Annotated in this window: 61 protein-coding genes and 1 tRNA gene; 29 read left to right on the top strand and 33 right to left on the bottom strand. The window is 66.6% G+C overall.

Features of this window, described 5'->3' with window-relative positions; all coding sequences use genetic code 11:
- Positions 1-247: 247 nt before the first annotated feature.
- On the bottom strand, positions 248-940 hold the full coding sequence (locus VGV07_RS22415) for an XRE family transcriptional regulator (RefSeq protein WP_326871050.1): 693 nt from the start codon (positions 938-940) through the stop codon (positions 248-250).
- Positions 941-988: 48 nt separating this feature from the next.
- Here VGV07_RS22415 and VGV07_RS22410 point away from each other — a divergent pair, with 48 nt between their 5' ends.
- The 6 genes from VGV07_RS22410 (at position 989) to VGV07_RS22385 (ending at position 5,421) form a co-directional block, all read left to right on the top strand.
- Entirely contained in the window at positions 989-1,261 is a 273-nt protein-coding gene (locus VGV07_RS22410) for a transcriptional regulator (RefSeq protein ID WP_326870965.1), read from the top strand.
- Positions 1,262-1,620: 359 nt separating this feature from the next.
- Positions 1,621-2,049 (top strand): hypothetical protein, encoded by a 429-nt coding sequence (locus VGV07_RS22405; protein WP_326870964.1) that lies wholly within the window; start codon positions 1,621-1,623, stop codon positions 2,047-2,049.
- Between the two features lie 91 nt (positions 2,050-2,140).
- The gene (locus VGV07_RS22400; RefSeq protein ID WP_326870963.1) at positions 2,141-2,518 is read left to right on the top strand and encodes a DnaB-like helicase N-terminal domain-containing protein; all 378 of its coding nucleotides are present in this window, start codon (positions 2,141-2,143) and stop codon (positions 2,516-2,518) included.
- Positions 2,515-3,027 (top strand): helix-turn-helix domain-containing protein, encoded by a 513-nt coding sequence (locus tag VGV07_RS22395; RefSeq protein ID WP_326870962.1) that lies wholly within the window; start codon positions 2,515-2,517, stop codon positions 3,025-3,027. The genes VGV07_RS22400 and VGV07_RS22395 overlap by 4 nt, the downstream gene beginning before the upstream one ends.
- A complete protein-coding gene (locus VGV07_RS22390) occupies positions 3,024-4,502 on the top strand; it encodes a DEAD/DEAH box helicase (RefSeq protein ID WP_326870961.1) in 1,479 nt (492 codons plus the stop codon). The genes VGV07_RS22395 and VGV07_RS22390 overlap by 4 nt, the downstream gene beginning before the upstream one ends.
- Positions 4,492-5,421 (top strand): toprim domain-containing protein, encoded by a 930-nt coding sequence (locus VGV07_RS22385; protein ID WP_326870960.1) that lies wholly within the window; start codon positions 4,492-4,494, stop codon positions 5,419-5,421. The genes VGV07_RS22390 and VGV07_RS22385 overlap by 11 nt, the downstream gene beginning before the upstream one ends.
- 77 nt (positions 5,422-5,498) lie before the next feature.
- Here the strand turns inward: VGV07_RS22385 and VGV07_RS22380 are convergent, their stop codons facing one another.
- Complete coding sequence (locus VGV07_RS22380; protein WP_326870959.1) at positions 5,499-5,849, bottom strand: hypothetical protein; 351 nt, start codon at positions 5,847-5,849, stop codon at positions 5,499-5,501.
- A 105-nt stretch (positions 5,850-5,954) separates the two neighbouring features.
- Here VGV07_RS22380 and VGV07_RS22375 point away from each other — a divergent pair, with 105 nt between their 5' ends.
- The 9 genes from VGV07_RS22375 (at position 5,955) to VGV07_RS22335 (ending at position 10,857) form a co-directional block, all read left to right on the top strand.
- Positions 5,955-6,149 carry a hypothetical protein gene (locus VGV07_RS22375; RefSeq protein WP_326870958.1) on the top strand — a complete coding sequence of 65 codons (195 nt, stop codon included), beginning with the start codon at positions 5,955-5,957 and terminating at the stop codon, positions 6,147-6,149.
- Between the two features lie 25 nt (positions 6,150-6,174).
- Positions 6,175-7,734 (top strand): hypothetical protein, encoded by a 1,560-nt coding sequence (locus VGV07_RS22370; protein ID WP_326870957.1) that lies wholly within the window; start codon positions 6,175-6,177, stop codon positions 7,732-7,734.
- Between the two features lie 223 nt (positions 7,735-7,957).
- Positions 7,958-8,197, top strand: coding sequence for a hypothetical protein (locus VGV07_RS22365; RefSeq protein WP_326870956.1), 240 nt, complete (start codon positions 7,958-7,960; stop codon positions 8,195-8,197).
- A gap of 53 nt (positions 8,198-8,250) precedes the next feature.
- Positions 8,251-8,586, top strand: coding sequence for a hypothetical protein (locus VGV07_RS22360; protein WP_326870955.1), 336 nt, complete (start codon positions 8,251-8,253; stop codon positions 8,584-8,586).
- 233 nt (positions 8,587-8,819) lie between these two features.
- A complete protein-coding gene (locus VGV07_RS22355; protein WP_326870954.1) occupies positions 8,820-9,101 on the top strand; it encodes a type II toxin-antitoxin system RelE/ParE family toxin in 282 nt (93 codons plus the stop codon).
- Positions 9,102-9,159: 58 nt separating this feature from the next.
- A complete protein-coding gene (locus tag VGV07_RS22350) occupies positions 9,160-9,480 on the top strand; it encodes a HigA family addiction module antitoxin (protein WP_326870953.1) in 321 nt (106 codons plus the stop codon).
- A gap of 166 nt (positions 9,481-9,646) precedes the next feature.
- Positions 9,647-10,258, top strand: a complete 612-nt coding sequence (locus VGV07_RS22345; protein ID WP_326870952.1) for a hypothetical protein — start codon at positions 9,647-9,649, stop codon at positions 10,256-10,258.
- Between the two features lie 62 nt (positions 10,259-10,320).
- Positions 10,321-10,614: a hypothetical protein gene (locus VGV07_RS22340; protein ID WP_326870951.1), complete on the top strand. Its 294-nt coding sequence runs from the start codon at positions 10,321-10,323 to the stop codon at positions 10,612-10,614.
- 166 nt (positions 10,615-10,780) lie between these two features.
- Positions 10,781-10,857 (top strand) — tRNA-Met (locus VGV07_RS22335).
- Between the two features lie 35 nt (positions 10,858-10,892).
- On the opposite strand, the gene VGV07_RS22330 is transcribed toward VGV07_RS22335, so the two are convergent.
- Positions 10,893-11,270, bottom strand: coding sequence for a hypothetical protein (locus tag VGV07_RS22330; protein WP_326870950.1), 378 nt, complete (start codon positions 11,268-11,270; stop codon positions 10,893-10,895).
- Positions 11,271-11,916: 646 nt separating this feature from the next.
- On the opposite strand from VGV07_RS22330, the gene VGV07_RS22325 reads away from it, so the two are divergent.
- Entirely contained in the window at positions 11,917-12,159 is a 243-nt protein-coding gene (locus tag VGV07_RS22325) for a hypothetical protein (RefSeq protein WP_326870949.1), read from the top strand.
- Here VGV07_RS22325 and VGV07_RS22320 read toward each other — a convergent pair.
- Positions 12,146-12,499 (bottom strand): hypothetical protein, encoded by a 354-nt coding sequence (locus VGV07_RS22320; protein ID WP_326870948.1) that lies wholly within the window; start codon positions 12,497-12,499, stop codon positions 12,146-12,148. The genes VGV07_RS22325 and VGV07_RS22320 overlap by 14 nt on opposite strands.
- Before the next feature lie 35 nt (positions 12,500-12,534).
- Between VGV07_RS22320 and VGV07_RS22315 the strand changes: the two genes are divergently transcribed.
- The 4 genes from VGV07_RS22315 to VGV07_RS22300 all read left to right on the top strand — a co-directional run bounded on the left by VGV07_RS22315 (position 12,535) and on the right by VGV07_RS22300 (position 14,022).
- Complete coding sequence (locus VGV07_RS22315) at positions 12,535-12,660, top strand: hypothetical protein (RefSeq protein ID WP_326870947.1); 126 nt, start codon at positions 12,535-12,537, stop codon at positions 12,658-12,660.
- 18 nt (positions 12,661-12,678) lie between these two features.
- Complete coding sequence (locus tag VGV07_RS22310; RefSeq protein WP_326870946.1) at positions 12,679-13,047, top strand: hypothetical protein; 369 nt, start codon at positions 12,679-12,681, stop codon at positions 13,045-13,047.
- A gap of 11 nt (positions 13,048-13,058) precedes the next feature.
- On the top strand, positions 13,059-13,286 hold the full coding sequence (locus VGV07_RS22305; RefSeq protein ID WP_326870945.1) for a hypothetical protein: 228 nt from the start codon (positions 13,059-13,061) through the stop codon (positions 13,284-13,286).
- A gap of 490 nt (positions 13,287-13,776) precedes the next feature.
- Positions 13,777-14,022 (top strand): hypothetical protein, encoded by a 246-nt coding sequence (locus tag VGV07_RS22300; protein WP_326870944.1) that lies wholly within the window; start codon positions 13,777-13,779, stop codon positions 14,020-14,022.
- A 645-nt stretch (positions 14,023-14,667) separates the two neighbouring features.
- Here VGV07_RS22300 and VGV07_RS22295 read toward each other — a convergent pair.
- The 5 genes from VGV07_RS22295 to VGV07_RS22275 form a co-directional block, all read right to left on the bottom strand.
- Positions 14,668-14,838, bottom strand: a complete 171-nt coding sequence (locus VGV07_RS22295) for a hypothetical protein (protein ID WP_326870943.1) — start codon at positions 14,836-14,838, stop codon at positions 14,668-14,670.
- On the bottom strand, positions 14,838-15,266 hold the full coding sequence (locus tag VGV07_RS22290; protein ID WP_326870942.1) for a DUF2267 domain-containing protein: 429 nt from the start codon (positions 15,264-15,266) through the stop codon (positions 14,838-14,840). Before VGV07_RS22290 ends, VGV07_RS22295 begins: the two co-directional genes overlap by 1 nt.
- Before the next feature lie 789 nt (positions 15,267-16,055).
- On the bottom strand, positions 16,056-16,772 hold the full coding sequence (locus VGV07_RS22285) for an SOS response-associated peptidase (protein ID WP_326870941.1): 717 nt from the start codon (positions 16,770-16,772) through the stop codon (positions 16,056-16,058).
- Positions 16,773-16,929: 157 nt separating this feature from the next.
- Complete coding sequence (locus VGV07_RS22280) at positions 16,930-18,063, bottom strand: PAS domain-containing sensor histidine kinase (RefSeq protein ID WP_326870940.1); 1,134 nt, start codon at positions 18,061-18,063, stop codon at positions 16,930-16,932.
- 3 nt (positions 18,064-18,066) lie between these two features.
- Complete coding sequence (locus VGV07_RS22275) at positions 18,067-18,855, bottom strand: alpha/beta hydrolase (RefSeq protein WP_326870939.1); 789 nt, start codon at positions 18,853-18,855, stop codon at positions 18,067-18,069.
- A gap of 162 nt (positions 18,856-19,017) precedes the next feature.
- Here VGV07_RS22275 and VGV07_RS22270 point away from each other — a divergent pair, with 162 nt between their 5' ends.
- On the top strand, positions 19,018-19,386 hold the full coding sequence (locus VGV07_RS22270; protein WP_326870938.1) for a response regulator transcription factor: 369 nt from the start codon (positions 19,018-19,020) through the stop codon (positions 19,384-19,386).
- On the opposite strand, the gene trhA is transcribed toward VGV07_RS22270, so the two are convergent.
- Positions 19,383-20,057 carry a PAQR family membrane homeostasis protein TrhA gene (gene trhA / locus VGV07_RS22265; protein ID WP_326870937.1) on the bottom strand — a complete coding sequence of 225 codons (675 nt, stop codon included), beginning with the start codon at positions 20,055-20,057 and terminating at the stop codon, positions 19,383-19,385. The genes VGV07_RS22270 and trhA overlap by 4 nt on opposite strands.
- Before the next feature lie 275 nt (positions 20,058-20,332).
- Here trhA and VGV07_RS22260 point away from each other — a divergent pair, with 275 nt between their 5' ends.
- Positions 20,333-20,551, top strand: a complete 219-nt coding sequence (locus tag VGV07_RS22260; RefSeq protein ID WP_326870936.1) for a hypothetical protein — start codon at positions 20,333-20,335, stop codon at positions 20,549-20,551.
- A gap of 6 nt (positions 20,552-20,557) precedes the next feature.
- Here the strand turns inward: VGV07_RS22260 and VGV07_RS22255 are convergent, their stop codons facing one another.
- The 21 genes from VGV07_RS22255 to VGV07_RS22155 form a co-directional block, all read right to left on the bottom strand.
- Positions 20,558-21,061, bottom strand: coding sequence for a hypothetical protein (locus VGV07_RS22255; protein WP_326870935.1), 504 nt, complete (start codon positions 21,059-21,061; stop codon positions 20,558-20,560).
- 11 nt (positions 21,062-21,072) lie between these two features.
- Entirely contained in the window at positions 21,073-24,318 is a 3,246-nt protein-coding gene (locus VGV07_RS22250; RefSeq protein ID WP_326870934.1) for a DUF6519 domain-containing protein, read from the bottom strand.
- Positions 24,319-24,332: 14 nt separating this feature from the next.
- Complete coding sequence (locus VGV07_RS22245; RefSeq protein WP_326870933.1) at positions 24,333-26,435, bottom strand: hypothetical protein; 2,103 nt, start codon at positions 26,433-26,435, stop codon at positions 24,333-24,335.
- A complete protein-coding gene (locus VGV07_RS22240; protein WP_326870932.1) occupies positions 26,432-29,095 on the bottom strand; it encodes a putative baseplate assembly protein in 2,664 nt (887 codons plus the stop codon). Before VGV07_RS22240 ends, VGV07_RS22245 begins: the two co-directional genes overlap by 4 nt.
- Entirely contained in the window at positions 29,092-31,647 is a 2,556-nt protein-coding gene (locus tag VGV07_RS22235) for a putative baseplate assembly protein (protein WP_326870931.1), read from the bottom strand. Before VGV07_RS22235 ends, VGV07_RS22240 begins: the two co-directional genes overlap by 4 nt.
- A complete protein-coding gene (locus VGV07_RS22230; RefSeq protein WP_326870930.1) occupies positions 31,644-32,018 on the bottom strand; it encodes a GPW/gp25 family protein in 375 nt (124 codons plus the stop codon). Before VGV07_RS22230 ends, VGV07_RS22235 begins: the two co-directional genes overlap by 4 nt.
- Before the next feature lie 11 nt (positions 32,019-32,029).
- Complete coding sequence (locus tag VGV07_RS22225) at positions 32,030-32,347, bottom strand: hypothetical protein (RefSeq protein WP_326870929.1); 318 nt, start codon at positions 32,345-32,347, stop codon at positions 32,030-32,032.
- 8 nt (positions 32,348-32,355) lie between these two features.
- Positions 32,356-32,868: a phage baseplate assembly protein V gene (locus tag VGV07_RS22220; protein ID WP_326870928.1), complete on the bottom strand. Its 513-nt coding sequence runs from the start codon at positions 32,866-32,868 to the stop codon at positions 32,356-32,358.
- A complete protein-coding gene (locus VGV07_RS22215; protein ID WP_326870927.1) occupies positions 32,865-33,989 on the bottom strand; it encodes a hypothetical protein in 1,125 nt (374 codons plus the stop codon). Before VGV07_RS22215 ends, VGV07_RS22220 begins: the two co-directional genes overlap by 4 nt.
- 8 nt (positions 33,990-33,997) lie before the next feature.
- Complete coding sequence (locus VGV07_RS22210; protein WP_326870926.1) at positions 33,998-34,351, bottom strand: baseplate wedge protein 53; 354 nt, start codon at positions 34,349-34,351, stop codon at positions 33,998-34,000.
- A gap of 13 nt (positions 34,352-34,364) precedes the next feature.
- Entirely contained in the window at positions 34,365-35,024 is a 660-nt protein-coding gene (locus tag VGV07_RS22205; RefSeq protein WP_326870925.1) for a hypothetical protein, read from the bottom strand.
- Between the two features lie 307 nt (positions 35,025-35,331).
- Entirely contained in the window at positions 35,332-35,850 is a 519-nt protein-coding gene (locus VGV07_RS22200) for a hypothetical protein (RefSeq protein ID WP_326870924.1), read from the bottom strand.
- Positions 35,850-38,327, bottom strand: coding sequence for a DUF4157 domain-containing protein (locus VGV07_RS22195; RefSeq protein WP_326870923.1), 2,478 nt, complete (start codon positions 38,325-38,327; stop codon positions 35,850-35,852). Before VGV07_RS22195 ends, VGV07_RS22200 begins: the two co-directional genes overlap by 1 nt.
- On the bottom strand, positions 38,314-38,568 hold the full coding sequence (locus VGV07_RS22190; protein WP_326870922.1) for a hypothetical protein: 255 nt from the start codon (positions 38,566-38,568) through the stop codon (positions 38,314-38,316). The genes VGV07_RS22195 and VGV07_RS22190 overlap by 14 nt, the downstream gene beginning before the upstream one ends.
- Positions 38,565-40,547: an ATP-binding protein gene (locus tag VGV07_RS22185; protein WP_326870921.1), complete on the bottom strand. Its 1,983-nt coding sequence runs from the start codon at positions 40,545-40,547 to the stop codon at positions 38,565-38,567. Before VGV07_RS22185 ends, VGV07_RS22190 begins: the two co-directional genes overlap by 4 nt.
- The gene (locus VGV07_RS22180) at positions 40,544-41,893 is read right to left on the bottom strand and encodes a DUF4255 domain-containing protein (protein WP_326870920.1); all 1,350 of its coding nucleotides are present in this window, start codon (positions 41,891-41,893) and stop codon (positions 40,544-40,546) included. The genes VGV07_RS22185 and VGV07_RS22180 overlap by 4 nt, the downstream gene beginning before the upstream one ends.
- Complete coding sequence (locus VGV07_RS22175; protein ID WP_326870919.1) at positions 41,890-42,576, bottom strand: hypothetical protein; 687 nt, start codon at positions 42,574-42,576, stop codon at positions 41,890-41,892. The genes VGV07_RS22180 and VGV07_RS22175 overlap by 4 nt, the downstream gene beginning before the upstream one ends.
- On the bottom strand, positions 42,573-43,286 hold the full coding sequence (locus VGV07_RS22170) for a hypothetical protein (RefSeq protein WP_326870918.1): 714 nt from the start codon (positions 43,284-43,286) through the stop codon (positions 42,573-42,575). The genes VGV07_RS22175 and VGV07_RS22170 overlap by 4 nt, the downstream gene beginning before the upstream one ends.
- A 13-nt stretch (positions 43,287-43,299) precedes the next feature.
- Positions 43,300-43,824, bottom strand: a complete 525-nt coding sequence (locus VGV07_RS22165) for a phage tail protein (RefSeq protein WP_326870917.1) — start codon at positions 43,822-43,824, stop codon at positions 43,300-43,302.
- A 22-nt stretch (positions 43,825-43,846) separates the two neighbouring features.
- Positions 43,847-45,343, bottom strand: a complete 1,497-nt coding sequence (locus tag VGV07_RS22160) for a phage tail sheath family protein (RefSeq protein ID WP_326870916.1) — start codon at positions 45,341-45,343, stop codon at positions 43,847-43,849.
- Between the two features lie 319 nt (positions 45,344-45,662).
- Positions 45,663-46,382, bottom strand: a complete 720-nt coding sequence (locus VGV07_RS22155) for a response regulator transcription factor (protein WP_326870915.1) — start codon at positions 46,380-46,382, stop codon at positions 45,663-45,665.
- Between the two features lie 532 nt (positions 46,383-46,914).
- Between VGV07_RS22155 and VGV07_RS22150 the strand changes: the two genes are divergently transcribed.
- The gene (locus VGV07_RS22150) at positions 46,915-48,246 is read left to right on the top strand and encodes an RDD family protein (RefSeq protein ID WP_326870914.1); all 1,332 of its coding nucleotides are present in this window, start codon (positions 46,915-46,917) and stop codon (positions 48,244-48,246) included.
- Complete coding sequence (locus tag VGV07_RS22145; RefSeq protein WP_326870913.1) at positions 48,243-48,533, top strand: hypothetical protein; 291 nt, start codon at positions 48,243-48,245, stop codon at positions 48,531-48,533. The genes VGV07_RS22150 and VGV07_RS22145 overlap by 4 nt, the downstream gene beginning before the upstream one ends.
- A gap of 455 nt (positions 48,534-48,988) precedes the next feature.
- Here VGV07_RS22145 and VGV07_RS22140 read toward each other — a convergent pair whose 3' ends face one another.
- Positions 48,989-49,393, bottom strand: coding sequence for a hypothetical protein (locus VGV07_RS22140; RefSeq protein ID WP_326870912.1), 405 nt, complete (start codon positions 49,391-49,393; stop codon positions 48,989-48,991).
- 165 nt (positions 49,394-49,558) lie between these two features.
- Here VGV07_RS22140 and VGV07_RS22135 point away from each other — a divergent pair, with 165 nt between their 5' ends.
- Positions 49,559-49,807 carry a hypothetical protein gene (locus tag VGV07_RS22135; RefSeq protein WP_326870911.1) on the top strand — a complete coding sequence of 83 codons (249 nt, stop codon included), beginning with the start codon at positions 49,559-49,561 and terminating at the stop codon, positions 49,805-49,807.
- A 420-nt stretch (positions 49,808-50,227) separates the two neighbouring features.
- Here VGV07_RS22135 and VGV07_RS22130 read toward each other — a convergent pair whose 3' ends face one another.
- On the bottom strand, positions 50,228-50,959 hold the full coding sequence (locus VGV07_RS22130; protein WP_326871049.1) for a S24 family peptidase: 732 nt from the start codon (positions 50,957-50,959) through the stop codon (positions 50,228-50,230).
- Between the two features lie 256 nt (positions 50,960-51,215).
- Between VGV07_RS22130 and VGV07_RS22125 the strand changes: the two genes are divergently transcribed.
- The 4 genes from VGV07_RS22125 (at position 51,216) to nusG (ending at position 53,680) form a co-directional block, all read left to right on the top strand.
- Positions 51,216-51,830, top strand: coding sequence for a helix-turn-helix domain-containing protein (locus VGV07_RS22125; RefSeq protein WP_326870910.1), 615 nt, complete (start codon positions 51,216-51,218; stop codon positions 51,828-51,830).
- Between the two features lie 534 nt (positions 51,831-52,364).
- Positions 52,365-52,757, top strand: a complete 393-nt coding sequence (locus VGV07_RS22120; RefSeq protein ID WP_326870909.1) for a hypothetical protein — start codon at positions 52,365-52,367, stop codon at positions 52,755-52,757.
- Entirely contained in the window at positions 52,757-52,951 is a 195-nt protein-coding gene (locus tag VGV07_RS22115) for a hypothetical protein (RefSeq protein ID WP_326870908.1), read from the top strand. Before VGV07_RS22120 ends, VGV07_RS22115 begins: the two co-directional genes overlap by 1 nt.
- 171 nt (positions 52,952-53,122) lie before the next feature.
- A complete protein-coding gene (gene nusG / locus VGV07_RS22110) occupies positions 53,123-53,680 on the top strand; it encodes a transcription termination/antitermination protein NusG (protein ID WP_326870907.1) in 558 nt (185 codons plus the stop codon).
- Positions 53,681-53,991: the final 311 nt, after the last annotated feature.

Below are 53,991 nucleotides of genomic sequence, written 5' to 3'. Positions count from 1 at the left end.
GGTGCGAATGTAACGCTCGGAGAAGCGGCCACTATCAGCGTTGAATGCACCGACTGCGGGCGGGCCAGGTGGTGGCGCCCCCACGAGCTTTATCGGTTCGGAGTAAAGGCCACGACGCCGCTCGAGGCGTTATCGGCGCGCCTCAGTTGCTCGTCGTGCAAGGACGACGGACTGCCCGGGAAGAACATATCGGTGCAAGTCGGCTTCGTTACCGATCGGGTGCGGTTTCAGGCCGAAGCCCGGCTGCTCAATAGCCAAGCAGCTCCCGGTAGGGGATTACGCGCCACAGGCTTTTGATGGCGTAGCGGTTGAAGGTCAGTTGCTTGGGCGGGTTGTACTGCTCGACGATGATTTCCGACGCCGTGCGCTTCACCAGCTTTTTGATGAAGGATTTGCCGGCAGTTTCGCCAGCTTCCGGGAAAGCCTCGATAACGACATGATCCCCGATAACCGGCTCTCTGTCGCCTGCGTAGATCACTTCGCCTGGATCGTACCGTGGCACCATGCTGTTGCTCAGCACATGCAGCGCAAAGACCTTGCGCATGCCAGCGATACCGGGCGGGCGGCGCACATGACCGGCCACCTCGCCATTGAATGAGAAGTCGCCGTCGTCACCGCCGTAGGTGACGCCCATCAGCGGAACATCGCTCGGCCCTTGGGGCGGCACGATGTCGCCTGTAACCTGCTCCGCCTCGTTCAACGGCTCATCGTCGAGGTAGACGACCTCGCCGCGGCTCAGTGCGGTCGGATCCACGCTCAGGTAGTTCGCGACCGCCAGCAGGTTCTCGGTCGAGGGCAGATTGCGCCCCGTCTCCCAGTTGCCGATGGCGGCAACATCGACGCCCAGGTGCTCGGCGACGTTGCGCATGACGCCGCCGCGCTGCTTTCGCGCGCGCCGGATCGCCTCACCCACTGCAACGGATAGCTCAGTTTTCGCCATGGGCGGAATGTGCGGTTCCAGCGTCACTCGCGTCCATAAAAGTTTTGCTTGTATCGACTTTCGAGTTTGGCTTATATTCCGGGTATTCGAAGCGATCATCCCGCTGGTGCTATGACCAACAAAGAAGCCCTCACCCAAGCGATTAAGAATGCCGGTTCGGCTAGCGCCTTGGCGCGCGCCCTCGGTATCACCCCGTCGGCCGTCTTGCTGTGGAAGGAAGTGCCGGCTGGGCGCATCGTTGACGTCGAGCGGCTGACGGGCATCTCCCGCTTCGACCTCCGTTCCGACATCTGCGGACCTGCTCCTGTGCAGGCGGCCTGACTCATGAACAACTCGCTCAGCCACCAGAGCGACAGGGGCCGGCATCGCCACGCGGTGATGATCGCGGTCGGCCCCCTACTCCTCCCCCCAGCTGCCTTGCAGGGCGCGGGGATGACGGTGCCGAGGCCTCGTTGCGGCGGGGAGCCTCGGCACCGTCCGCGCGGCAGGGGCAGCGCCGCGGTACTGGATTCCGGCGCGCTTAAGGGCGCGCACCTCCGCGAGATTGATCACCACAGCTGCCAGGCTCTCAGTCTTTCTCGCAGGCATTTCGCTCTTAGTCCTTTCGTTCGCCGGCGTCGGCCGGTGGTGGAAACACCATCGCTGAACCCGGAGCCGAAAAATTGGGAACCGACGCCAAAATGACCAGCGCAACCCTATCGCTCGAACTGAAGACGTTCGCGCGGCGTAAGTGGCCGCTTGAGAACGACAAATCGCGGAAGCGGCTGCTGGCCGGTCTGCTGAAATTCACCCTGCGCCGAGTGCGCTCCCTCTACGAGGGCGAGCGGACCGCAGTCCCACGCGGGGACGAGATTGTCACGATCGAACAGCTCATCGGAAAACGGATCGGCGCGGCGGCCGAAAAGGAACTGACGGATGCGAAAGCCGAATATCGGTCCCTGGCGGACCTTGCTGCTGGGCTGCAGGCACTGGTTACCGGGCCCAACGCGGATTTCTACCGCCCGCAGGTGGATGCGTTCCGGGCGGCGCTCCTTGGCGAAGGGGTTGTTGATTATCGGGGCGGCCGGAGATCTAGCGCCGGAAATCAAGGACGAGCCGGGACCGGCTGACGAATAGCGGCGCGGCGCCGCTGGGCCGGGGCAAGGCGGGTCGACAACAACCAGCTGCAGCTCCGGCCGTATCTTCACAATGGAGTGCTTGATGGAAAGCGACTTGTCGCCGACCGGCGGAGCTATGTCATTTGCGCAGGAGTTGGAATTTGCCCTGTTAGGGGCATGTTTCAACGATCCCGCGGTCATTGACGCTGTCGCGCCGATCGTAGAGCCAGACGACTTCAGCGAACCAATTAACGGCCGCGTCTTCGACCTTCTTCTCGGTCGACGACTTGAAGGCGGCAAGATCGACGCGGCGGCGATCACCGATGCGGTGTCCATCATGGTTTTGGACGCGGAAGGCGCCGACTTCGTCGAGCGCTACGTCGACGCCATAGTACACCCCCGGGTGAAGCCTCGGTTCCCCAAGGCTTTCGCTGTCAAGTTGCGCGCCGCCAGCAAGACCACCACGGAGGTGGTAGCGTGAGCGCAGAGGCAATGAAGTGGGCCAAGCGCCAGCCGATCACCGGTAGCCCGAAAGCGGTGCTTCTTGCTTTGGCCTGGTACGCGAACAAAACCGGCGTCGGCTGGCCCTCTCAGCAGACATTGGCCGACTACACGGGTTTGGGCGTCAGGACCGTACGGAGGGCGCTCGTCACGCTCGAGGACCGCAATGTCATCCGCCGCAGGCCGCGCAGCCGGGGAGCGCTCGGCCGATCCTCCGACCACATCGAATTGCCCATCTGGCGGGAAGTGGCGCCCCTGAAGCGGACCATTCGACCGTTGCTTCCAACCGGCCAATCTGGCCGCTTGCGAGGGAAGAATGAGCCGTATTCGCAACCGGCCAATCTGACCGTTCCAACCGGCCAATCTGGCCGGGGAATAGTAAGTGATCAGCAGAGTCCTGACCAAGAAAGGTTCTCGATAGAAGAGTTAGGTACTACGCGAGGCACAGACTGGCCGCCGCTGCGGGTGATCGCCGGGGGCCTGAAATGACCCGCCAGCTTTACGACCACCAGCACGCTGCCATCGAACTGCTGCGAACTTCACTGCGCAACGGCCATACCCGCCCCATGCTCATGGCGCCGACGGGGTTCGGCAAAACGCTGACCGCTGCCCAGATCATCCGTAACGCGCTCAACCGCGGGAAGAAGGTCGCCTTCACCGTCCCTTCGATTTCGCTCATCGACCAGACCGTGGAGGAGTTCGGCGCCGAGGGCATCACCGAGATTGGCGTGATGCAGGCCGACCACCCGCTGACGGATGCCTCGAAGCCCGTTCAGGTCTGCAGTGTGCAGAGCCTGGTCAAGCGCCAATTCCCTTGGGTCGACCTCGTCCTCAACGACGAGGCGCATGAGATGCACAAGGTCATTTTCCGATGGATGGCGGAACGGCAGTCGATCCCATTCATCGGGCTGTCGGCGACGCCCTGGTCGAAGGGGCTGGGCCGGTATTATGACGACCTGCTGATTGCGGCGACCACCAAGGATCTCATCGAGCGCGGCTACCTGTCGAAGTTCCGGGTCTTCGCCCCGTCGCACCCTGATTTGAAGGGCGTTCACACCGTCGGCGGCGACTACCACGAGGGCGAACTGGCGGCGGCCATGGACAAGCCGCAGCTCGTCGCCGATGTCGTATCGACCTGGATGCGGCTCGGCGAGAACCGGCCTACCTTCTGCTTTGCAGTCAACCGAGCGCACGCCCGATCGCTCGAGGCGGAATTCCAGCACGCCGGCATCACCACCGGGTACATCGACGCTTACACCGAGCGCGAGGACCGCAACCGCATCGGTCAGGCCTTCAATGCCGGCCGCGTCAAGGTGGTGGTGAACGTCGGGGTGCTGACGCGCGGCATTGACTGGGACGTGCGCTGCCTAATTCTGGCCCGGCCGACCAAGTCTGAAAAGCTCTTCGTCCAGATCGTCGGGCGGGCGCTGCGCACCGCCGAGGGCAAGGAAGATGCGCTAATCCTCGACCACTCGGACACCACGCTGAAGCTCGGCTTCGTCACCGACATCCACCACGAGCATCTGGACACCGGCAAGCCCGAGGAAGGTTCGAGCGCACGGCCGGCGAAAAAGCAGAAGCTGCCGACCGAATGCCCGGCTGCCGGGTGCAGCTATGTGAAACCAGCCGGCGTCCACAAGTGCGCCGCGTGCGGGTTTGAGCCGGTCTATCGCAAGGCCGTCGAGACCGTCGACGGCGAACTGCACCAGGTGGGGGGCAAGACACGGACCTATACCCAGGCGGAGAAGCAGCGCTTCTGGTCAGGTTTGCTCTGGTACGTCGAGCAAAAGGGAAAATCTGAAGGCTGGGCTGCCCACTCCTACAAGGACAGGTTCGGGGTGTGGCCGCGCGGATTGTCAGCTCGCCCGGTGGAGCCTGACATCCAATGCCGCCATTGGGTGAAATCGCGCGCCATCGCCTTCGCCAAGGGCATGGAAAAGCGGGAGCACGCCAATGCGGCATGATACCCCGCTCAAGGATCGCGCCCAAGGGCACTGGCAGACCATCCTGCCCCAATGCGGGGTCGACAGCCGCCACCTCGACGGCAAACACCATCCATGCCCGATTTGCGGCGGCAAGGACCGCTGGCGTTTCGACGACCTTCAGGGGCAAGGCACGTCGATTTGTGGTCAGTGCGGCGCGCGCACCGGCATGCAGCTGGTGATGGACCTGCATAGCTGGTCGTTTGCCCAGATGGCCGCCGAGGTGGAAAAGATCATCGGGGACGATCCGGCGCCGAGGCAGCCGGCCAAGCCCCAGAAGGACGCCGCGGAGAAGTTCGCCGAGGCGCAGGCCTTTTGGCGATCGGGCGTCCGGATCACCGACGGGGATCCCGCCGACCTCTACCTGAAGCGTCGCGTCGGTATCTACGCCCCGACCAGGGCGCTGAGGTTCATCCCCGCGACGCCATTCGGCGGCACGACCTACCCGGCGCTGGTGTCGGCCTACGTCGATGTGCACGGCGACCTAGCCGGCGTGCAGCGCACCTTCCTGACCATGGACGGGCGCAAGGCAGGGCTTGACCCGGATCGGTGGAATACCGGCGCCCTCCCCGACGGCGGCGCGATCCGGCTGGCGAAGCACGACAAGGTGCTCGGCATCGCCGAGGGCGTCGAAACTGCCCTGTCGGCCACCCGGCTTTACGGGGTTCCCGTGTGGGCCGCCCTGAACGAGAACCGGCTCGAGGTGTGGCAACCACCGGAGGGCGTGACTGAAATCGTGGTGTTCGGCGACGCGGACATGAACTGCGTCGGTCAGGCGGCCGCCTTCGCGCTCGGCAAACGCCTCAGCCGGGACAAGACCCGCACCGTGCAGGTGATGATCCCGCCCGACTTGGCTACTGACTGGAACGACGTGCTGCGCCAGCAGAGTGAGGCGGCATGACCTGCCTCGGGCATGCGCATACACGTGCACATAGCGCGCCGCGCGCTTCGCACGGGAGCGTGAACGTGCGCGAGGGGCTAGTTCTTGTTACCCTTCCCTTGCGACTGCACCAGACGCTTCAGGCCATCCTGAATCTCAGGAGCCAAGCCATGCTCGGCGATATGGCCAACGATTTCGCGGAGGCCCTTCACCTCCTCCACCAGCTCTTTGGTCAGATCGAACATCTCTCGCTGTTGCGCGATGCCGGCTTCCATCTCATCGAGGGCCATCGAGGCTATCGGCAATTCCCGATCCAATTGGAAGCTGAGTTCGAGGCGACGAATGATCTCGGCGTTCACCGAAGCGTCGCCCGCGGCACTCTGCAGCCGCTCGTAGAGCTTCGACGGAACGCGGATCGTGTAGCGGGTGTATTCGTCCTGCTTGGCCATGACGGGGCACCTAGCACCAAACTGGTGAAAAATCTACAACCGCCCATTGCGCACCAAATTAGTGCGTGTTAGTTTCGATGTCACCAAATTAGTGAAGGAAGGGAAATGACAGCCAAGGACGACGAAGTTCGCATGACCGTTCGCCTCCCCGCCGACGTCGTGGAGTTCTTGGACGCTGAAGCAGAGACGGAATTCACGTCTCGCAATGCACAGATTGTTCGCTCGGTCCGCGAGCGGATGCATCTCCAGAAAAGTGAAGGGCCGGTCGCGCGAACGACCAGCCCCTCGAATGCCACCTGATCAATCCGTGCAAGGAAAAAATCCGATGAACGCGCATTCCAATACCACAACTGCGACCATCAAGGCAAAGGCCGTCAAGATCGGCTCGCCCTCGCTGACTGCCTTTGCGGCATCCGCCAGCGAGGAAAGCGAAGCGAAGTACCAGGAACAGGCCGTTCCGCGCCGCGCCGCGATGCAGGCGATAATTGATGGGGCCACGTCCGCCTCCTATGCGCTCGTCCAAGCCGCGAAGTTCCATCTGGCGGCGTACACGGAACGCGACCTTCTCGTTGAGCCAGCCCTCGCTTCGCCCGGCTACGCCGACTGGGAAGCCGAGAGTTCGCGGCTCGACGTGATCGCCGCCGAAACTTGGCTGGAGTTCCTGGCCTGCCCCTGCATTGGCGCCGCCGACCAGAACCTCAAGGCGGCGTATGTCGACGCGATCCCAGGCGGCGCAGAAAACCTCGACACAGCGGCGTTTGGCGCGCTGGTCGGAAGCCTCAGGTCGGCGAACGCGCCCGATACTTCGGGCGTGACTGCGGGGTCCATCGTCTACGTGGCCGCGTCCGCTGCGGCCGGCGCAAGCGACGGCCTCTGCATCGTCAAGGAAGTACTGGGCGACGCCATGGTTGAGGAAACCGGACCCGATGGCGAATTCCGGATGTTTCGGCGCGACCAGATCACCCATTGGCTGGAAGGCGTCATAGTTGAGGGCGGGCACCGTGGCGCTGTTGTCACCAACCCTCCGGACGACAGCCAACTGCTGGACCTCATCGCCCGTTTCGACGCGCTGCGGCCGGCGCAGAAGACGGGCTGGGCCAAGCTGGAACAGATGCACAATGAGGCTCGTAGCAGCCACGAGAAGAAGCACGGCCCCGAGCCGCATTTTTCTGCAGACATGGCCGCGACCCAGGCGTGGCGCAAGCTGTTCAACGCCTCCGCACTGTTCAGGAAATGGAGCGTCGCCGAGGAAGAGTACAGCCGGAGCATTGGCACCCCGGCATATATGCTCGCCACCGCCATCGAGAAGACCAGGCCCAATACGCCTGCGGGCTTCGCCGGCAAGATGCGCGCCATCGTCTACACCAGTGAGTTGAACGGCGGAAACTCCGAAGACTTTGATCACCGCCAGTTGGTGACGATTGCCGAGGAAGCCGAAGCGGTGATGCTCGCGAGCGCCGCCCCGCAGGGTGGTGGGGGCGAAGGCAAGTCGCCGTCACTTCCTGACCTAGACCTGGCCGACTTCAACCTTCAACAGCTCATCACCCTGTCAAAGCTAGCCGGCGAGCTGGGCGATAGCTGCAACGAGTTCTCCGAGGCACCGCTTTTCAAGGTCAAGTTCGAAACCGGCCCGTACAAGGGGGCCTGGGATCACACCGCCAACGGAAAGATCGTCGCAAGTATCACCGAGTGGGCGGACAACCAGTCGGATCGCGCCAAGGACGAGATTGAAGCGCGTCAGCCAACGACCGCCCCCGAAGCCTATGCCCGCTGCATCGCAATGGTCGAGCGCCATGGCAAGAACGACGAAAGCCTCGAAGGCATGATGGCGATCGTAGCTGAGGGCATCGAGCAGGAACGCGCGCTCTCGGCGAAAGCTGCCTGATCATGACACTGAGGATCAATGGCCTGGGCGGGACTATGAGGGTTCCGCCCGCAATGCAGGCCCTCGTTGATGTGGGCAGACTCAACCCGGAGCCTGGGCAGTCCGGAACAATCGATTGCCCGAAGTGCACCAATCCCACCTTCAACTGGTGGAAAGAACGGGTGATCGGCAAGCTCAGCGGGGCGTGCACGTCCTGCGGGCTGAAGCTCCCGAGGGCATGACGATGACCCGCCTTAACTTCCACCGCCGCGAGAAATTCGGCCTCGTCGGCTACGTCGCGCGGGCTGGCCAATGGCAGTTCCTGGTCATTTCGGACATGGGCAAGTGGACAGCTTCGCACCGGCTTATTGACCCGCAGGAAACGGTCAGCGCCTCGTCAACGATACAGGGACCGTTCGAAACCTTCGATGAGGCAGCGGCAGCGGCCGAAGCCAAGTACCGCGAACTGGCAGGGCTCAACTAGGTGACGCCGCCGGCATGAGGTGCAACACTGCCGGCGACGACTTGGAGGCCACCATGCAGCAGGAAGAAGCCCGCGAGTTCATCATCATTGTGCCGACCGACGAGCCGGGGCCGCCACCGATGCATGATGCGATACTGGCGGATCTCGAGAGGAACTTTCCCGGCTGCAAATTCACCGTCGTGGCCAGCGCCGATCTGCGGCCGACCTATGTGGCCGAGGCCGCTGACCAGTTCGTTTATGACCAGATGACGGTGATACCGGTGATGAGTCGCCGATCGGCAGATAGCCCTCCAGGCGTGATGCTCATGAACGCCCCTCCCGCACCTGAGCTGGTGGAAGCGATCGCCAAGCGCCTTGAGGCCATCGAGACTGGCAAGCTCGCCCACTGAAACTCAAAGGCGCCACGCCGGGGCTGTCGGTCCGACGTGGCGCCAGCAGGTCGCTCGCAGACACGGGGGCACGTTCGCGAGCGATGCGCAGAGTAGCCGGATCACCCGCAAGCGATAGCCCGAAGCTTGATTCAATTCCTCACCAGCTACTGAATTTCGTATCATGATGCGATACAAATCCGTTGCATCCCCGTTGCCGTATCAGATAGTGATACATACATAGGGAGCACGGAATGATCCGATCGTTCAAAGACAAGCTGACGGCAGCGGTAGCGGAAGGGAAGGCTGGCAAAGGCTTTCCGGCTGATCTTGTCGACCGGTCGAAGCGGAAAATCCGTTTCCTCGATGCCGCCAAGAACTTGAACGACCTTCGCGTTCCGCCCGGCAACCGTCTCGAAGAACTGAAAGGTGACCGAGAAGGCCAGCACTCCATTCGCATCAACGACCAGTGGCGCATCTGCTTCACATGGTCGGACGGTGGCGCAGACGATGTGGAGATTACCGACTATCACTAATTGCCCGGCGGGCCGCTGCGCTTCAGGCCTGCCTACAGCCCAAGGAGGGGCACAAAAGATGGCAACCTTCGTGACGCCGGTTCACCCCGGCGAAATCCTCCGAGAAGAATTCATGGCGGAGCTGGGACTATCGGCCGGCGCGCTGGCAAAGGCGATCGAGGTTCCGCGTACCCGGATCGAGCGTATCGTCGCCGAGGAAGTCGGCATCAGCACGGACACCGCATTTCGCCTTGCCCGGTATTTTGGGACGAGCCCGGATGTCTGGCTGAACCTGCAGCAGTCCTACGAGGTTTCAGTGGCAGCAAAAAGCATGAAGCCTGCCCTGCAGCGTATCACGCCCCGAGCCGACGACGTGCCGGCCGACTGGCTGCTGGCCTGATCCCGTGCCCCGCCGTCAATGCCGCATGGTGTATACGGCGGGGCACGGCCCACCGTTGACGTGGTCAACGCGACCCACCTATTCCCTCGCGCGGCAAATCGCGGTAACATAATACCGTTGTCGACCCGCCCTGCCCCGGCCTCCGTTCTCACGGGGGCTGCATACATTGTCGGGCATCGATATCTCGTCTCATCACTGGTTTCTGCTGATCGCGCGGCCGAACCGCGTGTTCAAGGCCGCATCGGCGCTGCAGGAACACGGGTTGGTTACCGCCCTGCCCTATGAGTGGCGTTCGCGCCGCCGCTCTCGCCACTGCAAGTCGGTGCGCCGCTTCCCGCAAGCCCATCTCGGCAGTTACCTGATCACCGGCTTTCCCACACTGACGCCGGCTTGGCGCTCCCTGTTCGAGGATCCGCAGCTCGAGCCGCTTCTGTCCGGGGTGGTAAGCGTCACCAGCGACGGACTTCCCAGCTTGGTGCGACCGACAGAGGTATTCCGTCAGCACATTCGCTACGGGGCCGACCTGTACGAGCTGCCGCCGAAAAGCATCATCGACGCGATCGACGACGATCACGAACTGGAGGCCGGCATGCTGGCCCGGGTCGGCCGCTGGCATGAGGGATGGTCACGCGGCGAACGGAAGTTCGACCCCGGCGCCTTCGTCGACAAGGTGGTGACCATCTCGGCAATCGACGGCGATATGGCTAGGGTGCTGCTGCCGATGTTTGGTGGCGAGCGCGAGGCTCGGGTGCCGGTAGATCACCTGCAGGCGGCATAGGACTAGATTAGATGACGGTCGCCCAACCTTCGAACTATGCTGGGCCAAACGGGGGGATGGCCGTGAGCAAGGAACTCGAAGACTTCATCGACACGTCGATCGTTGAATCGGCGAAGAAGGACTATCACCCGACCGCTTTCATCGGGATGAGGGAAAACCTGGGCACGGTGCCGGCGATCGTAAAGCTGGTCACGCAGGGCGACATCCAGTCGGGGTTCCGATCGCTGGAAAAGCTCGGCATGATCGATTGGACGATTGAGGCGGCGGTGCTGAAGTTCCCCAAGGACTTTCCGAACCGCGAGGTGCAAGCCGCCGCTGCCTGGCGCATCGATCAGGCGAAGGGCAAGAAATCCTGACCCCTGCCCTTGCCAAATCAGGAAGAAGTCACCTAAATAGCGGTATCGTGGTACCCACGTACCACATGCGCGGTGATCAGACGCCAGTCCAACACGGGACCGAGGCGCTGCCGGTTGGGGAGCAAAGGCACTCCCTCCCAAAAGCGAAGCTATGCCCTTTCGATTTCGCAGCGTAGAGCAGTCCGGTAGCTCGCAAGGTTCATACCCTTGAGGTCGTGGGATCGAAGCCCACCGCTGCAACCAAATCCCGCCTACCTTCTGGTTGTTTCCACCCGCAGCTAGGGCGCAAGCTCAGTGGCGGTAGGAGCGGCCTTCGCAGTGTCCCATAGCTTCTTTAGGGAGGCCGGATCTGCGAAGTCCGTCCAATTGCTGAACAACGGAACAGTCCCGCTCTCTTCCCACGCCAACCAAGTGGCGTCTGCAAGCGTAAGGCCCGAATATTCCTTCAAAGCAGCAATCGCGAACGATCGCGCCGAACGAAGCTTAGCGTCGTCGCTGTCGCTTCTCAGAAGCTGAAGAGCAATGTCAACCATCTGAATATCGAGCTTCCGCGTCTCGACTTTCTCAGTGACAGATGAACCCCACAGGCTGCCCCCGAATGAAGCAAGGGCAGCTACGATCGCTACTGCAATAGTTGGCACCCAACTGTCGGCCATCGCCTCCTCCTAGATTATGCCACCTCATCAGAGGCCAGCAACCAGTGCAATGGGGGAAGGCAGATGGTCACTTGTGGCAGGTGTCCGACTTCTCGATGCATGCGCCACCACAGGGCTTGCCCTTCTTGCAGGGCCAGTCTCCGCAACCGGCGACAGACCCAGTAAGGAATGTCAGCATGGTCACAAGCAACAACGCTTTCGCGATATTCATGATGTCCCCCTCGACACCATCTGAGCATTGCACAGCCGCTGCCGTTTGCGGTCTATAAAAGCACCGTGCTCGACCTAAAGGGCCTGTCCCTTCGCGCGCCGCCGCCACCAGAGCCGCTTGCGCCAAAGCCGAAGCCGACCCGGTACTACCTCGCCGGCACCGTGATCCGCCCTGCCCTACGCTCCCGCAACGGCGTTCAGTACCTAGTCTGTCGGTCCTGGTCCGCGTCGACCAAGAAAGCCGACCTCGAGGCGTTCAAGCAGTTCAAGCTCGAGATGCCTGAAGCTGGCATCGGGCACATCGTCACGGAAATGCGGGACCATCTGACGCTCATGGTCGGCGACCCGTCCCTGCTGTTCCGCAGTGCCGATCGCCTGCGGTCATTCAAAGCGACCCGACTGCCTCTCGTTCAGGATAGCTGGAGCGCTGGCCGAGTTGACGGGAGTTCCCCTAGTCGGCGCCTTCGCGCCACGGTACCTCTCCGGCGGTTCACACCCAAAAGAGTTCCGGGACATCCCGCCGCTCGAAATGATCCGCCGCCCTGACGGTCCGGTGCTCGTCGTCGACGACATCTCGACATCGGGCTTTCACATGGAAGAAGCGCTCGGCCGGCTGCGCGCAGAAGGCCTTGCAGCCATGGGCATCGTGATGGTGGCCGGCGCGGTCAAAGCAGCCTGATCGGAATGCCCTTGGCTTCGGCGCGGCGGATCGTGTCTTCAGTACCGCCCTTCCGATCGGGAGCGACAAACGCAACGACTTCGTCGGCATGGTCGACGATGAGCTGGTTGCGATCATGGTAGCGCCGGGAAGCTTCGCCGCGGTTGCGCACGCCGGCCAGGTCGGGCGCGAAGATCAGCGTTTCGAGACCACGCGCCTTCGCCGCTTCTTCGGCCCACAGATCGGGCCCTCTGGCATGGCCTGAAACCACGATGCAATCAGCCGGTAGCGAGGCCACGAGGGCCTGAACGTTCTCGGGGTCTGTCCGGCTTCTGGAGCCGACGATGGCAATGCGGCGCATGGTCCGAAGCATAGCAAGTATCGGAGTTGGTGAACATGCCCGCAGCCCACGAGCCTACCGATGAAGACCGCGAAATGGTTGAAGCCATGGCGGCGTTCGGGGTGCCGCAGGCGGACATCGCCATCCGTGTCTGCTGGTTCATTCGACGGCGGCACCATTGAAATCTACGGGGTGAAATAATGAGCCGCATCCACGTCATCACTGACGCAGCAACCGGCAAAATTACCCAAATTCCCTACACCGCCGAGGAAGAGGCGGCGGCCGACCTCGCCAACCAGCCGCCCCCCAGCGCGGTCAAGGCCGAGGCCGCCAGGCGCATCGACCTGATCATGAAGGATTACGAGCAGCGCAACGCCCTCGCGCTCGGGCAGGAGATGGTTCTGACCTACGGTCCCGACGCGACAAAATGGCCGGCTGACAAGCGGGCCACGCTGAGCGCCATGATGGGCAAATGGGCGGCGATCAAAGCCGTCCGCGTGCGGTCAAACGACATTGAAGCGATGAAGCCGATCCCGGCCGACTTCACCGACGACGAGCACTGGCAGTAGGCCACGCCATCATGACATCAGACGGCTGCACCGGCTTCTGGCCGCTCGAATGGCTATTCCCGCAGATCACCGCCTGCTGCTCGGTGCATGATGCCGGCGGCACTGACGGCACACTGCTCGACTGCCTGCAAACCGCGCTCCCGCCGTGGGCGTGGGCTATCGCGGCGCTCTGCGTCACGCTGATGATCCTGTTTCGACCGATCTACAACCTGATCAAGCGGGCCCTGCGCCGCCCCTAGACCTCGATCAAATGATGATGCCGCCGATCCACATCGCGGTCCAGACGCATGCCACTATCAGAACCGCCATGCCCAGCCAGGTGAGGACGGCCCAAACGCGGCCACGGCTTCCCTTGAGCATGCTTCTCCTCCTGCGCGTCGCTTGCACAACCCCTTGGAGACGGCTGAGCCGCTGCAGCCTTCAACTGAGCAGACCTTGCCCTTGTTTTGCTGTCGAGCGCCCATGCGACCTCGTCAATCCACGGCGCACTCGTAGCGCATCTTCGTTCCCCCCGTGAAGGGCGGCGAGATCAGGTGATGATGTCGGTGATCCACATTGCCGCCCAGGCGCTGGCCGCCAGCAGTGCCGACAGTGCCAACCACGCGACAATCATCCAGCCGACGCCGTAGCGTCCCCTGAGCATGTGAAGCCCTCGCCGCTCGGCAGCTGGCGGCGAGACATATAGCGCACCGAACGCGCCGCCTGACCATCCACTATCGGAGACCTGACATGAACCCCAACATCCCCCGCGGGGCGGCGATCCTTCTCGACTTCATCGCCGACCTCGAGACCAAACGCCAGGGTCAGGCAGCCTATGAGACCATCATCGGCTACCGCAACGAAAAGCCCGGCACGCTGCCGACCCGATCGAACTCCGACTCCTCCGCTTCGATCGTCATTCGGTCCTCTGGACGAGTTAGCGCGTCTTCGTACTACGTTGCCGGCGAGTGCAGTAGCTGGCGAGCCGGCTCATAGTCGTATCGCGAATTTGCGATCGGCGTACCAGCGGTTGCGAGCCGTTCTAGAGCGAACACTTTAGTACGCTTGTGCGCATTCTCGATCTAACGGCGCCGTAACGCCCACTCCGATAGATTGCACCGTCCATGCAATGCGGCGGACCTGACGTGCCCGGGGGCGCAGCCCCTGAAGTGGCTCCGGGCACTCAGATCAAATCTGCTACGCTACAGCCATGCAGGACTACGACCTTCCACAGATCGCGATTGACGAACTCATCAGACTGTCGAAACAGGTCGGCAGCCCGATCGAGGATCGGCCCGAGTCCCAGATCCTGTGGGATGAGCGGTTGGTGATGGGTGGGGAAAGAAGCGCGTTCACATCACGCAGCGGGGCAAGAGCAAGCTTCAGCGTCGTGGGCCTATTTCGGCGTCAGGCCCGGCCCGCGGAGCCTGAGGAGACGCCAAAGCGATGTCTGGCGCCTCACGGTCGTCGATGGTGGATATCTTAGAGGGGTTTCTTCGACGGCCCGCTGCTCACCGCAGTAATCGCCGCGAGTGCCTTCTCTTTATGCAGCGTCGGTTTCGAATAAATCTTCTTCATCCAGTATCTCCATTCCTAACCGGACGGAGGCTAAGTGGCTCTGCCGAATTGTCAAATCACGCTTCAGCCGTGACATACCATCCAGACGTCGCCATCGACCGAATTCGGCTCGTCGTCTTCCTCGAGCCCGAACCAGCCACGCCAATAGCTGAACGCTTTGCGCTGCCCGACGGGGTCGCCACTTGCGAAGGTCCAGCGCAGTAGCCCTGGCTCGGGGTGCTTGACCAGCGGCATCACCGATTCGTCGGAGGGTCTGAGACGTTCCAAAACTCCCGAGCCCCCGCAGGTAGGTTTGCCAGCACCCGGTCAAGGGCTTCCTCATCGATATGGCGACGCAGAACCTCGACAACGACCGGTATCGAGTTCGGCGGAGACAAGTTGTGATTGCGACGAAGAGCCTGCACTTCGCTGGCAAGCTGTGTACCGTCCGTAAACCCCGCAATGCGCTCAGCCGGAGTCCAGTCGGCAACGAAAATGGCCCGGACTATTGGCGGCAACACAGCGGCGAACGCGAGAACCTCCGCCGCGGACAATCGGCGCCTGAAGGCCAACAAAACGCCTTGCACGGTGGTGTAGGCTGGGTTGCGAGTAGTGAAGTCCAGCGCCTCCTTCGCTTCTGCGAGAATGGCCTCGAAATCCTCGCGGGCGCGCTGATATTCCATCGGTATTGTCATGATGCAATAACGCGGGGCCCCTCCCGTCGGTTCGATCGTCAGTGGCAATCGGAAGTCTGTGATCGGCAAAGGCTTGATCGCCAGTCTCTCTCACCGGACCTGCCCTTTCCGCTGGCGGCCCTATTGCGCAAGTATCCGATCGAGACGATCCAAGACGGCCCCTACGGCGACGAAAATCAGGCCACAGCCAGCGACCGCCAACCCCGGCGTAATCCGGCCAAGGTCACCGCCCAGCCGATGACATAGTAGAACATGCTCGTTGATCCATCCCCACGCTCCGGCGACAACCTCAACGGAGTCGCCGAGCATCCTCGTCCGTCTAGTATGATGCGACCCGAGCCGACCGCAATCCCTCGTGGCTTGCACACGCCTCAGACCGGCGCATAGCGTCATTAGCTCCAGATTGGAGCCGACCGATGCACGGGCATCCCGAAACCCCCTTTCCATTCCCGCCCCAAGGAGAAGCGTTCACCCCATTCCCCGAAAGAGTGCCGTGGGAGCAACCGATATGGACGCTGCCTTGGTGGTTAAGGGTGACGTGCTCTTGCCGACCCGGTTCCTCCGACTTGCCACTCCGCCTGCTCTCTGCCCAGGTCGGGTGGCGTCTCACGCTAAGACAGATCGTTCCTCGCCTTCGATGCAAACATTGCGGCGGGCACCCCGTCGAAGTGACCCTGGTCGATGACAGTAAGGGAGACGCTGGCCGGTACGGCGCACAAGAGAAGCGACACCGGTTGCTGTAGCGGGCCGTTCCTGCGTCGCCAGCAGCGATTTGAGCTATAGCTGGAGGCTAGGCTGCATCGGCAACCGGAGGGGATCGCCGCCTTCCGGCTCCCCGTTGAGCACCGGCAGCCATTTCAGTGGTTTCTCCGCCACGACAGTCAGTGATCCGTCCGGCAGCGGCCGTTGCAAGGCCTTTGCCTCGCTCCAAGGCGCCCGAAGCCACACGTCGAACTCTTCCCCGGTCGTGAGGATTACCGGCATGGCCTTCTCGTGAATCGGCTTCACGTCGGCATTAGGGTTGGTTGTGAAGAAGGCGAAAACCTCGTGATCCATCGGGCCTTCGTCCTTGCGGCGCGTACCATGCCAGGGCGTCCAGAGGCCGGCAAAGAACGAAATCGGAGCGTCCTCGCCGATCGCGAACCACGCCCAGCCGGTCTTGCCGTCATCGAGTTTGGTAGGCTCGGAAAAGCGGTTCCATGGAACGAGGCAGCGATGCTCAGGGCCAAGATAGCCCTTCCAATCCTCGAACCACGGATGCCTCACGTTTGTCGTACCCTTGTTGACCTTGTCGCTCGGTGGGTCCTTCAGCGAGGGTAGCCCCCACCGTGCAATGTTCATCACCCTCTGCTCGCCAGCCTGTTTGCAGATCGGCGCGAAATAGTCTGGGTAAACGCCATAGAGCGGCGGCAGATTGCGGTTGGCGCGCTCCCAGGTCGCGCGCAAGGCCTGCATGGCTTCTTCGTTCGTGGTGACGCTGTAGAGGTTGCACATGCGGGGCAGCCTATGAGGCTCATTATTGGTCGACAAGGCCGCTGAACTTGCCGCTGCCCTGACGTCCATTGCTGGCGCGGCAGCGCAAGTGAAACCTGAGACGGCGCCAGCAATCGCGCGCGGTCGCCCTCGTTACGAGCCGGGAGCAGTCCGCTGATCAGGCGGGTTGTTCCGCCAGTGGCATGCGGAAGGTGAAGCGCGTCTCCGTCGCGTCGGACGCCACGTCGAGCCGGCCGCCATGCGCCTTGGCGATCTGTGAGGCGATATAGAGCCCCAGGCCAAGACCCCGCACCCGCGAGTGCGGGTTGAAGCGGTAGAATGGCTGGAACAACTGCTGCATCGCCTCCTGCGGAATCGGCGGGCCGGCATTGGCCACCGAGAGCCGCAACTCCCCGCCATCGAGCAGCGCATCGACCTCGACCGGCTGATCTGTCGCCCCGTGGGTGATGGCATTGGCCAACAGGTTCGAGAACATCTGCGCCAGCCGGGCATGGTCCGCCACGACCTCGTCTGCGACGTCGAGGTTCAGCTCGATCTGGCGCTCCGGATAGCTGGTCTGCAACTCGCCAACCACCTGCTCGAGGGTCATGGCCAGCAGTTTGCTGCTGCGATCGAGCTGCAGCCCTCCGCCCAGCCGACCGCGGGCGAAATCCATCACGTTGTCGATCAGCCCGCTCATCCGCAGCACGCTGCCGCGGATCAGTCCGATCACCCGCTGCGACTTCTCGCTTTGCGGCTCGCGCATCAGCAGGTTCGTGCCGCCATCGATCGCCGCCAGCGGGTTGCGCAGATCGTGTCCGAGCACGGCGATGAACTGCTCGCGCAGTTCGGCCGCCTCGTGCTCGGCAAGCAGTTGGCCCTGCGACAGCCGGGACTGGGCCTGCGCTGTCTCGGTGGCGTCGACCAGCTCGCGTTCATAACGGCGGCGCTGGGTGGCCCGAAACACCGTCACCCGCGTGAACATCAGCCCGCCCTCGGCGTCGCGGCGCTCGGCCGCGTTGGCGAGGACGTGCAGCGGCTGACCATCGGCCTTGACCAGGTCGAGCGCCACTTCGTCGAAGAAGCCCTGCATGCGCAGCAGCGGGGCGAAATGCGTCTCATAAAAGATCTGGCCGGCAATGCTGAGCAGATCGCGCAGGCGCTTGCCGATGAGGTCGCCGGGCGCGATGCCGAGCCAACTCGACAGCGTCCTGTTGGACTTGACGATCCGCCCGTCGGGGCCGAGCGAGAGATAGCCGCAAGGGGCGTTCTCGTAGAGATCCTGCAGGTCTTCGACAGCCGGCCCGGTCATCGTTCAGAGGAAATCCCGGATCGCGGCGATGACCTCGGCGGGTGCGCTGAGGTTGGGGCAGTGGCCGGTTGCCTCGAGGATCTTCATCTCGCTGCCGGGGATGCTGTCGCGCACATAGGCGCCTACCGCCTCGGGTGCGATGATGTCGTCGCTGCACTGCAGGATCAACGTCCGTGCCGTCACCTTTGCCAGGTCAGCGCGATTGTCGGAGGTGAACGTGGTGCGGGCAAACTGCCGCGCGATCGCCGGATCGGTGCGACAGAAGCTGTTGGTCAGTTCCTCGCCCAGTTCCGGACGATCCGCATTGCCCATGATCGCCGGGGCCATGGCAGCCGACCAGCCCATGTGATTGTCAGCGAGCGACGCCAGCAGCTCTTCGATCTGCGCCGCAGTGAAGCCACCGTGGTAGCCCTCGGCGTCGACGTAGCGCGGCGAGGGGCCGACCAGCACGAGGCTCTCGAACATCTCGGGCGCCTTGAGCGAGGCGAGGACGCCGATCATGGCGCTGACCGAGTGGCCGACGAACACGCCGCCGCTGACCCCGAGCGCGCGTCCGATTTCAACCAGGTCGTCGGCATAGCCCTCGAGGCTCGAATACTTGCCGGCATCGTAAGCGGTCAAATCGGACTTGCCGGCGCCGACGTGATCGAACAGCACGGTCAGGTAATCGGCCTCGAAGGCCGGGGCGACGAGGCGCCACATGTTCTGGTCGCACCCGAAACCATGGCCAAACAGCATAGGCTTAACCCCCGCACCGGCGGTGACAACGTGGTTGCGGAAGATGACGCTCATTGAAGCTCCGGCTCGGGCGCTGACTGGGCGCTGTAGCTTTAACGCAGCAAAGCGGAAAAGGATCACACTTCGAACGCAAGCCATTGTGTTCGGGCGCCGGCCCGTGGGAGGGATCGATCGGGCCGGTCGGGAGTTGTCTGTCACTGCCCGAGAGTTTTTGTGATGATTGATGGCTCAGTGCTGATTGTCGAGGACGAAGCGCTGATCCGCATGGATATCGCTGACCAGCTCGAGCGCGAGGGGTTCGTGGTGTTCGAGGCTGCCAATGCCACAGAGGCGATCGCAGTGCTCGATGCGCAACCGAGCGTGCGCATCATGTTCACCGACATCGATATGCCGGGGAGCATGGATGGGTTGAAGCTCGCCGCTGCGGTGAGGGATCGTTTCCCGCCCATCGAGATCATCGTCACCTCGGGACACCGCAGCGTCGAACTGAGCGAACTGCCGGACCGCAGCATCTATTTCAGCAAGCCCTACCCGCATGCCGCAGTGATCGCGTCGATGCACCAGATGCTCAGCCGGGCGCGCTAGAGCCGCCGCAGCACCATGCAATCCAGCACCGCCCACAGGTGGATGCTGGCGCCCAACACCACGAAGCAGTGCCAGATCACGTTGTGGAAATGCAGCCGCTCCCACAGGTGGAAGACGATGCCCGACGAGTAGGCGACGCCACCCGCCACGATCAGCAGCAGCGTGCTCGCCGGCAGGACGCTCGCCAGCGACTGGAAGATCAGCACGCCGCTCCAGCCGATGCCCAGATACAGCACCAGCGCCAGGCGTCCGAAATGCTGTGGCACGATCAGCTTCAGCGCGATGCCGATCAATGCCGAGCTCCACACCGCAATCAGCATGATCGTGCCGGTCGGCGTATCGCCAAGCATGGCGAGCAGCGGCGTGTAGGTACCGGCAATGAGAAGAAAGATGGCGGCCTGGTCGAAGCGGGCCAGCACCCGCTTGAGTGGCGCCACCGGGGCAAGGTTGAAGGCGAGTGAGATGCTGAGCACCAGCAGCAGCGAGGCCACATAGACCGACAATGCCAGCGTCGCCTGCGACCCGGTGGCGACAACGAGGATGCTGCCCAGCCCGATCGCGACGAGCAATCCGACGACATGGACCACCCCGTCTCCGATCAGCTCCAGCCGGGAATACGGCTTGCCGCGATGCCACCAGGTGCGGTTGGGGTATGGCTTCAGGAAAATCATGGCGTGCCTCGCTTCAGCAGCTCAACGTCCGAAAGCGCGACGCGATCCATCATGCTGCACTTCAATGCAGGTGTCGGAGCAACTCGGCCCTGCCGGTCGGCCCATCCGCGCGACCGAGGATGTTCACGGCGCAAGGCTCGCGCCTGACGACGCCTGCGCCGCGATGACAACCGCGACTCCGGCAGCGCCGAACGTTCCCGCAATGTGCACATGTCACCAATTGCGCTCTCGGGCGTTGAGTAGGACCCGGGCGCTGTGCTCGCGAGGAGAAGTCGATGTCGATTGCGGATGATCTGGTGTTCTACAGCAGCGAAAATGGCGACCAATGGCTGTTGCTCGGAGGCCATGACGGCTCCACCGTGCGCCACCAGCCCAATGCCTCCTCAGGCGGCACTGCGCGCGATGTCCCGCTCGAAGATTACCTGCCGCGCGAACAGAACACCCCCCAAGGGCAGGCCCTGCGGACGCTGCTGCAGGCACATGGCCACATCTAGTCGTTCCTAAACCAGCTTCCCCAGCTGCTCCACCGCCGCGGCTATCGCCTTGGCCGTAGCCTCGAATTCCGCCACCTCCTCGGTGTCGAGCTCCTTGTCCCGCGCCAGCGCTTCGTCGGCGAGGTCGAGTTGCTTCAGCACTTCGGGGTCGTTGGCGACGATGCGGCGGGCGGCTTTGATGCCGGCGGCGGTTTCCTTGCGTTCGTCGGCGCGGCGGCCGATGCCGGCTTTCAGCCCGGCCTCGGCCTGTGCCAGCCCGTCGGTGACCAGCTTGCGGAAATCGTCGAAGACTTCAGCCTCGCTCGATACCGAGGCCGAGGGCTTGAAGCCGGGCGCGTCGGGCACGAACACCACCGTGCCGGGCTGCAGCTTGTCGAGGTCGAGATGCGGGTTGAGCCGCTTCAGCGTGTCGATCGCCGCCTCCGCCTTGCCGGGGCCGAGGCGCGCATTGAGCACTCGCTCGCCCAGGGCCTTGAGGTCGAGCTTTTCGCTGATGAGCATGGTGCGCATGACAAGCTCCTCTAAACGCGCAGGTTCAGGGCGTCCCACGGGCTGACGAGGCCGCCCTGGACGTTGATGTTGCCGCTGGTGATGTTGCCCAGCACTGCGGCGGTCTTGGGGTTGACGCCCGCGATCTGGATCGAGGTCTCGCCGCCCTGCACCCGGTTGCCGCTGACAATGGCAACCTGCGCGCGAAGGAACACCGCGGTGCCGGCGAGGCGGGCGACGACCCGGTTGTCGTTGAAGCTGATATCTCCCACCTGCACGCTGACCGCCGCCGAGCGGCCGCGCGAGTTGACCGTGTTGCCGTGGATCAGCCCCTCGGCGAAGACGACGCGGTCGTTCCCCGAGGCATCGGCCAGCACGGCGACAAAGGGCCGGCCCACCCCCAGCGTCAGGAGGCGCACCGCGTCGAGCCGCACCGTGGTCATGGTCGCGAGTTTGGAGAAGCCGCTCTTGGGGTCGATGTCGGCCACCACGATGCCGCTCCAGCTGCCGTCGGTGTCGGCCCCGTCCTTCAGCGCGTCGCGCTGCACCAGGTTGCTGGTGATGTTGAAGTCGGTGACCGGGGCGCCGAGCAGGATGCCGGCGGCACTGCCGATCAGCGCCCGGGGGCCCACCTCCATCACTTCGTTGCCGGCGATCTGCTGATGCAGGCCCCCCATGCTGAAGATGCCGGCCCGGAGGTCGGCACGCAGGATCCCCAGGCCGATACCGCGGAGGCTGTTATGGGCGACGGTGACGGTGTCCGACCGGGTGACGGCAATGCCGTAGACGAAATCGGCGATCTCGCGGCCGCGCGGACCGATATCGGTTAGGTGGTTGTTCTCGATCGAGATGGCGCCCGACCGGGCCTCGTCCGAGGTGATGATGCCATTGCCGCAGCGCTCGATGATGTTGAGCTTGATGATCAGGTCGCGCACCGGCATGCCGACGCGAATGCCGGCGCCGCCGAAGCCGGCGATCTGGTTGGCCAGGATCTGGCAGGCGCCGATGCCGTTGCGATCCGGCCCCGCGTTGAGAGACAGCGTCGCGCCTGCCGCACTGAACGGCTCGCCCAGACTGATGCCGATGCTGGCATCCGACGCATCGTCGGGGCCGGAGCGCACCAGCTTGTTGTCGGCAATCCAGGCGCCATCGAGCGTCGAGGCGATACCGCTGCCCTCTACCACGATGCTGTTGCTGCGGATATCGAGCGACGAGCCGGCGAGGCTGCGGCCGGTGGTGCCGATGCCGAGCCCCTCGGTGCCGATGACGTCGTTGCCCGAAATGCTGGTATCGAGCAGATGCCAGCTGCGCCGTCCGAGCAGGATCGCGGCCTGCCGGCTCCAGATCACATTGTCCTCGATGCGGAGCGCCGCCGGCAGCAGGAACGGCGCGGTGTCGCCCTCCTCTGCCGCCGCCGGATCGTTGGCAAGGATGCCGAACGCCGCAAATATCGCGTTATCGGTGATCGAGGCGCCGATGACGATGCCGGAGAGCGCGATGGCCGAAACACGCAGCCGCTGCGTGCCGGGCACGGCGAGCACCAGTTCGCGCAGGCGCAAACCCACTGCCCCATTGACGCTGATCGCCGGCCGGCCGCCGGCCGAAATCACCGCAAGGCTTTCGATGCCGCTGGCGAGGCAGTTGCGCATGATGAAGCCGCCGCCGGTGCCTTCGCGGCCGCCGGCGATGACCAGCGTCGCGGCACCATGGCCTCGTACCACCACGGAACGGAGGCCGTTCATCTGCACCGGTTCGCGCAGCGCATATTGGCCGGGGGCGAGACAGACCGTCCCGCCGGTCTGGGCGACGAGGTTCACCCCGTCCTGGATGGTGAAGCTGCCGCTCGCATGCGATTCCGGGGTGACGGCGGCGGTGCAGCACACATCGACATCGTCGTCGCTGCCGGCCGGTGGCCAGTGGGTGCGGCAGTCGGTGACGGTGCCGCCCGGCACATCCCAGAGGCCGAGCCGGGCGTAATGGTGATGGATGCCGCGCGGCGGGGCCCGATCGAGGATTTCGACCGAGGCATCGGTGGTGCGGGCGGCAAACACCCAGTAGTCGCCCGAGCGAAAGCCCTTGGCACCGGTCGAGGCGAAGGAGACGGTGACGCCGTTTTCGAGGATGAAGGTCGTCGCCGCCGCCGGTATGGCGATGACGCCGCTGCTGCCGGCATTGAGATCCTGGATCTGCGCCGGGTTGCCCGCGGCGTTGACCCGGAACACCAGGTTCGCCTGATCCCAGCGACGCACCCTGAGGTTGCGCCCGGCCGGGTCGGCGCCGGCCAGCGCGGCCGGCAAGGCGGTGCCGAACGTGATGCGGCGCGATGCGGCGACCACGGTGATTTTCCGCATCTCGCCGGGCAGTTGCGCGAACTCGCGCGCATCGTCGATGATCTCCACCCAGTCGCCGTTCTTGAACGACAGCACGTCGTCGCGGCCGAGACTTTCGAGCTCCAGCTCGGAGGCCGAGACGATGGCGGTGACGCGGCTGCCGACACTGGCATTCTCGCGCGACCACTTGAAGGTGGCGCCGCCGCCGGGGGTGCCGGCATCGTGGATTTCGACCCGGTAGAGCTGGTTCTCGAGCCCGCGATAGCCGCCGGTCGGGGGCAGCTCGCAGGGGTCGTTGGCCGGCGCGACATCGAAGGTGCCGGTGCTGAGGACGCCGGTCGAGGGCGCCGTCAGCGCGTCCCAGCCGAGCACATCGGCATCGGGCGTGGCGCAGGTGACGGAAGCCGGCTGGTTGTCGGCGAGGGTCCGCACCTGCCAGACGGTCTGGATCCGCGATGCGGTCTCGACGCCCACGGCGCTTTCGACCAGCTTGGGCTCCTCGAGGAACGTCACCTCGCGGTTCCACACATCGAGATAGACGAGGTGCCGCCCGGCGGTCGGCAGCGCCGGGGCCTGCGGCAGGTAGGGCTGCGCCGCGTAGCCGATCGCATTGGTGAACTGCGGCTCGGCCAGCAGCTCATCGAACATCCGCTGCGCCGGCAGCGTCGAGCGCGCCCCGTGGTTTTCGGCGAGGAGCCCATCGACATAGAGCCGCCCCTTGCCGATCTGCAGGGTGCCGCCGGCAGCGGTTATCTTGAAGGCATCGGGCGTGGTCGACGACACCGTCGAGCGGCCCAGCGTATCGCTGGCCAGCGCCCGCAGGCGGCGGTCGAGGATATCGGCAAGCTCGTTGGCGTCGGCATCCAGCAGAACGCCGCCCTGCTTCAGCGCGACGCCCGCATAATCCAGCAGGGGGTTTAGCCGAACCCTGGAAAAGTCGGTAGCCATGTGAACCCTCCAAATCAGCTGGCGAAAAACACCCCGGCCCGCAGCCCGAGGCGCAGATATTCATCAAGGCGGATACGCAGGTTGGTCTCGCGCTGCGGCTGCGAGAGCGAGCGCAGCACGCCCATCTCCCCCTCGTCCTCGGCGCCGGTGCGAATGGCGTGGTCGGTGGTGCCGCGCAGCTGCCCATAGGCCGGATCGCCATAGCGGAGCGAGGTGAACTCGAGCACCGGATCGGCCCCGCCATCCTCAGGCAGGCAGCGATAGCGGCGCGGCGTCACCGAGCCCGGCGTCACGTATGAAAAGCGCATGCAGCCCTCTTGCCGGCGTTCGGCCAGCACCGGGGCGCGGAAGCTGTCCGCGGCGGCGAGGCGCGCATGGAAAATGCAGTTGCTGGCAAGCTCGATCAGGCTGGCGTGGACTTTGCCGATGACGGTGCAATCGATCGCCACCAGTTGCGCGCCGGGGCCTCCCGCCACATCGCCGGCGAAGGCCGGGCTTTCCGGCGCCCCGGCATCGATGATGCATTGCGTCAGGCGAATATTGGCCTCGGCGGCCACCAGCACGGGGCCGGTGATGCACCGCTCGAGCGTGACCGTGGCGAACGGGTGCTCGACGACGAGGCTGGGTGCACCGGGCGAAACGGCGCTGCAATCGGGTTCGAGCGCAAGGCCAGGCACCAGCGTACAGTCGCGCAGCACCAGCGTCCGGGTCCGGGTGTCGGCGGCGGCAGCAAGGTGCAGCCGGCCGCCGGAGATGACGAGGCCCTCGAGCACCAGCTCTCCGCCGGCTGCGACCTCGAGTTCGATATCGCCGCTGGCCGCGATCAAGGGGCGCGCGGTCTTGGGCGCGGTCACCACCACCCGCCCGGTATTCGGCGCGCCCGGGCTATCGACCTTGAAGATCGGCGTTTCGGCATAGGTCAGGCAATCGCCGATGAGCACCTGGCCGCCCGGAGCGGCGAGATCGAGCGCCGCCTGCAGCCCTGCCCCGTTGCCGACCGCCTGCAGCGGCAGGCCGATGCCATCGGGCTGTCGCTCATAGAGCCCGCCGCCGATGGCGCTGGGGCTGCCATAGTGGAAGCTCGCGAGCAACGGGCCGTCGGCGGGCGCCCCGAGCAGCACGCGGCCGCGTTCGGGATCGACGCCGATCTCGCCGGCATTGACCGCGGCTTCGTGGTTCCATCCGATCACCGCCCCGCCGCCATCGAGGATATCGCTGAGGTCGCAGACCCGGATCTGGGTGACCGGCACGGGCTGCGGACCGGCTGCATCGGGGCGGAAAAACTGCAGGCTTTCGGCAACGCCATAATCATCGTCGACCACGCCAGGCGGATCGGTCGTCACCTGGGCCGCCTTGACGGCGAGGGCAAGCAGCCGCACCGAAAGCGGTTCGGGCACGTTGATCGGCTCCGACAGGTGGCTGATGTCCGGCTCGCGCTGCGCATTGCGGAACAGCCTGAGGTCGGCGCCGAGCGGATTGACGCGGAACTTCCGCCCGCTGGCGTCGCCAGGGTCGGGCGTCAGCGGCACTTCAGTGAGTTTGAGGGCCAAGAGCCGCCACAGGAAGATGCCGATATTGGGAATGTTGTAGCGACCCGAGCGGGTTTCCGGCTGGCGCATCGCCGCGGTATGCGCGAACGCCTCGAACGCCCCGCCTTCCTGCAACGAGGAGCGCAGGTCGCGCAGGTCGGCGGTGCCGCCGGCGCCCGGCCGGATGTGCTTCATGTACTGGGTGGCGCCAAGCAGCTGGAAATACTCGACCACATGCGCCGGCCAGCCGGTCACGTCGCTCGCCATCTGCTCGAGCATCAGCGCCGTGCCCTTGCGGCGGCGATAGGCGATGGTGTTGGCCACTTCGGCCCGGGGCGACGCCACGGCCGGCGCCACCCCGTGCAGAGGCTGGTAGCCGATGAGGTCGCCGATATAGGGCGCCACCCAATCGGCGCAGGTTTCGATGAACTGGTCGTCGTAGAGCTGCTCGATATTCTCCTCGAGCACGGCAAGCTCGGCCGCAAATGCCGACAGCAGGGCCCTCAGCGGTTCGCCCTGCTCGACGTCGCGCAGGCGATAGACGGCCGGCAGCAGTTGATAGAGCCGTTCGGTGGTGAGCGTGCTCATGGCATCTCCTCGAGCTGGTCGAATGGGCCCGGATGCAAGGTCAAGAGCTCGGCCGGCAGCGCCACTCCGTTTTCGACATGCATGCGCGAGGCGAGCAGCCGTACCTGCAGCGACGGCAGCGTCTGGGCCTGCGGCTGGGTGCCGCCATAGAGCCGGTTGAGATCGACCGCGATCACTCCGGGCACCGCCTGGGCCACCGCGACGATCTCCGACTGGTGTACCGGCTGGCCCAGCGCCCGCGCTTCGAACGAGAACTGCGCCCGCAGCGCCGCTTCCACCGCGGCGAGTACGACGCTCGCCTCCAGGGCCGGATCGCACTTTACCCGCAGCCCGACATGGAACGTGCTGGCCTCGTGGGCGAGCAATGTGACGGCGACACGCGGGTCGCCGCTGCCGGCGAGCGCCGTCGCGAGGTGCTGCCACACGGCGCTCGCCGCATTGAGCGCCGCGCCGCCGGGCGCTGCGATGGTGAGGCCGACCACCCGGCCGCCGCGCGTCTGCAGCACCTGGGCGCTCGCCTTGCCGATGCCGCTGAAGGCGCGGGCAAAATCCTCGTAGTCGAGCAGAGAGACCACCCGTCCGAGGGTGCGCGTCGTCTGCGGGATGGTGCCGCGCGCCGCCTCTGCCGGCTCGGGATCGGTGCCGCCGAGCGCCGGCAGCGGGTTGGTGACGCTCTTGAGGCCGAGCGGCCGGGTGAAGAGTTGTGTCAGCCGCTCGGCGTCGAGGTTGCCCGCCGCGCCAACACCCTTGCGATAGCTGGCGCGGATATTGTTGACCCCGCTGGGCAGCCGCGCGCCGGCAATGCCGTCGCCGAAACTGACGAATACGCTGCCTTTCTCGTCGGTGGCGAGGACATAGGCCGCTTCGTCCGCGGCCGCCCCGAACAGCGTGCTCCGCTCGCTCCAGGCAATGCCGCCCACCCGCACCACGAGTTCGGCCGCGGCGCCGGTCTCGTTATCGGCGGCGCGATAGGTCAAGGGCGCCTGCTTCAGCTCGAAGCGCTGGAAGGGCTCGCCGGCGCTGCCGCTGCCGAGGATCTGCGACACCGATTCCCCGTGCGATGCCGGCCCGACATTGGCGTAGACCACCACGCTGGCGCGCACCAGCTCGGCCGGCAGGGCGGGCGCGATCTCCAGTTCGGCAAAACCGCTGCCGGCCGGGTGCGCCACAACCAGCGTTGCCTGCACCACCACCGGCTGATTGTCGGAAACCCGGTTGCCCCTGACGATCAGCCGGCGCCCCGGTTCGAGCCCGTCGGGCGCCATGGCGACGGGGACGCGGTTGCCCGAGACCGGTGTGGTGACCGGCCGCTGCGCCAGCGGCAGCAGCTCGGATTTCCCGAACACCGAGGTCTCGCGCACGTTGCCGGCAAACTCCGCGAGGTTATCGCCGGCGAGCTCGAGCCGGCTCGCCTTGCCGGAAATGCCGAAGGCGGCGCGCGACACTTCGGATGTGCCGGTCACCTGGTAGAGTTCGACATAGGTGCCGCTGGGATAGTTCTCGTCCGGCCGGTTGAAGCCGCCCTTGGCGAGGACGACGAGGCTGCGGCGCGCGGGCGTGCCGGGATCATCGACGGCGATTTCCGGCTGCACCGTATCGAGGTCGACGGCTCCCGCCACCGGGCTGATGACGAAAGCCGGCCACTCGCCATTATCGGCGGCCTCGCCGCGATAGCGGTTCCGGAAACCGTCATCCATGGTGCGCCACAGGGGCGAGTTGTTGCCGAACACCCCGGTGCGCTTGCGCAGGGCATAGGCATGGGCCTTGGCCGCCGGGCTCGATTGCGGGAAGTGCGAGCCGAGCCCCCGCGCCCAGCTGACCCGGGTGCGGCCATTCGCGGCATCCGCCTCGACGCCGGTGACGAAACGCAGGTCCCAGGCATTGCTCAGGTTGTCGCCGAAATACTCGTCGCCGACCAGCAGCAGCGCATCGCCGGGCCTCAGGCCCGTAGCGACACCGCTGAGGAACAGCTCGCGTTCGTCGCGCGCCGGGAAATGCGTCTCCGCCAGCCACGGCCGGATGGCGTTCCATTCCGGTCGCGCATCGGCGATCGCTTCGCCGAGCTCGAAGCTCTGCGGCACCTCGTCCTGGCCGGGTATGCTCTGCACCCGAAGGCCGGCATCGAGCCGCACCGTGGCCGGCACGCCGGTGACGAAATTGCCCGGCTCCGGACTGAGTGATGCCGGCGCCACCGGCGGGGTTTCTAGCGCGAAGGCGAGCCAGGTCTCGGCGGCCACGCCGGGCCGCAGGCGGTAGCCGACGAGCTTGCCCATCTCCTGCAGCGACAGCCGCTCGGTCGCCGTCCTCAGGAACGACTCGTTGGCGAGCCGCTCCTGGTAGAAGGTCAGCACATCGGCTGCCATGGCGAAGGCATCGATCAGCGCAATGGTGAAATCGTCCTCGTCGCGCGAAAGTAGGCGCGACAGTGGAGATTCCGCGCCCGGCGGAAACGACGCCGGCACGTGCACGGACGATGACAGCGCGTTGCGGAGGCTCTCGCGGAACTGGCCGTATTCGCCCACCCGATAGCGGATGGCGGAAAGGCCGATGCGGTTGAACAGCGGCTGCGGCGTTTCGGGCTCGATGCCGCTGCAGCCGCAATCGGCGAGCCCCGGAGCGGCCGGCGGCGCGAATTTCAGTTGCGGAAGCGGTAGCGTCACTTGCCCCCTCCTGCGCTGATGCTGATCTGGCCGCGCTCGCGGAAATTCGGATCGTTCGCCAACTGGGCGATTTCGAGCCCGCCGATCTCGATGACGCCGGTGGCGAGCGATGTGGGGAACGGGTCGTCGAGGCGCTGGAAGGTGTCGATCCGCACCGACTCGACGCCCTCCACCGCCTGCGCCGCGGCAACGATGCTGCTGCGATAGGCCGGCTGGCCGAAGCTGAAATTGTCGGGGTGGAAAATGCCGCGCGAGCCACCGGGCAGGATGCCGCTCGACAGCACCTGGCTCACCGCCTGCACTACATCGGAGCGGAAGTAGTTGGGCAGCACACAGACGAACAGTTCGACCAGCAGCGGCACATAGCGCGGCGGCGCCACTTCGAGGTCGTAACCCGCCATGCGGAACCGCTCGAGCCCCCGGCGCAGGCTGTCCTGGAACGGCTTGTCGATGGCCGCGCCGCCATAACGGTCGGGCGTCACGAACACGGTGTGCCAGCTGCCGGTCCAGCGGAACGAGGCGGCGGCGCGCTGCACTTCGAGCGTGCGCTCGGCCGCCGCCCCGTAATCTGCCGCGGTGACCGCCCGCTCCTGCCGGCGGAACGCCTGCGGGGCATCGCGGCGCACCGCCTCGATATCTTCGGGGTCGACTCCACCGGCGGCCGGCAGCGGATTGCGCACCCCGTCGAACACCCCTGAGGTGGTGGTGACGATATGGGCGATCGCCTCGGCCCCGACATTGCCGGCCACGCCGTTGCCGATGCGGTAGCGGGCGACAAAGCTGGTGTCGGTATCGGGCCGCAGCCCGTGCGTGCCATCGCCGAAGCGCAGCCGCGCCCGGCCATCGTTCTCGACCTCGACGACGAAATGCGGGTCGCCGGCTTTGCTGGCGAGCAGGTCGCGCTGCGGGCGCCAGTCGGCCGCGCCGGGGGTGCTGTCGAGCGTCACCAGCGGCGTCGCATCGCGCGCCCCCAGCGCCAGCAGCGCCCGGGCCGGCCACCAGGCCGCCTTGCCGCCGGGCGCGATGGCGATCAGTTCGCCGAGCTCGAACCCATGCGACAGGGGCTGTTGCGTGAGACTCGGGCGGTAGCGCGCCGGCAGCAGTTCGGGGGCGTGCGCGGCCGCCTCGCCCGCGCCGCAACCGCAATCGGCGCCGGCAATCTGGATGGTCGGCCCCGGCACGATGCCGAGGTCTTCGCCTTCAATACTGCGGCCATGGTCGGCCAGCACCACATTGCCGCGCGCCACGCTGATTTCGAGCACGGGATCTTCAACCACCGAGATGCAGACCGGGAACGGCAGCGCATCGGCGGCATCCCAGCTGACCTCGGTCACATCGACCGCGCCGGGCACGGGCGTTGCTTCGAACAGCCGGCCGGAAGGATCTTCGAGGTCCGTCACGCTGGTAAGCCGGACGACGCAGCGATGCGTGCGGTCCCTGTCCTTGGCTTCGCGCGTCGTCGGGCTCGTCACTTCCTCCAGGATCAGGAAGCTGCCGGGGGTGAGAATGCCCTCGAGGTGGCCGACAAGCGTCGCGCTGGTCGCGCCGGCCGGCAGGCTGCAGCCTTCATCGCCCCAGGTATAGAACCTGAGCCGGTTGAGCCGCTCGTCGAGCAGCGCGTCGTGGCTCGTCTCGAACATCTGCGCCCCGCCGGCCAGCGCGTCGGCCAGCCCCTGGCTGTCGGGCGCGACCGCCACCGGCAGGCGCGGAACGCGGGTCAGCAGCGGCGTCGACGCCGGCAGCGGCACCGCGAGGCCGGCGATGTCGAAATGGACGAATGCGCGGGCGTTGCAGCCCTCGTGCATGAAGTAATCGACCAGCCGCGCATGCCGCCGGACCGAGACGCGCCGCCGCGCCGTGGCGAGGTAGGCCTCGCTTGCCACCGCATCCTGGCGGTAGGAGAGGTTGTCGGCGGCATAGGCCAGCAGTTCGACCAGGGCGATGCCGATATCGGCCGGCGACCGCTCGACCCAGCCCGGGCTCTGGAGGCTCATCCGGTCGAGCATCAGTCGCCGGAAACCCTGATAATCCTTCGCGAGGTAGTCGATCACCGGCGTGACATGCGGCTTGGGAGTGCAGGTGCCATCCGGCCGGCAGTCGAAATCGTCCTCGCACTCGACCTTGAACGAAAAGGTCACCGACGAGAGCACCGGATCAAAGCCCGGCGGCGGTTCGTCGCTGTCGGAATCGAGCCTGAGCTTCAGCTGATAGGGTGAGTGGTCGCCCGAGTTGTCGGTGCGGATCACCAGGGTCAGCGGCCGCGCGGCGGCCTCGATCGTATCGACGAGGCCAGGCTCGGCTGCTGCCGGCAGCGCGTCGGCGAGGCCGAACCAGACGATGCCGATATTGCGGATGCGCTCGCCGCCGACGATCGCCAGCTGGTCGGGGTTGAGCGCCGCGCCGGGCCGCAGCAGGCGAACGAACAGGGTTTGCTGGCGCGGCACGCCCGGGGGGGCGTCGCGGTCCAGTACTTCGAGGAAATCGATGGCGTTGTCGGTGCCGTTGGTGCGCAGCACATCGAGCCGGCGCGCCTTGGAGCAGGTGAACTTCATGGCGTGCCTCCCGGAGCGGTGAAGCTCTCGGTGCGGCTGATCTGGTCGGCGGGAATGGCGTAGCTCACCACCACGCGCAGCGTGCCGTCCTCGCTCTCGACCTCCACCGCCTGCACTGTGATGAGATCGGCGAGATAGAGCTGCAGCGCCCCCTGCACCAGCATCTGCACCGCCGCGGCGAGGGCCGTGCTGTTGGGCTCGAACACCAAAGCGAGGAGACCGGCGCCGAAATCGGGGCGCATGACGCGCTCGCCCGGCGCGGTGAACAGCACCTGCTCGATCAGGTCGCGGATATGGTCCTCGCGCGCCGCGGTGGCGGTGCGCCCGAGCGGGGATAAATCATACGGGAAATCGACATTGGTCAGTTGCACGGCCCCCTCCCCTAGCTCGCCAACACGCGGGTTTGCGCCATCACCGGCAGCAGCGGCGTGCCGGTCGGCACGGCGACCGACGAGCCGGCCATCGTCACCACCGGCGCCCCGCCCACCAGCACCCGCACTGCCCCCACCACCCATTGCGCCGTGGCGCAGGGTGGGTTCGGCGTGCCGGTGAGGGCGCAGCCGGCCACCGCATAGGGGCTGGTCAGCGACACCACCGGCTGGCCCGACACGGTGACGCGCGGGAACGGCGCCAGCGGGTTGGCCTGGCCGGCGTGGCTGCAAAGGACGGTGGCGCCGAGGTGGAGGATGGGGGCTGGCATGGGCGCTCCTAGATCACCGTCAGGGCGCCGACATTCACGTCGACGGTCGGGCCGGTCATGTTGATGATCGCGCCCTTGCCATTGGAGATGATGATGCCGGTATCGCTGACCGAGATCATCGCCCCGGTCGCCGTCTGGATCAGGATGCCGCCGGTCGGGCCGGGCACATCGCTGATGACGATGCCGTTGTTGAGCTGGGTCTGCAGCGCGATGCCGTGGATGCCTGGCGGCACGAGGCGCGCGAGGGTCGGCAGTTCCACCCCGCTGCCCCAGTAGGCGCCCACCCAGATCGGGTAGCGCGGGTCGCCGCGCTCGAACTCGATCCACACGCCCGAGCCCATGGTCGGCACGGTGAACACGCCATTGTTGATGCCGGCCACCGGCAGGCATGGCATGGCCCAGCTGCCCGGGATGAACCCCGCGACATCGGGCACCGAGGCCTGGATGCGCCCCATCAGCTTGGGGTCGACATTGTTGGTCACGGTGCCGCGATACTTGCCGTAGAGTGGAGCCGGGGTCATGCTGGCACCGCTGGAAGGGTGGAAACGAGGGCGTTGCGGGCGAGCGAGAACGCCTGCTTGTAGGAGCCGCGTTCGATCTCGTGCGTCACGGTCTTGACGTAGTAGAGCCCGTCGAACGGCAGCCCGGCGCCGCGCACCCCGACGAGCTTGCGCGAGCGCAGCAGGCGGCCATATCTCGCGACATCCAGCGTGCCGGTGCCGAACACCGAGTCGCTGTTCTGGCCGGCATAGGCGATGCCCGCCATCAGCGCCTCCGCCGCACCCAGGTGGGCAGTGGAATCGAGCTTGACGATATTGGGCGGCAGGGGTGGCACCACGCCCAGCGGCGGGTTCAGCGGCGTAACGTCGGGGATCGGCACGCCGATCGGCAGCTTGCTGATCGGCTCCTGGAAGAACACGATCGGCAGCTTCTTCCGCCCCTTGTCGAAATTGAACGAGATCTGCTCGACATTGGTCAGCGCGTTCATGTTGGTGGTCAGCGCCGGCTGCGGCTCGCCCACCCGGATCTCCGGCCCCCAGTAGGCCTTCGATGTTCCCGGCACCGGGCCCGGCTCGAGGTAGAAGACATAGCCCGCCTCCTCGGCCAGCTGGCTGATATAGGCGTAGTCGCTGCCGCGCTGTTGCGGGATCTGGTCGATCGGCAGCGGCGGAATATCGATGATACCGGGGATCACCACCGGCATGACGCCGAGCACCGCGTATTTGGCCAGCAGCACCAGCACGCGCAGCGACGGCGGCGTGGCGGGAAATGGCAGGCCGGGGATTTCGATCACATCCATCAGGGCGGAAAGATCCTTGCCCTTGACCACCAGCCGCGACACCCCGCCCTGCCCCGGCTGGGTCTCGACATTGGTGGTCACCCCGTCGATCAGCGGGGTGGCGCTGCCATTGATGGTGACCACCAGCACCACCCGCATCAGCGGCAGGCTGCCGCCGCCGGTCAGCAGGAACAGGGTGCGGAGCGGCGAGGTGGGCGACAGCTCGAAAGTCAGTTCGAACCCGCTCTGCGCGGCCCCCGAGCCGTCCTCCACCTTCACCTTGACCAGCGCGTCGGTCACCTCCCGTGGCACCGGGAGCGGCACTGGGCCAACGCGCAGGGAGAGCTGGACGCCGCTTTGCATGATTGCTCCTAGGTGCCCGGCGGAACCGGGATGACGACGCGCGCCCCCAGTTCGTCCGTCAGCTCGAACGGGTCGATGACCTCGTTGGCGTCGGCGATGCGCCAGTAGAGTTCCGGGTCGCCAAAGGATTGGAAGGCCAGCCGGTCGGGCCGCTCGCCGGCCTGCACCAGATGCAGCCCCGCCGTGGCGATATCGCGGGCTTGCGGGATGAAGCGGCGCAGCACATAGGGCACCCCGGGCACATTGGCCGCGGCGCGGTAGAGCCCCAGCGGCACGCCGCTGTAGCGGCTGGCCGCGTCAAACGAGGTGGCCGGGATGGCGCCGGCTTCGATCAGCGCCTGTAGCGGGTCGGTGGTGCTCATGTGGCCTCCCTGGTCATGGCAGCCGCTCGAGGCCGATGGACGCCAGACTGGCGCGCCCCGCCTTGCTGGCCAGCGCCTCGCGCGCCCTGAGGTAACTGATAAAGACGGCGCCGCCCCGATGCGCGAAGCCGAGATCTTCGGTGCTCATCACCCGCAGGCCGAGGCTGACCTTGGCGCGGATCGGGTTGAGCTGGGTGTCGAAGGCTTCCTCGGTCACCGAGAAATCGGTGACGCGCACCGGCACCACGCGGCTGCGGCTCCACACGAACAGCACCAGCGGCGCCTCTGGCGGCAGGATTTCGAGCGTGCCATTGGCGGCCCGGGCCGCGATCGACAGCAACTCGTCGACACTGGGGTTGATCAGCGCTTCGAGCAGGGCCAGCTGCGGGCCGATGCCGAAACTCACCGCATTGGCATTGCTGCCGGGGAATTCGAGCTGGTCGGTGGCGTCGATCTCCGCCTCGAGCCGGATCGCCTCGACGGCCGGGCCCTTGAGCCGGAAGGGCTGGGCCCGTTCGCCGCCGCCCTCGCCGCCGGCGCCCTGCACCTGGTAGGTGCGGGTCAGCGTGTCCGGGTTGTATTGCAGCGCGATGGTGCTGCGAACCGCGCCCCCACCCGGCGCGAGGACCACCAGCCCACCCTTGATGACCCGCGGAGACGAGGTGAGGCTCATGGCGTCGCCCTCGCTGGAACGGGGCTATCGCAACCGGTTTTTTGCACCGGCTTCTCAGTGGTCCTCCACCGTGAAACGGGGGAGGGGGACCGCCGAAGCTGGTGGAGGGGGCGGCAGGATGCGCCGGTGTTTGTGGCCGCCCCCTCCACCAGCTTCGCTGGTCCCCCAGCGGTGAGCGCCCACTGGCGCTCAGCCGCGACCCCGCTGCGCGGTGGAGGATCACTGAGAGCCTGGTGGCTTCCATACGCGACATCCCTGCCCACCGAAGCGCGAACTGCCCGTTCAAACCATCCAGCAAAGCCCGGCATCACCTGAGCCCTCCGCCGTCGATGGAAAACGGCACCGTCGCCCCGCGCGGTGGCCTCAGCGTCGCCAGATAGTGCTCCAGCGTCGTCGGAGTGAAGCCGAGGCTGGCGGTGACCGTGCCGAGGGGCGTGACGATGAGGGCGAGCCCGCGCGCCGCGGCAATCCATTCGCCGCCCGCCAGCACGCCCACGCCCCATTCGACATCCCGCCGCACCATCGTCGCGGCGTCGAAGGCCGGCGCCGGCAGCGGCGCGCTCAACAGGTCGCATTCGGTGAGCACGACGCGATCGCCATCGTGCCAGACGGTGATCGGGGCGCGCGCCAGCGACGACCGGGTGACCAGCGTGCCGTCTTCCCCGAGCCGCGTCGTCGCATCGAGCGTCTGCGCCGGACCGAACGCGGCGACGAGGCTGCCGAGCGCGCACTCGGCCGGCAGGCCGGCAAAGGCCGCCCAATCGCCGTTGAGCAACGCCATCGTTGCCGCACTGCAGGAGACCGAGGGCGTGCTGATCTCGGCCATCACGGCCCTCCGATCAGGTCGACGCGGCCCTGGAAATAGGCCGCATAGAGGTTGTGGAGCCCGACCACCCCGACGAGGCGCACTGCGTGCTCGTAGGTGGCGTAGCGCCGGTGCGGGATCTTCGGCACGAGGTTGGCGTCGTAGGGCAGCTTGGCCGCAACCGCATCGGGCTCGACCTTTTCGCGCACCGCCTTGGTGCTGGTGCGCTTGATGGCGCTGGACCAGGCGATTTCGGTGAGCAGAGAATCCACCCCCTCGATCAGCGTATTGCCCTGCGTGCTGTGCTCGCCGCCGAGCTTTTGCGCGTAGGTGTCGTAGGGGCCGGATTTGAGCTTGTGCAGGTACTCGTGCATCAGCGTGAAATACATGTCCCACAGGAACCGCCGGTCCTCGGCCGGCGTGGGCTTCTTGAACAGCTGGATGTGGATATCGCCGCCGCGCTGATAGGCATCCCAGCCGCGGCCGATCTCGAACAGGCGCTTGGAGTCCGAGGACACCAGCGGATCCCCGACCTTGCGGATGATCTTGGCCTCGTCGTTGAGGGCGGCGGAATTTTTGTCGAACGATGGCGACGCGTCATGTGCTTCGTTGATGCCGGCCATCCGGTTGGCGTTGACCGTGGGGTCGGTGCTGCGATCGTTCTGGATCAGGTAGTAGAGCCAGAACATGGCGCTCGACTTTTCGTAAGCCGGGTTAGCGGTCCGCAGATCCTGCTCGACCTGCCACACATCGCGCAGGTTGCCCTTGGCCGTCAGCTTGCCGCCGGCGTCGCGCTTGTCGGCCTGGAAGGCGGTAACCGCCCCCTTGTTGTAGAAACTGGCGAACACCAGGTCGACTTCATCCTTGGCCTGGTTGGCGATCACCTGCATGTCGTCCATCGAGCGCGCCTTGGTCTTGTCGGCATGCGCCTTCTCGTCCCGCGGTGCGCCGAAGCGCGCATGCGCCTCTTTGATGATGTCGGGAACCCGCTTCTTGACCTTGTCTTCGTAGGTATCCTTGCTGCCCTTGACGGCGGCCGGGTTGAAAACCGGCGCCGGCGGTGGCGGCAGCCCCTTGGCGGCGGCCTGCACTGCCGCCTGGGTTTGCGGCGCAATGGCGTCGGTCGCCGCCTTCTTGGTGGCGGCATCGAGCGGCGTGGTGAGCTTCTGGTAATCGGCGGCCACCTTGGGCGCCCCCATGGCGATATCGCGCGCCGTCCCCTGCAGCACCAGGTCGAGCAGCAGCACTTCGCCGAGCAGCAATTCGCGACGGCGGCCGAGCGTATCCTTCTTGTCCTGGGTCGGGGCGGCGTCGATATCCTGCCAGATCGTATCGGCCTGCGCGTCGCGCCGCGCCCGGTCGGCCGACAGATCCTTGACCGCGGTGGCCTGCTGGGCCGAGGGCAGCGCCGACAGCTGGGCCTGCAGCCGCGGCGCCTCGGCGCGGATCATGCTGTCGACCATACCGGCGCGCTTCGACTTGTTGCGATCGCGGATGAACAGCCCGATCTGGATGATGATGTCGGCAACCACCGCGCGCATCGCGGCGGCGCCATAGGGCGCGGTGACTTCGAGCACCGGCTCGGGCGCGAACACCAGCGGCTTGCCGGTGAACACCGCCTTGTAGCCGCCGACGAGGATCTGGTTGTAGAACGCCCGGAGGCTATCGAGCTCATCGCCCTGGAAGTTCTTGTACAGCCGATCGGCATCGACCTTGGGCAGGATCACCTCGAGATCGGGCCTTGCGCCGCGCTGCAGCAAGGTGAGGATGGCGCGCTCGCTGTCATTGGCGGTGTAGCCGTGCAGCATTTCTTCGATCAGCAGCACCTTCATGTCCGGGGAGAGCCCGAAGGCGTCCCCGCCCTGGCGCCACCTGCGCACCACGCCGCGCGCCTTCTCCTTGCTGTCGCCCTTCTTCTCGATCTTGCCGCTGTCGCGCAGCACCTTGAGATAGGCGAGCAGGTCCACATCCTTGGCGGTGCCGGCGTCGAACACCTCGATATCGGCCACCTCCTTGCGCCACACCGGGCCGTTGGCGCGGCCGGCATCCATGGCGTGATGCGCCAGCTCGTGCGCCAGCAGCCGCTGGCCGCGCGGCAGGCCGGGCTGCCAGCGCCCCGCCCCGAAGACGATGTGGTTGCCGCTGCTATAGGCGGCAGCGCCGATCAGCGCGGCGGAGCGCTGCGCCGCGGCATCGTGATGGATGCGCACATTGGAGAAGTCGCGGCCGAAACGCGGCTCGAACAGCGCCCGCGCCGCGCCGTCGAGCGGCTGCCCGCGGCTGCCCAGCACCTCGTTCACCAGCGCCGGGGAGGGCGCGCCGCCGCTCGTCGGCCCCGCTGCCTGCGGCATCGGCACCGGCCGCGCGCCGCTGAGCACCGGGGCTACGGCGCGATCGGCCTGCTGTTCCAGCGGATGGCTCGCCGGCATGATCCGGCGCGGTGCGGCAGCGGTCGCCGGCTGGGCCGGGGCAGCGATGCGGGGATTAGCGGCGGCCATGGCGCCCCCTCCCCGAACTGGTGTTCGCCGCGGCCGGCAGTTGCGCCGCAATGATGGCGGCAAGCCTCGTCACCGGATCTGCCGCCGCCTGCGGACCTGCTGCTCCCCCCGCGAGCTCTGCCGCTATGGCCGATTGCAGCCGTTGCCCGAACTCGGCCCGCGTGCCCGCGCCGAGCGCCCCCGGCTCGACCACCACACGGCCGATACGAACCTGAACCTGCGCGGCGGCAACCGGCTTCATGCCACACCTCGCGCCAACTCGGTGCCGAAGCTGCGTTCGAGCTTGGCGAACTCCTCGCGCGCCGCGGCGACGAGGATAGGCTGGCTGATCGCCTCGCCCGCATCGGCAGCCTTGAACGCCGCGTTGAGCGCGATGCTGCGGATATTGCCGCCGGCGAGGCTCAACTGGGCCAGCGCCCGGAAGTCGATCTCCCCCACCGGCGCCTCGCGCGGGAACTGGCGCCGCCAGATCTGTTCGCGCGCCGCGGCATCGGGGAACGGGAAACTGATGACGAAGCGGATGCGCCGCATGAAGGCGCGATCGAGCGCGCTCTTGAAATTGGTGGTGAGGATGGCGAGCCCGCGATAGGCCTCGACCTGTTGCAAAAGGTAGGCGATCTCGATGTTGGCGTAGCGGTCGTGGCTGTCCTTGACCTCGCTGCGCTTGCCGAAAATCGCGTCGGCTTCGTCGAACAGCAGCACGGCGCCGCTTGCCTCGGCGGCATCGAAGATCTGCTTGAGGTTCTTTTCGGTCTCCCCGATATACTTGCTGATTACCGTCGCGAGGTCGACCCGGTAGAGATCGAGCTCCACCTCGTTGGCGATGGCCTCGGCGGCGAGAGTCTTGCCGGTGCCGGACTCGCCGGCAAACAGCGCCACGAGGCCACGCCCGCTGTCGCTGCGCGTGCCGAACCCCCACTCGTCATAGACCCGGTCGCGCTGGCGCAGCTGGCGGGCGATATCGCCGAGCAGCAGCCGCTGGCCCGCCGGCAGCACCACATCGTCGAGCCTTGCCTTGCTGTCGATGCGGCGCGCCAGGTGCTCGAGCCCGCCGCGCGCGGCGCTGCGGGCAGCCGACCACACCGCTTCAGGCCGCGCCGCGGGCGGGAGACTGGCGATCTCGTCGATGATCGAGCTGATTGCTGCCGGGCCAAGGCGGAACTGCGATCCTGCGCGCTCGATTTCACGGCGCACCGCTGGCTGGCTGCCGGCGCCGGCCTGCAGCCACTCTGCCAGCACGGCGCCGTTGGCCCGGCCGTCGCGCCGCGGCAGGGTGAGCCGGATGACCCGCCGCGCCACCGGCAGCGCCGCGAGAGCGCCGGCGCCGTCGCCCCCCAGCCAGAGCAGCGGACACTCGAGGCGCTGCAGCAGGGCCCGCCCGGCGGCCTCGTCCTGAGGCTGCTCGACAGCCAGCACGAGGCCGGCATTGCTGAGCGCCATTTCGCGCTCGAGGCGGCGCGCGAGGCTCGTCAGCGAACCCGGGTCGGTGGGCAGCCCGCCGGCTGCCATCCACAGCGCCAGCCGATGCCCCGAGCGGCCGATCGCCGCCAACGCATGGTCGCGCCGCATCGCGGCATCGCCCCCGCCATCGAGCACGATGATCGGCTGCTCGCCGGCCGCATCGCGCAACAGCCGCTCGGCCCGCAGCACCACCGGCTGGGCGCCGAGCCCCGCGACATCCGGCTCGACCTCGATCGTCGCGGCATAGGCTTCGACGATCGGGTCGCGCGCCGCGACGCCCGCCACATAGTGGACGAGGTGCTCGTCGACGAACAGCGCCGCGTCGGCCAGCGGCCGGCCGGGCTCGAGCTGCAGCATGCCCCAGCGGCGCAGCGGCGCCTCGGGCGACAGCGCATCCCAATGCGGCTCGACCAGCAGCGACAGGGCAAGGGCAAAGCTCGGGCGCCCTGCCCCGAGCGGATTGAGCTCGGTGACGAGCCGCCTGAGCCGCACGTCGAGCTCCACCCCGACAAGCAGCAGCAGCAGCTCGCGCTCGAAGGCGGAAAGTCCGAACATCGCCGCGCCATGCACCAGCGCCGGCACGAAATCGGAAGGGATGTACGGCTCGACGCAATCGGCCGGCGCCTCGCTCGCCTCGGCGCCCGCCTCGAGGCGGGTGAGTAGCCGCGCCACCGCCTCGATCAGCCATTGCCGGTTGAGGCTGGTCCAGCTCGGCAGCGGCACCGCAGTTTCGCTTCTCTTGCCGGGGATCGCGTTCATGCCGGCACCGCCAGTTGCTGGCTGGGGTCGAACGCCGGTGCGTCGCCGCTTCGATCGACCAGGAGGCTATCGACCCCGTCGACCCGCAGCCGCACCCTGGGGGTGCCGGCCGGCAGCGCATCGGGGAAGACGAACACCAGCGGATCGGCCGGCAGGGCCCGCGGCTCCGCCACCGCCTCGGCCGTATCGAGCAGCAGGCTCGCCCGCTGCGCTGGCCGCACCCGCGGGCGCGACCGCATCTCGACCGTCACCACCTGCGGCGCACCGCCGCGCACCACGGTCGCTGCCGGCAAGCTGAGCCCCGCATCGGCCGCCAGCACCGCCACCGGGGCGATCTGCAGCGGCACGGCGTTGGTCTCGCGCGGGTTGGCCTCGCCTTGCGGCGTCAGCACCACGCTGACCACGAACTGCCCCGCTGCAAGGTTGGTCTGCGCCGCGGCCGTGTTGGGCAGGGTGAAGGTGATCCGGCCCGCAGCCGCATCGACGGCGCTGGCGTTGAGTTCGAGTGGCGCGGTGAACAGCCGGTGGCTGAGCCGCACCCGGTGCCCTGCCCCGACGAGCCGGGTTCCGGTGATGGTGACCACTTCGCCGAGCCGCGCCGCCGTCTGCTGGTTCGGCGGTGTCGCGGCGGTAAGCGTCGGCAGCGGCGACAGCAGGTCGGGCGTCACCGCGACACCACGGTCGCGATGGGTGGCCGGATCGATGATGCCGCGCGACAGCACCGGCAGCGGCGCCACCGCCGGCCGCGTGCCCTCGATCAGCACCACCGAGACGAGGTACCCCGACGACGGACGATAGTGCGACTGGATGGCCGACCAGAGCTTCGACATATCGTCGCCCGACATGCCGGCCGGCGTGATCTTGATCTGCTCCACCTGGTCGGCGAGATCGGAAGCCGTCAGCGCCTGGAAGGCCGGCGGCATCAGCCCGGCAGGCAGCGGGCTCGGCGCCAGCGCCCGCCGGATCGCTGCGCGATCGAGCAGCGGCCGCTCGTGCAGCAGGTGCATGGCGTAGCCGAGCAGGATCTCCGCCTGGAAATCGAGCCGGCCATAGGCGGTGATCATGTAGTGGAGGTCGAGCGCCAGGGGCGCGTTGCTGAGCCGCTCGCCGCTCACCGCGCCGCGCGATGGCAACCCGGCATTGCGCCAGCCGGGATTGGGCGTCACCTGGTGGAGAAAGAGGTTGAGCCGTGGCCCCTCGTTTTCGGCCTCGAGGTCGATGGTATCGGGGGCCACCGCGCTGACATTGACGGTGGCGCCCATGGCGTTGCCCGCCTCGATCAGGCCATTGTCGAGCAGGTTCCGCAGCACCGCACTGACCGCACCGATGGCAAGCGGCGAACTCATCTTCGCCCCCCGCCATTGCCGCGCAGATAGTCCGACAGCGACACCGAGGGCGCCGGCGGCTGCCGCGGCCCGCGCTGCGGCGCGGCAACCGGGGCGGTTGCCGCCCGCACCTCGATGCGGTCGATCGTGACATTGATGACCGGCGGCCCCACCGTGGAGCGGACCGCTGCCACGGCCGCTTCACTGAGGGGACGCCGGGGCGCCGGCAGAACCTGGGCTGGCGCGAGTGCCGGTGGCGTGGCCGGGCGGGCGGCCGCTTCGAGGCGCGCCGCTGTTGGCTGCGGCCGGGAGGCTGGCGCTGCCTGCGGCTGTGGCGGGATCGCGGCAACCGGGGCGGCTTCGCGAGCGACCGGCCGCTCGCCGGGCTGTGGCTGGGGAGCGGTCGGCTTCACGCTGGCCTTCGGCTCGGACACGTCCGCCACCTCGCGCGGCGCGGGCATGCTCCGGCGCGGCGCGGCAACCTCGCTCGGCTCCTCGACCGAGGGGCGCGCGTCGGCAGAGCGAGGCGGCGATGGCGGCTGCAGAGGCGCTGCCGCGACCAGCGGCTGATATGCCGTTGCCGGCCCTATCACCGCCGTCTCGCCGGGCAACGGCCCGGCAAAGCGCGGCGGCAGCACCAGCCGGGCGGCACCCGGGGCCGAGCCCGTTGCCATGGCCAACAGCCGGGCGACGAAGCCGCTCATGATGCGTCGCCCAGTTGCAGGTAGGCGGCGCGGCGCAGCGGCGACAGCGACAGGATTTCGCTTTCGGTCCAGCCATATTGCCGCGCCAGCGCATCGACGCTGAGCAGCGTCTCCTCGGCGGCCTGCTGCACTTCCCGCCACAGGGTGTCGCCGATATCGAGCCCGGCCGACCACTGGGCGCTGCATTCGGGACAGCTGAGCTCGAAGCTCACCAGCGCCGCCGGATCGAGCAACGCCAGTTGCGCCTCGATGGCCTCGAGCTCCGCCGCGCTCGCATCCGAGAAATCCATGGCGCCGCCGGCACAGCGGGCGATCAGCGCCAGGCTCGCCTCGCGGACGTCGTCGATCGAGGCGATGGCCTCGAGGTCCTCGACCTCAGGGGGCCGCAACTGCACCTCATGCCCGCGCCAGTCGAGCGTTAGAGCGTCAACCGGCTCGGTGGGCTCGAGCGCCTCGAGCAGGCTTCCCGCATGGATGTCGAACCCGCAATCGGCGCCACAGGCCGGGCAGCCGGCCCGCAGCGACCAGGGGCGATCGAACAGCGCCTGGCGCAGCGCCAGGAGCCCCAGGTTGCGCGCCCCCAGCCGCGCCGGAACCCTGTCCCGCGCGGCCAGCAGCGCATCCTCGCGAGCCCGGCGATCCAGCGTTCCCGCCGATTCCCAGAGGCGCAAAATCTCAGCCTCGCGATTGGGCTGCGAAAGTCCGGGCATGGCTCAGTCCTGCTCAGGCCGGCTCGGTGAAACGCGGCTCGCTGGGCTCGACCACATCGAGGTCGCGCTCCCAACCCTCGTTCTCGAGCTTGATGGTCTGGATCGCCACCGCATTGGCGTTGGCATCGAGATCAGGCAGGGCCTGGAACTCCGACACCCAGCAGCGGAAGACCTTGTAGGCGATCGCCAGCTGGCCGGCCTCGTTGTAGAATTCGAGGATGATGTCCTTGCGGAAATCCTGCAGCGACACCTCGGCCCCCAGCCCCGAGCCGAAATTCCACACCTTGTTGGCCCAGCGCTCGAATTCCGGGTCGTGGGTGACGCCGCGCTCCAGCGTGATCGCCTCGAACTTGCTGCGCCCGGGCGATTTGCGGCCGGTCGAGGGGTCTCCCCCCTCGCGATGCTCCACCACCTCGGTGGTGCGTTTCAGCGCCGACACCTTGCTGATGCCGGCAACGTAGCGCCCATCCCATTTGATGCGGAACTTGAAGTTCTTGTATGGGTCGAAGCGCTGCGGATTGACGGAAAACTGAGCCATTTAGCTTGTCCTCTCTGGCGCCTCAGGTCGGGATATCCCCGGCCATCTGCTGGATTCTGATGACGACGAATTCGGCGGGCTTGAGCGGCGCGAAGCCGACATAGATGTTGACGATGCCCTGGTTGATGTCGGCCTGCGTGGTGGTTTCGCGGTCGCATTTGACGAAATAGGCCTGGCGCGGCGTCGTGCCCTGCAGCGCCCCCTGCCGGAACAGCCCCTGCATGAAGGCGCCGATATTGAGCCGGATCTGCGCCCAGAGCGGCTCGTCGTTGGGCTCGAACACCACCCATTGCGTGCCGCGATAAAGGCTCTCCTCGAGGAACAGCGCCATCCGCCGCACCGGCACGTATTTCCATTCCGAGCCGCGATCGTTCTGCCCGAACAGGGTGCGCGACCCCCACACCACATTGCCGTAGATCGGCAGCGTGCGCAGGCAATTGACCCCGAGCGGGTTGAGCTGGCCGTTCTCGGCATCGCTCATGGTGATGGCGAGGCCGGCCGCGCCGTTGATCGCCGCTTCGCTGCCGGCCGGGGCCTTCCAAACCCCGCGGCTCGCATCGGTGCGGGCGAACACGCCGGCGACGAACCCGCTGGGCGGGAAGCTCCGCAGTGCGCCGCGCTGCAGCGGATCGGGCGCCCGCACCCAGGGGAAGAACACCGCCGAGTTCGCCGCCCCCGAGCCGAGCGGCACATTGGCCGAGCTCTGCATATCGGTGACGTCGGAATTCTCGTCCGGATCGACAATCAGGAAGGCCCGGCGATCGACGCAATGCCCCTGGATGGTGCTGAGCGTCGTCGGGTCGAACTCGCCCGGAATGCACACCATGTTGAACAGGTCGATCCGGTCGGTGATGCTGCCGAGCCCGAACACTCCGGCATCGAGCAGTGCAGTCTGGAAACCGGCGGTGCCGGGCACCAGCACCGTGCCGTCGCCTCCACCGGCCAGCAGGTCGCCGTCGGGGCCGTTATCGGCCGGCGCCGCCCCCGGCCCGGGGTTAGGCGTGGTGACGGTGATGAAGGCGGAATTGCCGTTGATGACGCTCTCGGCAAAGCGCGGATCGGTGCGCGACATCGAGAGGTTCTGGAAGCTTTCGAGCACGGCGTTCTGGTGGTCGGGGTCGATCACCTCGACGCTGAAGCGGGTGGCGTCGTCGGCGCGCTGCGTGGTCCTTATGGCATAGACATCGGCCCAGGTGCCGGGCGAGCTCGCATCCACCGTCAGGTCGCCCAGCACCACCTGCGAGGTGGCATCGCCGTCCGACAGCCGCACCACATAGGCGTCGCTGCCGCCATTATCGAAATATTGCCGCACCGAATGGCCGAGCACGGTGCGCGGGTCGAGCCCGCCATAGATCCGCTCATACTGGGCAAAGCTGGTGATGCGGCTGGCCCGGGTGGTCGGCCCGCGCGGCGCCCAGCCCAGGAACAGCGTGATCGACGTCGCCACCCCGGTGATGGTCCGCACGCCGCTCGGAACTTCCTCGATATACACTCCAGGCTGCAACAGGGCCGTAGGCATCGCGTCATCTCCATCCCGTTAAGCATGGTCGCCAGTACGTTGATTTATGGCCGTTATTCGAGGTTGGCCTCTGATCCCGGGGGGCCGCGGTCCGCATTGCTCCCGCCCCCGACATGAGACGGCGACCATAACATGTGGGGGTGCCGCCCGAATGAGCCGTCGGATATGGGCCCCTGCCCGACGGTCTGGGTCCCCATGGATCAAACGGTCCAGGCCGCGGTTGCGCCGCGCGGGCAAGCGACCAGGCGCGCCCTGCCTTGCGGGACGCCGCGAAACGGCGATCGGAGCTGGTGTTTCCGCCTAGTCGGTGGCGCTGCTGCTAGCGATGCAGCGAGCCACCGCCGCCATTGGGCAGGGTGAGTGGCGTCCTGGGCGAAGCGGCCTGGAAAAGGTGTGCCGCCACCTCGGCGCGGCGGCTCACCCCGAGCTTGCTCAGGATGCTGTGCACGTGGTTTTTCACCGTCGCATCGTGGATGCCGAGCCGCCGCGCAATGTGCTTGTTGGGCAGGCCCTCGCCCATCAGCAGCACGATTTCCCGCTCGCGCGGGGTCAGCGTTTCATCCCCGCCCATCGGGGGCCGGGCTTTGCGCGCCCCCAGCAGCCGGAACAGCATCCCCGCCGTCTGCGGCGAACAGACCAGTTCCCCCCGCACCGCCGAATGGATGGCCGAGGCGATATCCTTGAGCGAGCCGGTCGAGCTGACAAAGCCGGCAATGCCGGCCTCGGCGCAGGCGATGACATCGGACTCCGCCTCGACCACCCCCAGCGCCACCATCTTCACCTGAGGCATCGCCACCCTGAGGGCGCGCGAGCGCTTCAGATCCATCGACACGGTGAAATCGATGAGCAGCACATCGGGGTTGAGGGCGGCAATCCTGAGCGGATGGATCGCGTGGTTCGAGGCGCCCACCACCTCGATGCTGGCCTCCCGCGACAGCGCCATCACGATGCCTTCGAGCAGGATATGCGTATCGCTGAGGACAAATAAGCGCGGTCCCTTGCCCGGCGAATTCTCAGAGAAACCGTCGCTGATCGTCACTTTAGCAGCTCCCAAATCGCTATTTCAGATACGTAGTTTCCGGAGCGCCCCTACAATATCTACCTGACGCAACTATCGTATTCAAGCGACCTACTCGCCGAAGGGAGCATCAAGCAACAGTTTCTCTGCCCACTACGAAAGCAATGCATCGCGCTGCCTTCGGCAACTCCTGCTCAGATCAATCGTCAGAAAATTCGCTTCAACTTTTGTTCAGAGCGTACACTTCTGTACCAAGCAACCGCCTGAGCTTCGCTGGGCATGGCGTCTCCAACCCATTTGCTTGATTCGGCAGCGGACCCGCCCCGTTCAATCGGCCAGGGCTGCGGCGGCCCGCTTCGGCGGGCGCGCTGCCGATATCCGGCTCGCACCGCCGGTTGTTCCGAGGCTCGGAAGTGTGTCGGCGGCAACCCCCACGCGAACGTCGCGCCCGCCCCCCTCCGCGGGCATGCCCTGCGTGAACAAAACAGAAACACCCAGTGACTCCCGCCTCCGGAGCGTGTAACCATGCGCCTTATCTTGGGGGATTTTTTGAATGAACTGGTACTATTCGACGGGCGCCGACCCGGTCGGGCCGCATAGTGAAGACGATATCGCCAACCTGCTTCACTCGGGCAAGCTCAATGCCAAGACGTTAGTCTGGCGCAAAGGTTTCGCCGATTGGACCGCCCTCGCCGATACCGGAGAGTTCGCGGCCTTGCTTGATGCGCCGCCGCCTCCGCCAGTCCCGTCGGCCCGCCCGCAAGCAACCGGACGCGACACCGGCGATCACCCCGGGGATGAACTGCTGGTCGATGATCGCATCGATGCCCCTCGCGAGGCGGATCGCCTTGTCGGCGACGATGAGCCCGAACCGGCCTTCACCCTGGCGCCAGCCGCCGCAGCACCTGCCCTCGCCGGCCCGTGGACGCGCTATTTCGCCCGTTCGATCGACATATCGATCATCGCCACGGTCCTGCTGACCGGTTTGTTTCTGCTGCTGCCGCTGGTGAGCCCGCAGCTCTACTACCAGCTCTACTTCGTCGACATCCGCGCGCTGGTCTTCCTGGCGGTGCCGGTGGCGCTGTTCATCAACGCCATCATCATCACCCTTTGCGGCAACTCGCTGGGCAAGGCCATTTTCGGCATCCGGGCCGAACCCATCGCTGGTCGCCCGCGCTTCGGCTTCGGTTCCAACCTGCTACGCGAGTTCCGCGTCTGGGCCCAGGGCCTGGCGCTGGGCATCCCGCTGCTCAACTTCTTCACCATGATCCCGGCCTACCGCGCCGTGCTGCGCGGCGCCCCGGCGCCCTATGATATCGGCACCGCCACGGTGCGCGCCTATTCGCAAAGCCCCGTGCGCCGCACGCTCGGCATGCTGTTTGCCCTCGCTCTCTATGCGGGTATCACCGTGCTGAACGGCCTCGACCGCGCCGCCCTCGACGGGCTCGAGCGCCCCACCAGCTGGCTCAACCCCACCACGCAGATCACCGCCACCATCCCCGCCGGCTGGGAGTACCAGGCCGTTGCCGGCCCCGATGGCGCAGCCATGCCGGCCTTCGTCAACATGAAAACCGGCGTCGTGGCCCTGTTCGCCGTCGAGACCGCCAACATGGACATGGCCGCCTACGCCGCCGGCCTCACCCAGGGTCTCGGCGCCAACGTTACCCTCGGCGCCTGGTCGATGTCGAACCAGCCGGGCATCTGGACGGCAAGTGGCGCGATGCTGCCGGGGGGCCACCCGACCACCATCTACGCCACGCAGCTCGGCAACCAGTTCTGGCGCATCGTCTACCTCGACCAGCTCACCACCACGCCGCGCGTCATCGTCGAAACGGAAATGAGCGCGGCGTTATTCAGGAGTGCGGGGGTGGGTGTTGGGCAATGAGCGACGAGGACCTCGTGCGGGGCATCAAGGCCCTGGTCGTCGACGCGACCCGCGACACCCCCCGCATGACGCCAGAGCAGGTTGCAGCGCGGGCTGCCGCCGAGCGACGGGAGGCGATGGAAGCCATCTACCGGCGCAGCCCCGGCCTCTACGAGGCGGTCACCGAGATCACGAGGCGGGTGCAACGCAAGCAGGAACGTCGCCACCTGCTCCGCCGCGTCCTGGTGCTGCTGGTCATCCTGCTGCTTTGCTTCGTGTTCGCCGCCATCGAAGACGCTTACACTTGAGCTGACCGGCTTCGAGGACATGCGGCGGGCAGCGGCCACTGCGCGGGTCAACCCATGGGTTGACGGTTGCCCGACGACCGTCAACCAATTCATTGACAAGACGGCGCCGCCGACCTCGCGCAGCGCAACGACCGACGCCGGCAATACATCGCCGCGCTCCGCGCCGCCGATAGGCAGGATTATGTGCCGCTGCTGGCATTTGCCGGCTTACGCGGCGCGCCCTGATCGGCCCCGCCCCCGAGAGCTACTGGCGGCCCCTGCCCCACCTTGCCGCGATACGGGAACACACCTGCGTCCCAAGCGACAGCCGGCTTGTCCTTAGCCGCATAATAAGGAACCAGGCATACTGGATTGCTCAAGCCCGGCGCCCGAGTCGAACCGCTGACGGCCGGGCGGGGGTTCGAGCTGCAGGCGAGCCTGAGAGGCGGGGCGCAGCGGACTGCGCCCCGCCCCCCTCACGCCACCTCCGCCAACGCCGCGCCCGCCTCCCCCTGCCCCGCCGGCTCGGCCAGCAGCGCCAGCGCAATATCGTGCTGGTTGCGGCACCAGCGCTCCACCCGCCCCCGCGCCTTCGCCACTGCAATATCGTCGGCCACATATTCCACCCGTCGCACCAGCCGCCGATCGGAGCTGCTTGCGCGCGGCGCGCTGACCGAGAGCGGCACGCCGAAGCGGGCGGGATCTTCGTCGATCGTCACGTCCCAGACTTCGCTGGTCACCGGGCGGACGCTCATGGTGCAGATCGAGGCGATGCCGGCGGTGATGAGGAGGTCGAGGGCATGGGTCTTGAGGCCGAGGGCGTGGCGGATGGTTTCGGCATCGAAGGGCCAGGGGCCGCGGGCGATCAGGTAGGAGGTCATTGCCGGCTCCAGGGGTGATGCGGCTAACGGTGCATTAATGCACTATCCTCGTCAAGCGCAGCCGTGCAGGATTGCACATCACGCTGCAGTCACGACACCGACTCGACTCCGGCGTGGCCCTGGTGTTTGAATGTGAACAAACAGTGAACTTTGAGGGATTGCGGAGTGGTGACCTATTACGTGGTGCAGGGGTATTTGCGCGGGAAGAACGGCTATCCGATCCCCGAGGAAAGCCGGGAGGTGCCCAATGAACGCTATGCCCGGGCGCTGTGCGAGCGGCTGATGGCCGACCGCATGGCGGCGGTGGCGTTTTCGCGCAGCGGTGACCCCTCAACCGGGGAGTGGCAGGATGCCGAGGTGATCTGCCGGCTGGGGGCAGTGTCGGATGAGCTGCTGGCGGAGGCGGCGGCTTGAGGGTTGGGGCAGCACCCTGCCCCGCCGCACACCCCCTCCGAGCTGCGCTAGCTCGCTGACGCTCCCAAGCTTCGCTTGCCTCCCCCGTCAAGGGGGAGGTGGGCATCGGGGCCGGGGTGTGATCCTGCCCGCCATTGTCGACCCACACGCGGTGTCACCCCGGCGAAGGCCGGGGCCCATCCTGAGATGGTGGCGGGATGAGCAGAACGTAGGTGGATGCTGCGAGCCTGACCTCGTGCCCGGCAGCCAAGTTTAGTACGTGGGGCTCCCCCCTCCCACCGCGAAGCGGTCCCCCCTCCCCCGCAAGCGGGAGAGGGAGTCCTGACTGCGGGCTTCGGTGCACGAGGTTAGCGACGCGACGCGCGCTTGGAGCGGAGCGACGAGCGGCTCGGGTTAGCTCCGGCTGGATTCGGTGCGCTACTAAGGCGCTTCGTACTTGCCCACCACGCGGTGGCAGATCGGCCAGATGCGGCGGGATTCGGTGAATTGTTTGGCCGGGTTCCACTGCTCGAGCTGCCACTCGCGATCGTTCCAGCCGTTGAGCCGCTTGATGATCGCTTCGGCATCCTCGCCCCCCGGCGGGGTGTGGAAGAACACGTGGTTGCGGCCGCGGGCCGGTTTGAGGTGCGGGTTGATCCAGGCGACGTCGCCTTCCCAGAATTCGGGGTTCATCGAGCTGCCATCGACGATCAGCCCATAGGCGCCCTGCACCCCCTCGAGCGCGGCGGGCATGGCCATGTGGTCGACGAAATCGGAGCTGACGATCAGCTTGCCGTCGCCGCCCATGGCGCCCGAAAACACCGGCAGCCGGTTGCGCCGGCCGCTGAGCACCACCTGCTCGCCCGGCACGTAGCGCACCGGCTGGCCCTCGATGCGCTTGGCCGGCGCTTCGGCGAACCCCGGCGCGTTTGCCGGCGCGACGGGGTCGGCGTTGTAGCCGGCGGCAAAGCCGAGGAAAGCGATGCCGGTGGCCGCCTCGATCTTTTGCAGCGTGGTGTTGGTGAGCGCGAACTTGTACTCGGCCGAGTTCAGCGGCCGGGTCAGCGTGGTCGATGAAATGCCGGCCTTGAGCGCGAGGCCCGTCGGCGACAGCCCGGTCAGGCTGAGAACGTGCCGGATGTAATCGACGGCGAGCTGGTTGGGTTCTGGCATCTGCACAGGCTAGCACCTTTATGCACGAATGCATCATGCATTCGCACTTGACGAACTGTGCATTAATGCTCAGTTTATGTCCCCATGAACAGCGGCGCGGCGGCTTCGAGTCGCCGTGCCGGCCGGGCGACTGACCGCCCGGCCCTGACTTCACACCACCGCTTCGCGGCGCCCCGCCCCGCGAGCCACCCGACCACCCCGCCGCCGGCGCGCTTCGTGCCGGTGCACGCCACCGCCATGCCCACGGAGTGCCCCGATGCTACTCTATCGCCAGTCACGCCTCGCCCCGGTGCGGGCCGCCGATGCGAGCCCCAGCCAACAGGCCTATGCCGAGGAGCGGCGGGCCCGCGAGGCGCGCATCCGCCGCGCTGCGCAACACCCCCTCCCCGCCTCCAACCTCACGGTGCGGCCGTTCCGCGCGTTTCCACCGGCACCGTTACCGCTGCCGCCGGCGGAGAGCTTGCCGGACTATCGCGAACCGGCGCCTTACGACACGATGGAGTTCACGGCGCGATCCCTCGTCGTCGCCCCGGCGGCTCCGCGAGGGATCACCGCCCGCGAGATCATCGATGCGGTGGTGGCGAAACACGGGGTGAGCCGGGCCGAGCTCGCCAGTGCGTCGCGGCGGGCCCCGATCACCGCGGCGCGGCGCGAGGCGAGCTGGCGCATCCGGCATGAGGTGCTGGTCAATGGCCGGCAGATCAGCCTGCCCGAAATCGCTCGCCACCTCGGCGGCCGCGACCACACCACGGTGCTCTACAACATCCGCCGCTACGAGGCGGAGCTGGCCGGAGCGTTTTCAGGAAAAGCTGCAGACTATTCCACCTCGAAAGCGCGACCAGACAAGACCACTCAGGCTGGCGCGCGATGAGCCAGCCCTGGTTCAAGTTCCAGCCCGCCGCCTGGCGGGGCGATCAGGCGCTGCGCGCCGTCAGCCTCGCGGCGCGCGGGCTGTGGATCGAATGTTTGTGCATCATGCACGAGGCCAAGCCATATGGGCACCTGGTGCTCAACGGCACGGCGATCGGTGACGAAACCCTGGCTCGCATGACAGGGGTGCCGGTGGACGAAGTTCGCGCGCTTATGGCGGAGCTTCGGCAAGCCGGCGCCCTCAGCGTGGCGAGCACGGGCGTCGTGCTATCGCGCCGCATGGTCAAGGACCATGAACGCGCCAATCTGGGGCGCAAATCGGCCAATCGCCGCTGGGCGCAAGCCACTGACAGCACAGCACAATCGGGCGCCCCCAATGGGTCGGCCAATGGGCCACCCAGTGCTGAGACTCGAGACTCAAGATTCCCCCCTTTGATCCCCCAGGGCGCCACGGCGCCTCGGGGGGCCGGAAGGGTTTCACGTCGCAGCAGCAAGGGCGCCGCGGCGCTGCTCGAGCAAGCACGGAGAATGCAGGATGAACAGGCAGGATCAGGGCCGGGCGCTCGAAGCGATAGCGACGCTGCTGGCGGGTTTCCCCAGCTCCAACTCGGCGATCGGTGAGGCAACGGCCATGGCTTACCTCCGCGCCGTCGATCACTGCCCGCTCGTCGCCATCGAGGCCGCCTGCACGGCGTTCCTCCGCGGCCAGGTGGCGGGCCACAACCTCGATTTTGCGCCCACCGCGCCGCGGCTCGCAGCACTCGCCGATGCACTGGCGGAAGCGGCCCGCGCGCTCAGCGAGGGGCCGCGGCTGGTGCGCTACCGGATGGGCGAGAGCCCGCCTGAGGGCACCGTGGCTCTGGGCGGCCGCACCGATGATTGGCGCGGCCCGAGCCGGGTGCGGCTCATCGCCGGGAGGACGCACTGATGCCGCTCACGGAGATCGAAACCGCGCCCGGCTTCCGGGTCTTCGTCCGCCGCTGCGATCGCTGCGGCGCCCCGCACGCGCCCTATGGCAAGGGCAGCCTCAGGCAGGCCATCCGCAGCAATGACCTCGGCAAGCTGAAATGCTGGTGCGGGCCCGATGGCTGCCGCGCCGCAGGCCGGGAGGCCGCGGCATGACCTGGTCCGAGACCGGCGCCGAGCGCCGCGGCGGCAGCCGCAAGACCTTTATCGAACGCATCCGCGAAGTGGCCGCCGAATATTCCGATCGTGGCCTCGGCGCCACCGCGGCAATGGCAGAAATCCGGGCGGCCTTGCGCGCCCTCGACCGACAGCTGAAGGAGGCCGGCAATGGCAGCGTGGTACGCAGTACGGACACGGGCGAAGGGCGAGCGCGAGGCGCTGCGCCAGCTCGAGCGGGCGGGCTTCGAGGCCTACCTGCCGCAATACCGCATCGAGCGCTTCAACCGAAGGCTGCGGGTGAACAAGGTCACGACGCTCTGCCACTTCCCGCGCTACCTGTTCGTCGAGCTGGAGCGGCTCGAGGATACCTCGAAAGTCCTCGCCTGCACTCCGGTGCTGGAGCTGCTGCCGGGCCGGCCGCACCCGCCGCAGCCGATCCCGACCTCCGATGTGCTGGCGCTCCGGCAAGCCGAGGCAAACCAGCTGCTCGATGATACCGATGCCGCCCGCCGCCGCCGCGGCGAGACAGTAAGGCAGAGCCTGAGCGCCATGCAGAAGCGCCTCACCGGCAAGCCGGTCCGCATCGCCGCCGGGCCGTTCACCAGCTTTGCCGGGACGGTCGAAGCGGTGGAATCGCTCGGCCGGCTGCGGGTGCTGCTCGATCTGTTCGGCCGGCCGACCCCGGTGGAGCTGCGGCCGGGCCAGGTGGAGGAACTGGCGGCGTGAGGGTGGTGGCTGCCAAAACCCCCTCTCTGGCGAGAACTAAGGACTTAGCTCTCGCTAAGCCCAAGTTTTCGCTTTCTCCCCCGCCAAGGGGGAGAGTCCCGACTGCTGCGCTGGTGCAAGTGGGAGGCACTGATCATCTCCCCCTAGGCGGGGGAGAAAGCAAAATCTTGGGTTTAGCCGTTTGGCTAAGCCTTAGATTTTGCAAGAGAGCATCTGTGTTCTCGGTCAAGCTGTTTTGGGCTGAGTAGGCTCCCATAGGCGGTTCTGCGTGAGCAGGGCGTTCGCGAGGACGACGAGCTTACGCATCACGA

Origin of the sequence: Devosia sp., assembly GCF_035944845.1 — a bacterium.
Classification (GTDB): domain Bacteria; phylum Pseudomonadota; class Alphaproteobacteria; order Rhizobiales; family Devosiaceae; genus Devosia_A.
This window is presented reverse-complemented; position numbering and strand designations above follow the sequence as displayed.

Coding starts and splice junctions, on each gene's coding strand:
- VGV07_RS22415 (WP_326871050.1), bottom strand. CDS start 940: ATGGCGAAAACTGAGCTATCCGTTGCAGTGGGTGAGGCGATCCGGCGC.
- VGV07_RS22405 (WP_326870964.1), top strand. CDS start 1,621: ATGACCAGCGCAACCCTATCGCTCGAACTGAAGACGTTCGCGCGGCGT.
- VGV07_RS22400 (WP_326870963.1), top strand. CDS start 2,141: ATGGAAAGCGACTTGTCGCCGACCGGCGGAGCTATGTCATTTGCGCAG.
- VGV07_RS22390 (WP_326870961.1), top strand. CDS start 3,024: ATGACCCGCCAGCTTTACGACCACCAGCACGCTGCCATCGAACTGCTG.
- VGV07_RS22385 (WP_326870960.1), top strand. CDS start 4,492: ATGCGGCATGATACCCCGCTCAAGGATCGCGCCCAAGGGCACTGGCAG.
- VGV07_RS22380 (WP_326870959.1), bottom strand. CDS start 5,849: ATGGCCAAGCAGGACGAATACACCCGCTACACGATCCGCGTTCCGTCG.
- VGV07_RS22375 (WP_326870958.1), top strand. CDS start 5,955: ATGACAGCCAAGGACGACGAAGTTCGCATGACCGTTCGCCTCCCCGCC.
- VGV07_RS22370 (WP_326870957.1), top strand. CDS start 6,175: ATGAACGCGCATTCCAATACCACAACTGCGACCATCAAGGCAAAGGCC.
- VGV07_RS22365 (WP_326870956.1), top strand. CDS start 7,958: ATGACCCGCCTTAACTTCCACCGCCGCGAGAAATTCGGCCTCGTCGGC.
- VGV07_RS22360 (WP_326870955.1), top strand. CDS start 8,251: ATGCAGCAGGAAGAAGCCCGCGAGTTCATCATCATTGTGCCGACCGAC.
- VGV07_RS22355 (WP_326870954.1), top strand. CDS start 8,820: ATGATCCGATCGTTCAAAGACAAGCTGACGGCAGCGGTAGCGGAAGGG.
- VGV07_RS22350 (WP_326870953.1), top strand. CDS start 9,160: ATGGCAACCTTCGTGACGCCGGTTCACCCCGGCGAAATCCTCCGAGAA.
- VGV07_RS22330 (WP_326870950.1), bottom strand. CDS start 11,270: ATGGCCGACAGTTGGGTGCCAACTATTGCAGTAGCGATCGTAGCTGCC.
- VGV07_RS22320 (WP_326870948.1), bottom strand. CDS start 12,499: ATGCGCCGCATTGCCATCGTCGGCTCCAGAAGCCGGACAGACCCCGAG.
- VGV07_RS22315 (WP_326870947.1), top strand. CDS start 12,535: ATGCCCGCAGCCCACGAGCCTACCGATGAAGACCGCGAAATGGTTGAA.
- VGV07_RS22310 (WP_326870946.1), top strand. CDS start 12,679: ATGAGCCGCATCCACGTCATCACTGACGCAGCAACCGGCAAAATTACC.
- VGV07_RS22305 (WP_326870945.1), top strand. CDS start 13,059: ATGACATCAGACGGCTGCACCGGCTTCTGGCCGCTCGAATGGCTATTC.
- VGV07_RS22300 (WP_326870944.1), top strand. CDS start 13,777: ATGAACCCCAACATCCCCCGCGGGGCGGCGATCCTTCTCGACTTCATC.
- VGV07_RS22295 (WP_326870943.1), bottom strand. CDS start 14,838: ATGCCGCTGGTCAAGCACCCCGAGCCAGGGCTACTGCGCTGGACCTTC.
- VGV07_RS22290 (WP_326870942.1), bottom strand. CDS start 15,266: ATGGAATATCAGCGCGCCCGCGAGGATTTCGAGGCCATTCTCGCAGAA.
- VGV07_RS22285 (WP_326870941.1), bottom strand. CDS start 16,772: ATGTGCAACCTCTACAGCGTCACCACGAACGAAGAAGCCATGCAGGCC.
- VGV07_RS22280 (WP_326870940.1), bottom strand. CDS start 18,063: ATGACCGGGCCGGCTGTCGAAGACCTGCAGGATCTCTACGAGAACGCC.
- VGV07_RS22275 (WP_326870939.1), bottom strand. CDS start 18,855: ATGAGCGTCATCTTCCGCAACCACGTTGTCACCGCCGGTGCGGGGGTT.
- VGV07_RS22270 (WP_326870938.1), top strand. CDS start 19,018: ATGATTGATGGCTCAGTGCTGATTGTCGAGGACGAAGCGCTGATCCGC.
- trhA (WP_326870937.1), bottom strand. CDS start 20,057: ATGATTTTCCTGAAGCCATACCCCAACCGCACCTGGTGGCATCGCGGC.
- VGV07_RS22260 (WP_326870936.1), top strand. CDS start 20,333: ATGTCGATTGCGGATGATCTGGTGTTCTACAGCAGCGAAAATGGCGAC.
- VGV07_RS22255 (WP_326870935.1), bottom strand. CDS start 21,061: ATGCGCACCATGCTCATCAGCGAAAAGCTCGACCTCAAGGCCCTGGGC.
- VGV07_RS22250 (WP_326870934.1), bottom strand. CDS start 24,318: ATGGCTACCGACTTTTCCAGGGTTCGGCTAAACCCCCTGCTGGATTAT.
- VGV07_RS22245 (WP_326870933.1), bottom strand. CDS start 26,435: ATGAGCACGCTCACCACCGAACGGCTCTATCAACTGCTGCCGGCCGTC.
- VGV07_RS22235 (WP_326870931.1), bottom strand. CDS start 31,647: ATGAAGTTCACCTGCTCCAAGGCGCGCCGGCTCGATGTGCTGCGCACC.
- VGV07_RS22225 (WP_326870929.1), bottom strand. CDS start 32,347: ATGCCAGCCCCCATCCTCCACCTCGGCGCCACCGTCCTTTGCAGCCAC.
- VGV07_RS22220 (WP_326870928.1), bottom strand. CDS start 32,868: ATGACCCCGGCTCCACTCTACGGCAAGTATCGCGGCACCGTGACCAAC.
- VGV07_RS22215 (WP_326870927.1), bottom strand. CDS start 33,989: ATGCAAAGCGGCGTCCAGCTCTCCCTGCGCGTTGGCCCAGTGCCGCTC.
- VGV07_RS22210 (WP_326870926.1), bottom strand. CDS start 34,351: ATGAGCACCACCGACCCGCTACAGGCGCTGATCGAAGCCGGCGCCATC.
- VGV07_RS22205 (WP_326870925.1), bottom strand. CDS start 35,024: ATGAGCCTCACCTCGTCTCCGCGGGTCATCAAGGGTGGGCTGGTGGTC.
- VGV07_RS22200 (WP_326870924.1), bottom strand. CDS start 35,850: ATGGCCGAGATCAGCACGCCCTCGGTCTCCTGCAGTGCGGCAACGATG.
- VGV07_RS22195 (WP_326870923.1), bottom strand. CDS start 38,327: ATGGCCGCCGCTAATCCCCGCATCGCTGCCCCGGCCCAGCCGGCGACC.
- VGV07_RS22190 (WP_326870922.1), bottom strand. CDS start 38,568: ATGAAGCCGGTTGCCGCCGCGCAGGTTCAGGTTCGTATCGGCCGTGTG.
- VGV07_RS22185 (WP_326870921.1), bottom strand. CDS start 40,547: ATGAACGCGATCCCCGGCAAGAGAAGCGAAACTGCGGTGCCGCTGCCG.
- VGV07_RS22180 (WP_326870920.1), bottom strand. CDS start 41,893: ATGAGTTCGCCGCTTGCCATCGGTGCGGTCAGTGCGGTGCTGCGGAAC.
- VGV07_RS22175 (WP_326870919.1), bottom strand. CDS start 42,576: ATGAGCGGCTTCGTCGCCCGGCTGTTGGCCATGGCAACGGGCTCGGCC.
- VGV07_RS22170 (WP_326870918.1), bottom strand. CDS start 43,286: ATGCCCGGACTTTCGCAGCCCAATCGCGAGGCTGAGATTTTGCGCCTC.
- VGV07_RS22165 (WP_326870917.1), bottom strand. CDS start 43,824: ATGGCTCAGTTTTCCGTCAATCCGCAGCGCTTCGACCCATACAAGAAC.
- VGV07_RS22160 (WP_326870916.1), bottom strand. CDS start 45,343: ATGCCTACGGCCCTGTTGCAGCCTGGAGTGTATATCGAGGAAGTTCCG.
- VGV07_RS22150 (WP_326870914.1), top strand. CDS start 46,915: ATGAACTGGTACTATTCGACGGGCGCCGACCCGGTCGGGCCGCATAGT.
- VGV07_RS22145 (WP_326870913.1), top strand. CDS start 48,243: ATGAGCGACGAGGACCTCGTGCGGGGCATCAAGGCCCTGGTCGTCGAC.
- VGV07_RS22140 (WP_326870912.1), bottom strand. CDS start 49,393: ATGACCTCCTACCTGATCGCCCGCGGCCCCTGGCCCTTCGATGCCGAA.
- VGV07_RS22130 (WP_326871049.1), bottom strand. CDS start 50,959: ATGCCAGAACCCAACCAGCTCGCCGTCGATTACATCCGGCACGTTCTC.
- VGV07_RS22125 (WP_326870910.1), top strand. CDS start 51,216: ATGCTACTCTATCGCCAGTCACGCCTCGCCCCGGTGCGGGCCGCCGAT.
- VGV07_RS22120 (WP_326870909.1), top strand. CDS start 52,365: ATGAACAGGCAGGATCAGGGCCGGGCGCTCGAAGCGATAGCGACGCTG.
- VGV07_RS22115 (WP_326870908.1), top strand. CDS start 52,757: ATGCCGCTCACGGAGATCGAAACCGCGCCCGGCTTCCGGGTCTTCGTC.
- nusG (WP_326870907.1), top strand. CDS start 53,123: ATGGCAGCGTGGTACGCAGTACGGACACGGGCGAAGGGCGAGCGCGAG.